56 protein-coding genes (2 of these 56 only partly in view) are annotated in these 53,877 nt (G+C 72.9%); 33 read left to right on the forward strand and 23 right to left on the reverse strand.

The genetic code is table 11. The features are described from left to right. Window positions 1-654 carry the 3' portion of a C40 family peptidase gene (locus ACZ4SV_RS25020; protein ID WP_468006543.1) on the forward strand. It extends 432 nt beyond the left edge of the window, so the window shows 654 of its 1,086 coding nt (coding positions 433-1,086); the start codon falls outside the window, past its left edge; its stop codon occupies window positions 652-654. Window positions 655-944: 290 nt separating this feature from the next. Continuing rightward, window positions 945-2,243, forward strand: coding sequence for a PP2C family protein-serine/threonine phosphatase (locus tag ACZ4SV_RS25025; protein WP_397968701.1), 1,299 nt, complete (start codon window positions 945-947; stop codon window positions 2,241-2,243). Window positions 2,244-2,284: 41 nt separating this feature from the next. Here ACZ4SV_RS25025 and ACZ4SV_RS25030 read toward each other — a convergent pair whose 3' ends face one another. From ACZ4SV_RS25030 to ACZ4SV_RS25040, 3 genes are all read right to left on the reverse strand, one after another. Then, window positions 2,285-2,638: a DUF2516 family protein gene (locus tag ACZ4SV_RS25030; protein ID WP_365877337.1), complete on the reverse strand. Its 354-nt coding sequence runs from the start codon at window positions 2,636-2,638 to the stop codon at window positions 2,285-2,287. 102 nt (window positions 2,639-2,740) lie between these two features. Beyond that, entirely contained in the window at window positions 2,741-3,430 is a 690-nt protein-coding gene (locus tag ACZ4SV_RS25035; protein ID WP_468006545.1) for a hypothetical protein, read from the reverse strand. Window positions 3,431-3,510: 80 nt separating this feature from the next. Then, window positions 3,511-3,993, reverse strand: a complete 483-nt coding sequence (locus tag ACZ4SV_RS25040; RefSeq protein WP_468006547.1) for a helix-turn-helix domain-containing protein — start codon at window positions 3,991-3,993, stop codon at window positions 3,511-3,513. An 88-nt stretch (window positions 3,994-4,081) separates the two neighbouring features. Here ACZ4SV_RS25040 and ACZ4SV_RS25045 point away from each other — a divergent pair, with 88 nt between their 5' ends. Continuing rightward, complete coding sequence (locus ACZ4SV_RS25045; protein WP_468006549.1) at window positions 4,082-4,948, forward strand: GNAT family N-acetyltransferase; 867 nt, start codon at window positions 4,082-4,084, stop codon at window positions 4,946-4,948. Window positions 4,949-5,038: 90 nt separating this feature from the next. Beyond that, complete coding sequence (locus ACZ4SV_RS25050) at window positions 5,039-7,408, forward strand: ATP-binding cassette domain-containing protein (RefSeq protein ID WP_468006551.1); 2,370 nt, start codon at window positions 5,039-5,041, stop codon at window positions 7,406-7,408. 24 nt (window positions 7,409-7,432) lie between these two features. On the opposite strand, the gene ACZ4SV_RS25055 is transcribed toward ACZ4SV_RS25050, so the two are convergent. The 3 genes from ACZ4SV_RS25055 to ACZ4SV_RS25065 form a co-directional block, all read right to left on the reverse strand. Continuing rightward, window positions 7,433-9,463, reverse strand: coding sequence for a HelD family protein (locus ACZ4SV_RS25055; protein ID WP_468006553.1), 2,031 nt, complete (start codon window positions 9,461-9,463; stop codon window positions 7,433-7,435). 39 nt (window positions 9,464-9,502) lie between these two features. Next, window positions 9,503-10,123 (reverse strand): TetR family transcriptional regulator, encoded by a 621-nt coding sequence (locus tag ACZ4SV_RS25060; RefSeq protein ID WP_397968709.1) that lies wholly within the window; start codon window positions 10,121-10,123, stop codon window positions 9,503-9,505. 69 nt (window positions 10,124-10,192) lie between these two features. Further along, the gene (locus tag ACZ4SV_RS25065; RefSeq protein WP_365877323.1) at window positions 10,193-10,795 is read right to left on the reverse strand and encodes an RsiG family protein; all 603 of its coding nucleotides are present in this window, start codon (window positions 10,793-10,795) and stop codon (window positions 10,193-10,195) included. Window positions 10,796-10,955: 160 nt separating this feature from the next. Here ACZ4SV_RS25065 and dtd point away from each other — a divergent pair, with 160 nt between their 5' ends. After that, window positions 10,956-11,381: a D-aminoacyl-tRNA deacylase gene (gene dtd / locus ACZ4SV_RS25070; RefSeq protein WP_365877321.1), complete on the forward strand. Its 426-nt coding sequence runs from the start codon at window positions 10,956-10,958 to the stop codon at window positions 11,379-11,381. An 11-nt stretch (window positions 11,382-11,392) separates the two neighbouring features. Here dtd and ygfZ read toward each other — a convergent pair whose 3' ends face one another. The 3 genes from ygfZ to ACZ4SV_RS25085 are packed head-to-tail and all read right to left on the reverse strand — an operon-like array spanning window position 11,393 to window position 13,397. Next, window positions 11,393-12,358: a CAF17-like 4Fe-4S cluster assembly/insertion protein YgfZ gene (gene ygfZ / locus ACZ4SV_RS25075; RefSeq protein ID WP_365877319.1), complete on the reverse strand. Its 966-nt coding sequence runs from the start codon at window positions 12,356-12,358 to the stop codon at window positions 11,393-11,395. 9 nt (window positions 12,359-12,367) lie between these two features. Then, a complete protein-coding gene (locus ACZ4SV_RS25080) occupies window positions 12,368-12,805 on the reverse strand; it encodes a Fur family transcriptional regulator (RefSeq protein ID WP_365877317.1) in 438 nt (145 codons plus the stop codon). Between the two features lie 16 nt (window positions 12,806-12,821). Then, window positions 12,822-13,397 carry a heme-binding beta-barrel domain-containing protein gene (locus ACZ4SV_RS25085; protein ID WP_468006555.1) on the reverse strand — a complete coding sequence of 192 codons (576 nt, stop codon included), beginning with the start codon at window positions 13,395-13,397 and terminating at the stop codon, window positions 12,822-12,824. A 255-nt stretch (window positions 13,398-13,652) separates the two neighbouring features. Here ACZ4SV_RS25085 and ACZ4SV_RS25090 point away from each other — a divergent pair, with 255 nt between their 5' ends. Further along, window positions 13,653-14,015 carry a DsrE family protein gene (locus tag ACZ4SV_RS25090; RefSeq protein ID WP_365877313.1) on the forward strand — a complete coding sequence of 121 codons (363 nt, stop codon included), beginning with the start codon at window positions 13,653-13,655 and terminating at the stop codon, window positions 14,013-14,015. Between the two features lie 6 nt (window positions 14,016-14,021). On the opposite strand, the gene ACZ4SV_RS25095 is transcribed toward ACZ4SV_RS25090, so the two are convergent. Beyond that, complete coding sequence (locus ACZ4SV_RS25095) at window positions 14,022-14,285, reverse strand: DUF3099 domain-containing protein (protein WP_365877311.1); 264 nt, start codon at window positions 14,283-14,285, stop codon at window positions 14,022-14,024. A gap of 135 nt (window positions 14,286-14,420) precedes the next feature. Between ACZ4SV_RS25095 and ACZ4SV_RS25100 the strand changes: the two genes are divergently transcribed. The 5 genes from ACZ4SV_RS25100 to besA all read left to right on the forward strand — a co-directional run bounded on the left by ACZ4SV_RS25100 (window position 14,421) and on the right by besA (window position 18,370). Further along, the gene (locus ACZ4SV_RS25100; RefSeq protein WP_468006557.1) at window positions 14,421-15,158 is read left to right on the forward strand and encodes an LmeA family phospholipid-binding protein; all 738 of its coding nucleotides are present in this window, start codon (window positions 14,421-14,423) and stop codon (window positions 15,156-15,158) included. Between the two features lie 206 nt (window positions 15,159-15,364). Further along, window positions 15,365-15,472 (forward strand): Ms5788A family Cys-rich leader peptide, encoded by a 108-nt coding sequence (locus ACZ4SV_RS25105; RefSeq protein ID WP_348273507.1) that lies wholly within the window; start codon window positions 15,365-15,367, stop codon window positions 15,470-15,472. Between the two features lie 127 nt (window positions 15,473-15,599). Beyond that, window positions 15,600-16,445, forward strand: a complete 846-nt coding sequence (locus tag ACZ4SV_RS25110; protein WP_365877307.1) for a sulfurtransferase — start codon at window positions 15,600-15,602, stop codon at window positions 16,443-16,445. 45 nt (window positions 16,446-16,490) lie between these two features. Next, complete coding sequence (locus tag ACZ4SV_RS25115) at window positions 16,491-16,778, forward strand: DUF1416 domain-containing protein (RefSeq protein ID WP_365873007.1); 288 nt, start codon at window positions 16,491-16,493, stop codon at window positions 16,776-16,778. A gap of 191 nt (window positions 16,779-16,969) precedes the next feature. Then, entirely contained in the window at window positions 16,970-18,370 is a 1,401-nt protein-coding gene (gene besA, locus ACZ4SV_RS25120; protein ID WP_468006559.1) for an L-propargylglycine--L-glutamate ligase BesA, read from the forward strand. A gap of 224 nt (window positions 18,371-18,594) precedes the next feature. Here the strand turns inward: besA and ACZ4SV_RS25125 are convergent, their stop codons facing one another. Genes ACZ4SV_RS25125 through ACZ4SV_RS25135 form a run of 3 tightly spaced genes read right to left on the reverse strand, consistent with a single transcriptional unit; the run spans window position 18,595 to window position 21,103 of the window. After that, window positions 18,595-19,926: a hypothetical protein gene (locus ACZ4SV_RS25125; protein ID WP_468006561.1), complete on the reverse strand. Its 1,332-nt coding sequence runs from the start codon at window positions 19,924-19,926 to the stop codon at window positions 18,595-18,597. Window positions 19,927-19,929: 3 nt separating this feature from the next. After that, window positions 19,930-20,184, reverse strand: a complete 255-nt coding sequence (locus ACZ4SV_RS25130; RefSeq protein ID WP_365873013.1) for a MoaD/ThiS family protein — start codon at window positions 20,182-20,184, stop codon at window positions 19,930-19,932. A gap of 58 nt (window positions 20,185-20,242) precedes the next feature. Then, window positions 20,243-21,103, reverse strand: coding sequence for an alpha/beta hydrolase (locus ACZ4SV_RS25135; protein ID WP_468006563.1), 861 nt, complete (start codon window positions 21,101-21,103; stop codon window positions 20,243-20,245). 180 nt (window positions 21,104-21,283) lie between these two features. On the opposite strand from ACZ4SV_RS25135, the gene ACZ4SV_RS25140 reads away from it, so the two are divergent. The 7 genes from ACZ4SV_RS25140 (at window position 21,284) to ACZ4SV_RS25170 (ending at window position 29,060) form a co-directional block, all read left to right on the forward strand. Continuing rightward, window positions 21,284-22,063 (forward strand): response regulator transcription factor, encoded by a 780-nt coding sequence (locus ACZ4SV_RS25140; RefSeq protein ID WP_365873017.1) that lies wholly within the window; start codon window positions 21,284-21,286, stop codon window positions 22,061-22,063. A 94-nt stretch (window positions 22,064-22,157) separates the two neighbouring features. Next, window positions 22,158-23,180, forward strand: a complete 1,023-nt coding sequence (locus tag ACZ4SV_RS25145) for a LacI family DNA-binding transcriptional regulator (RefSeq protein ID WP_365873019.1) — start codon at window positions 22,158-22,160, stop codon at window positions 23,178-23,180. Between the two features lie 194 nt (window positions 23,181-23,374). Then, the gene (locus tag ACZ4SV_RS25150) at window positions 23,375-24,361 is read left to right on the forward strand and encodes a S1C family serine protease (RefSeq protein WP_468006566.1); all 987 of its coding nucleotides are present in this window, start codon (window positions 23,375-23,377) and stop codon (window positions 24,359-24,361) included. A 43-nt stretch (window positions 24,362-24,404) separates the two neighbouring features. Next, entirely contained in the window at window positions 24,405-24,626 is a 222-nt protein-coding gene (locus ACZ4SV_RS25155) for a hypothetical protein (RefSeq protein ID WP_468006568.1), read from the forward strand. A 91-nt stretch (window positions 24,627-24,717) separates the two neighbouring features. Then, a complete protein-coding gene (locus ACZ4SV_RS25160) occupies window positions 24,718-25,452 on the forward strand; it encodes a response regulator transcription factor (RefSeq protein WP_365873025.1) in 735 nt (244 codons plus the stop codon). Further along, entirely contained in the window at window positions 25,449-26,900 is a 1,452-nt protein-coding gene (locus tag ACZ4SV_RS25165; RefSeq protein WP_468006570.1) for a sensor histidine kinase, read from the forward strand. Before ACZ4SV_RS25160 ends, ACZ4SV_RS25165 begins: the two co-directional genes overlap by 4 nt. 105 nt (window positions 26,901-27,005) lie before the next feature. Then, window positions 27,006-29,060 carry a pectinesterase family protein gene (locus tag ACZ4SV_RS25170; protein WP_468006572.1) on the forward strand — a complete coding sequence of 685 codons (2,055 nt, stop codon included), beginning with the start codon at window positions 27,006-27,008 and terminating at the stop codon, window positions 29,058-29,060. Window positions 29,061-29,137: 77 nt separating this feature from the next. Here ACZ4SV_RS25170 and ACZ4SV_RS25175 read toward each other — a convergent pair whose 3' ends face one another. Continuing rightward, window positions 29,138-30,925, reverse strand: a complete 1,788-nt coding sequence (locus tag ACZ4SV_RS25175) for a bifunctional metallophosphatase/5'-nucleotidase (protein ID WP_468006574.1) — start codon at window positions 30,923-30,925, stop codon at window positions 29,138-29,140. A gap of 184 nt (window positions 30,926-31,109) precedes the next feature. On the opposite strand from ACZ4SV_RS25175, the gene mshD reads away from it, so the two are divergent. The 8 genes from mshD (at window position 31,110) to ACZ4SV_RS25215 (ending at window position 39,467) form a co-directional block, all read left to right on the forward strand. Next, a complete protein-coding gene (gene mshD / locus ACZ4SV_RS25180) occupies window positions 31,110-32,036 on the forward strand; it encodes a mycothiol synthase (protein WP_365873033.1) in 927 nt (308 codons plus the stop codon). Between the two features lie 145 nt (window positions 32,037-32,181). Next, a complete protein-coding gene (locus ACZ4SV_RS25185; protein ID WP_397968724.1) occupies window positions 32,182-32,568 on the forward strand; it encodes a GntR family transcriptional regulator in 387 nt (128 codons plus the stop codon). Beyond that, window positions 32,565-33,464, forward strand: a complete 900-nt coding sequence (locus ACZ4SV_RS25190) for an ABC transporter ATP-binding protein (protein WP_468006577.1) — start codon at window positions 32,565-32,567, stop codon at window positions 33,462-33,464. The genes ACZ4SV_RS25185 and ACZ4SV_RS25190 overlap by 4 nt, the downstream gene beginning before the upstream one ends. Then, entirely contained in the window at window positions 33,461-34,513 is a 1,053-nt protein-coding gene (locus ACZ4SV_RS25195) for an ABC transporter permease (protein ID WP_468006579.1), read from the forward strand. Before ACZ4SV_RS25190 ends, ACZ4SV_RS25195 begins: the two co-directional genes overlap by 4 nt. Beyond that, the gene (locus ACZ4SV_RS25200) at window positions 34,510-35,262 is read left to right on the forward strand and encodes a hypothetical protein (RefSeq protein ID WP_468006581.1); all 753 of its coding nucleotides are present in this window, start codon (window positions 34,510-34,512) and stop codon (window positions 35,260-35,262) included. Before ACZ4SV_RS25195 ends, ACZ4SV_RS25200 begins: the two co-directional genes overlap by 4 nt. Window positions 35,263-35,588: 326 nt before the next feature. Further along, entirely contained in the window at window positions 35,589-37,862 is a 2,274-nt protein-coding gene (locus tag ACZ4SV_RS25205) for an RNA degradosome polyphosphate kinase (protein ID WP_468006583.1), read from the forward strand. Further along, on the forward strand, window positions 37,843-39,045 hold the full coding sequence (locus ACZ4SV_RS25210; protein ID WP_468006585.1) for a CHAD domain-containing protein: 1,203 nt from the start codon (window positions 37,843-37,845) through the stop codon (window positions 39,043-39,045). The genes ACZ4SV_RS25205 and ACZ4SV_RS25210 overlap by 20 nt, the downstream gene beginning before the upstream one ends. After that, window positions 39,042-39,467, forward strand: coding sequence for an NUDIX hydrolase (locus ACZ4SV_RS25215; RefSeq protein ID WP_468006587.1), 426 nt, complete (start codon window positions 39,042-39,044; stop codon window positions 39,465-39,467). The genes ACZ4SV_RS25210 and ACZ4SV_RS25215 overlap by 4 nt, the downstream gene beginning before the upstream one ends. Window positions 39,468-39,515: 48 nt before the next feature. On the opposite strand, the gene ACZ4SV_RS25220 is transcribed toward ACZ4SV_RS25215, so the two are convergent. After that, the gene (locus ACZ4SV_RS25220) at window positions 39,516-39,701 is read right to left on the reverse strand and encodes a hypothetical protein (RefSeq protein WP_365873049.1); all 186 of its coding nucleotides are present in this window, start codon (window positions 39,699-39,701) and stop codon (window positions 39,516-39,518) included. Between the two features lie 145 nt (window positions 39,702-39,846). On the opposite strand from ACZ4SV_RS25220, the gene ACZ4SV_RS25225 reads away from it, so the two are divergent. Next, entirely contained in the window at window positions 39,847-40,707 is an 861-nt protein-coding gene (locus tag ACZ4SV_RS25225; protein ID WP_365873051.1) for an SCO4651 family lipoprotein, read from the forward strand. A gap of 118 nt (window positions 40,708-40,825) precedes the next feature. Beyond that, a complete protein-coding gene (locus ACZ4SV_RS25230; RefSeq protein WP_365873078.1) occupies window positions 40,826-40,987 on the forward strand; it encodes a hypothetical protein in 162 nt (53 codons plus the stop codon). A 41-nt stretch (window positions 40,988-41,028) separates the two neighbouring features. Here the strand turns inward: ACZ4SV_RS25230 and ACZ4SV_RS25235 are convergent, their stop codons facing one another. Further along, a complete protein-coding gene (locus ACZ4SV_RS25235) occupies window positions 41,029-41,337 on the reverse strand; it encodes a metal-sensitive transcriptional regulator (protein WP_225824687.1) in 309 nt (102 codons plus the stop codon). A 225-nt stretch (window positions 41,338-41,562) separates the two neighbouring features. Here ACZ4SV_RS25235 and ACZ4SV_RS25240 point away from each other — a divergent pair, with 225 nt between their 5' ends. Then, window positions 41,563-42,183 (forward strand): DUF47 domain-containing protein, encoded by a 621-nt coding sequence (locus ACZ4SV_RS25240; protein ID WP_397942455.1) that lies wholly within the window; start codon window positions 41,563-41,565, stop codon window positions 42,181-42,183. A gap of 7 nt (window positions 42,184-42,190) precedes the next feature. Next, window positions 42,191-43,189, forward strand: a complete 999-nt coding sequence (locus ACZ4SV_RS25245) for an inorganic phosphate transporter (protein WP_468006590.1) — start codon at window positions 42,191-42,193, stop codon at window positions 43,187-43,189. Between the two features lie 141 nt (window positions 43,190-43,330). Here ACZ4SV_RS25245 and pstB read toward each other — a convergent pair whose 3' ends face one another. The 4 genes from pstB to pstS form a co-directional block, all read right to left on the reverse strand. Next, entirely contained in the window at window positions 43,331-44,107 is a 777-nt protein-coding gene (gene pstB / locus ACZ4SV_RS25250) for a phosphate ABC transporter ATP-binding protein PstB (protein ID WP_365873058.1), read from the reverse strand. 66 nt (window positions 44,108-44,173) lie between these two features. Beyond that, window positions 44,174-45,226, reverse strand: a complete 1,053-nt coding sequence (gene pstA / locus ACZ4SV_RS25255) for a phosphate ABC transporter permease PstA (RefSeq protein ID WP_468006593.1) — start codon at window positions 45,224-45,226, stop codon at window positions 44,174-44,176. Then, on the reverse strand, window positions 45,223-46,221 hold the full coding sequence (pstC, locus tag ACZ4SV_RS25260) for a phosphate ABC transporter permease subunit PstC (RefSeq protein WP_468006595.1): 999 nt from the start codon (window positions 46,219-46,221) through the stop codon (window positions 45,223-45,225). Before pstC ends, pstA begins: the two co-directional genes overlap by 4 nt. A 108-nt stretch (window positions 46,222-46,329) precedes the next feature. Continuing rightward, a complete protein-coding gene (gene pstS / locus ACZ4SV_RS25265) occupies window positions 46,330-47,457 on the reverse strand; it encodes a phosphate ABC transporter substrate-binding protein PstS (protein WP_468006597.1) in 1,128 nt (375 codons plus the stop codon). A gap of 332 nt (window positions 47,458-47,789) precedes the next feature. On the opposite strand from pstS, the gene ACZ4SV_RS25270 reads away from it, so the two are divergent. After that, window positions 47,790-49,376, forward strand: coding sequence for an FAD-binding oxidoreductase (locus ACZ4SV_RS25270; protein WP_468006599.1), 1,587 nt, complete (start codon window positions 47,790-47,792; stop codon window positions 49,374-49,376). 57 nt (window positions 49,377-49,433) lie between these two features. Here the strand turns inward: ACZ4SV_RS25270 and ACZ4SV_RS25275 are convergent, their stop codons facing one another. From ACZ4SV_RS25275 to ACZ4SV_RS25285, 3 genes are all read right to left on the reverse strand, one after another. Further along, window positions 49,434-50,138, reverse strand: coding sequence for a phosphatase PAP2 family protein (locus tag ACZ4SV_RS25275; protein WP_365873066.1), 705 nt, complete (start codon window positions 50,136-50,138; stop codon window positions 49,434-49,436). Between the two features lie 230 nt (window positions 50,139-50,368). Further along, window positions 50,369-51,376: a C40 family peptidase gene (locus tag ACZ4SV_RS25280; RefSeq protein WP_468006601.1), complete on the reverse strand. Its 1,008-nt coding sequence runs from the start codon at window positions 51,374-51,376 to the stop codon at window positions 50,369-50,371. A gap of 97 nt (window positions 51,377-51,473) precedes the next feature. Continuing rightward, window positions 51,474-52,250: a trypsin-like serine peptidase gene (locus tag ACZ4SV_RS25285; RefSeq protein WP_468006603.1), complete on the reverse strand. Its 777-nt coding sequence runs from the start codon at window positions 52,248-52,250 to the stop codon at window positions 51,474-51,476. Between the two features lie 406 nt (window positions 52,251-52,656). Here ACZ4SV_RS25285 and ACZ4SV_RS25290 point away from each other — a divergent pair, with 406 nt between their 5' ends. Both ACZ4SV_RS25290 and ACZ4SV_RS25295 read left to right on the forward strand, forming a co-directional pair. Beyond that, window positions 52,657-52,965 carry a hypothetical protein gene (locus ACZ4SV_RS25290; protein WP_016436843.1) on the forward strand — a complete coding sequence of 103 codons (309 nt, stop codon included), beginning with the start codon at window positions 52,657-52,659 and terminating at the stop codon, window positions 52,963-52,965. A gap of 171 nt (window positions 52,966-53,136) precedes the next feature. Further along, window positions 53,137-53,877, forward strand: the 5' portion of a protein-coding gene (locus tag ACZ4SV_RS25295; RefSeq protein ID WP_468006606.1) for a DUF8175 domain-containg protein. The gene runs 84 nt beyond the window's last position; 741 of the gene's 825 nt are visible here — the first part of the coding sequence; its start codon is at window positions 53,137-53,139; its stop codon lies beyond the right edge, outside the window.

Here is a 53,877-nt window from a genome sequence, read left to right on the forward strand (position 1 = left end):
ATGCTCCAGGGCCAGCGGGCGGCCACCGGACTGATGAGCGACATGGCCCGCACCCAGCGGGAGTTGCGGCAGTACGCCGACGACGCCGCGGCGCAGGGCAAGAAGCTGGAGAGCCAGCGCAGGGCCGAGGCCGCCGCCAAGAAGAAGATCGAGCAGCAGATCGACGCGGCCGAGAAACTCCGCTCCCGGCTGGAGAAGAAGGAGAAGGAGCGGCTGGAGCAGCTGGAGCGGGAGGCCGCGCGGAAGGCGCAGACCGCCTGGCTGGACACCGGCGTCCTCAAGGACAGCCCCGGGCAGGCCTCCACGCGCGGCGAGAAGGCCGTGCGGTTCGCCACCGCGCAGCTCGGCAAGCCGTACGTGTGGGGCGCCGAGGGCCCGGACTCCTTCGACTGCTCGGGCCTGACCTCGCAGGCCTGGGAGGCGGCCGGACACGCCGTCCCGCGCACCTCGCAGGAGCAGTGGAAGCAGCTCCGGCACGTCGACGTCGCGGACATGCGCCCCGGCGACCTCGTCGTCTACTTCGCCGACGCCAGCCATGTGGCGCTGTACATAGGCGACGGCAGGATCATCCACGCCCCGCGCCCCGGCCGCACGGTGACGGTCGCGGGCGCCGGCTCGATGCCGATCCTGGGCGTCGTACGCCCGGACGCGTGAGGTCCGGCGCGGCGCCCCGGACGGCCGGGTGTCCGGTGACGTACGTCATGTGACCCACCGCACGACCCGCCCCGGCCCCCGCCGCCCGGGGCGTGAGCTTCGTCATCCCCGCCGGGCCGGTCCGCCGCGCAACTGCGGCGCCGAACAGGGCATATGACAGCGGCGGGCGCCGGAGCGACGCGGCTCACACCATTCCACCGGGGCGGCCACAGCCGCTATGGTCACCCGTCGGTGGGTCGAGACCCCTCGACGCCGCCGTGCCCTCGGGGGGAGGGAAGGAACCCAAGACGATGCCCGTACCCGTACCGCGGCAGAGAGCGATCCCGGCCGTGGAGAGTGGTCAGGCGCAGGCCGCCCCCGCCGGCGGCCTCCTCAAGGTCGAGGCCCACCGCGACGCCGCGCCCGCGCAGGGCACCGGCGCCACTCTCACCCTGCTGCTGATCGAGGACGACCCGGCCGGCTCGCCGATCGTGCCCGATCTGCTGGACTCGGCCGGCAAGCCGATCCGCGTCCGCACCGCCCGCAACCTCACCGAGGCCGAGCGGCTGCTCACCGACGACGTCCACTGCATCCTGCTGGACCTGGCCCTGCCGGCCCCGGGCGGCGGTGACACCGGCGACGAGCTGGCCGTGCTGCGGCACGTCCTGCGGCTCGCGCCCCGGCACGCCGTACTCGCGCTGACCGCCTCCACCGACGCCGAGCGCGGCGCCGAGGCCGTGCGCGTGGGCGCGCAGGACTATCTGTTCCGGGACGAGCTGGACGGCCGGCTGCTCAGCCGCGCCATCCGCTACGCGGTGGAGCGCAAGCGCTCCGACACCGCCGAGCGGCGGCTCGCCGAGGGCAGGCTGCGCGCGCAGGAGAACCGCCGGCTGGAGCGCGGTCTGCTGCCCACGCCGCTGCTGGACGGCTCCGCGCTGCGGTTCGCCGCCCGCTACCGGCCGGGCCGCTCCCGGGCCCTGCTCGGCGGCGACTTCTACGACGCCGTCCGCACCCCGGACGGCACCGTGCACGCCATGATCGGCGACGTCTGCGGGCACGGCCCGGACGAGGCCGCGCTCGGCGTCGAGCTGCGCATCGCCTGGCGGGCGCTGACCCTGGCCGGGCTGTGCGGGGACGAGCTGCTGAACACCCTCCAGCAGGTACTGGAGCACGAGCGCGCCGACGAGGAGATCTTCGCGACGCTGTGCACGGTGGACATCGCGCCCGACGGCCGCCGGGCCGGACTGTGCCTGGCCGGCCATCCGGCCCCGCTGATCGCCCGCCCCGGCCGGCCGCCGCGGCTGCTGCCCTACGACAACAACGGGCCGGCCCTGGGCCTGCTGCCCGGCGCCCGCTGGCCCCGGACCCAGGTCGAGCTGGGCGCCGAGTGGAGCCTGATGCTCTACACCGACGGCCTGATCGAGGGCCGGATCGGTGCGGACGGGGAGCGGCTCGGACAGGACGGCATGGTGGAGATGATCAGCCGGCAGCTCGCCGAGGGGCTGCGCGGCGAGGAGCTGCTGCGGGCCGCGGTGCACGAGGTGCGCCAGCTCAACGGCGGCGAGCTGACGGACGACGTGGCCGTGGTGCTGCTGGACCGGACGGCGTAGGGCACCCGCCCGCGCCCGCGCCTTCTTCCGGGCCGTCCGCGCTAGCGGCCGCCGTTGTACGGCCCGTACGGACCGTCGCTGCTGCTGCCGCGGCGGCGGCCCCAGCCCCGGCCGCCGCCGACCTGCCGGAGCGCGGGACGCACGTCCACGAGGTAGACGATGCTGGCGACCGCGCCGGCGATCGGCAGGATGGACAGCAGCGAGAACAGATAGCTGACGACGAGCGCGATGCCGAGGATGATCAGCCAGAAGACCTTGTTCTGCTTGTCGGCCGCGCGGAAGGCGTCCTCGCGCCGGAACACGGCGTCGAACAGCCCGAACGCGGCCAGGGCCATCAGGACGATCTTCAAGATGCCCAAGAAGCCCGCGAAGCCCAACATCAGCATGCTGCCCACCGCCCGTTGATCTGCCGGTCCCTGCTACGCCGCCACCGTACCCGCACAACGGGCCGGGCACTCCGAAGGTGCCCGGCCCGCGCCCGTGCCGTCGCCCGGCGGTCAGTCGGCCGACGGAGCGGCCTTCTTCGGGGTGGTGGGCTTGCGGGCGGCCGGCGTCTTCTTCGCCGCGGGCTTGTCCGCCGCGGCGGGCTCGCCGGCCGCCGCGGGCCCGGTCGCGTCGTCCTTGACGCCGGCCGGCTCGGGCTTGACCTCGGCCGGCTCCGGCTTGGCCTCGGCCGGCGTGACCGCGACCGGCTCCGGCTTGGTCTTGGCCGGTCCGGACGCGGTGCCGGCCGGCTCGGGCTGGCCCTCGACGACGATCGCCAGCTCCTCGATCTCCTCGGCCGCCTCGCCGCGCCAGGTCTTCACGGCCTGCTCGCCGTGCTCGGCGACCTTCTCGTAGGTCTCACGGGCCTTGACGGCGTACTCGGCGGCCACGCCGACCCCGCGCAGGGCGAAGTCCTGGGCGGTCTCGCCCAGCTTCTTCACGTCCAGGGCGCCGATGAACTCGCTGACCTTGGTCTGCAGGGTCTCCTGCGCCTCCTTGGCGCGGGCGGCGGCCTTCTCCTGCACGGCCTTCGGGTCGGTGTTGCGCACGGCCTCGATGCGCGCCGGGGCCTCGGTGCGAAGCTGCTCGACCAGGGCCGGCACCTTCCTGGCCTGCTGAATCGCCAGATCGGCGGTGCCGGCGGCGAAGTAGAGCGGGGTCGGGTCGCTGAAGGTCTTGCGCAGGTCGTCGGTGATGGCCATGGTGGGGATCCTCCCGGATCGGATTCGCGTTCGGCTGGGTCTGTGGTCCGCGGCGGGCGTCCTTCAGCCCTGGTCCGGCGTTATCCGGCCGTCCGCCGTGGACCGGCATCCGTGTCACTTCCGGCGGCATCGCCTGCGCCGGCCCCGCGGCCCCCGGTCCCCTCGGCCGTGGCGTCCGCCCCGTCCTCCCCGCCCGCGGCGGGCTCGCCGGTCCCGAATCCGTTCTCCTTGCGGAAGGATTCGTAGATCTGGAGCAGCACCTGCTTCTGCCGCTCGCTGAGCGAGGGATCGGCGAGGATGACGGCACGCGTGCCGACCTCGTCCCGGCCCCGCTCGGCGTCGAGGATGCCCGCGCGGACGTACAGCGTCTCGGCGGAGATGCGCAGCGCCTTGGCGACCTGCTGGAGCACCTCCGCGCTGGGCTTGCGCAGCCCGCGCTCGATCTGGCTCAGGTACGGGTTCGACACCCCGGCGGCGTCGGCGAGCTGCCGCAACGACAGCTGCGCGGTGCGCCGCTGCTCGCGCAGGTACTCACCGAGATTGCCGACGTTCAGCGATGCCATGACTCCACCTTGCTCCCGATCGCTAACAATTGCAAGCACCTGCTTGCAAGAGTGTGTCATGGCGTGGTGCGGGGGGCAGTCATGGGGCATGCGCCCGGACGACTGGCACCTCACCGACGACGTCGACGCCTTCCTCGCGCGCGCCGGGGACTTCCTGCGCTCGCGGCCCGGACGGCACGTCATGACGCTGACCTGGGCCGCGCGGCTGCGGGCCCGCGGGGCGGGGGCGTTCGGCACCGGGACGCCCGTCTTCGGCGTGCTGGAGTACGGCGGTGAGGTCCGCGCCGCCTTCCACCGCCTCCCGCCCCGCGCCCTGGTCCCCACCCCGCTCACGCCCGGACAGGCCGACGCCCTGGCCGCGCGCCTGGCCGCCCTCGGACACCGTCTGCCGTCCGTCAGCGCGGACCATGCCACGGCCACCGCCTTCGCGGAGGCCTGGCGGCGGCGGACCGGGGCGACGCCGATGATCCGCGGCACGCGGCTGTGTCTGTACCGCCTCGGCACGCTCACCCCGCCGGACCCGCCGCCGGCGGGCCGGAGCCGGGTCCTGGGCGAGCGGGACCTGGCGGAGACCATGCGCTGGTGCGGCGAGTTCGCCGCGGCCGTCGGGGAGGCCGTCCGCATCGACGCCCGCTCCTGGTCCGGCACCCGCTTCGCCGACAAGCGCTACACGCTCTGGGAGACCCCGGACGGCACGCCCGTCTCCGTGGCGGGCATGAACCCGTTGACCGGCGGCCAGATCCAGGTGGACGTCGTCTACACCCCGGCCCCGCTGCGCGGCCGGGGTTACGCGGCCGCCGTGACCGCGGAGGTGAGCCGGGCCGCGCTGGCCGCGGGCGCGCGGGACGTCGTGCTGTTCGCGGACCGGTCCAACCCCACCAGCAACGCCCTCTACCAACGCCTCGGCTACCGCCCGCTCACGGACTGGTCGGCCTACGACTTCACCGCCGGGTAGCCCGGGTCCGCACGCCGGCTGAGCGGCCCGGTTCCGGACGGTCAGGATTGGAGAAGCGGCCGGGGCGCGGGCGCCGTTACGGTGGCGCGCATGGACGACGCCAGCGCACAGCACGCCGCCGACCGGCACGACGTGATCCGGGTGTACGGGGCCCGCGAGAACAACCTGAAGGACGTCAGCATCGAGATACCCAAGCGCCGGCTGACGGTGTTCACCGGGGTCTCCGGCTCCGGCAAGAGCTCCCTGGTCTTCGACACCATCGCCGCGGAGTCGCAGCGGCTGATCAACGAGACGTACAGCGCGTTCGTCCAGGGCTTCATGCCCACGCTGGCGCGGCCCGACGTCGACGTGCTGGACGGGCTGACCACCGCGATCATCGTCGACCAGCAGCGGATGGGCGCCGACCCGCGGTCCACGGTCGGCACCGTCACCGACGCCCACGCGATGCTCCGCATCCTCTTCAGCCGGCTCGGCACCCCGCACATCGGCTCGCCCAAGGCGTTCTCCTTCAACGTGGCCTCGATCAGCGGAGCCGGCGCCGTCACCGTGGAGCGCGGCGGGAAGACGGTGAAGGAGCGCCGTGAGTTCAGCGTCACCGGCGGCATGTGCCCGCGCTGCGAGGGCCGCGGCACGGTCACCGACATCGACCTGGCCCAGCTCTACGACGCGGACCGGTCGCTCGGCGAGGGCGCGCTGACCATCCCCGGCTACAAGCCGGGCGGCTGGAACCACCGCCTGTACGCCGAGTCGGGCCTGTACCCCGCGGACCAGCCGATCCGCACCTTCACGAAGCGGCAGCGGGACGACTTCCTGTACCGCGAGCCGACCCGGATGAAGATCGCGGGCATCAACATGACGTACGAGGGTCTGGTGCCGCGCATCCGGAAGTCGATGCTCGCCAAGGACCGGGAGGCGATGCAGCCGCACATCCGGGAGTTCGTGGACCGGGCGGTCACCTTCACCACCTGCCCGGACTGCGACGGCACCCGGCTCGGCGCGGCGGCCCGCTCCTCGAAGATCAAGGGGCTGAGCATCGCCGACGCCTGCGCGCTGCAGATCAGCGACCTGGCCGCCTGGGTCCGCGAGCTGGACGAGCCGTCCGTGGCGCCGCTGCTCGCCTCGCTGCGCGGCACCCTGGACTCCTTCGTGGAGATCGGCCTCGGCTACCTCTCGCTGGACCGGCCCTCGGGCACCCTCTCGGGCGGCGAGGCGCAGCGCACGAAGATGATCCGCCACCTCGGCTCCTCGCTGACCGATGTGACGTACGTGTTCGACGAGCCGACCGCCGGTCTGCACCCGCACGACATCCGCCGCATGAACGACCTGCTGCTGCGGCTGCGCGACAAGGGCAACACGGTGCTCGTCGTGGAGCACAAGCCGGAGGTCGTCGCGATCGCCGACCACGTGGTGGACCTCGGTCCGGGCGCCGGCACGGCGGGCGGCACGGTCTGCTTCGAGGGAACCGTCGCCGGGCTGCGCGCCGCCGGCACGCCGACCGGCCGCCATCTGGACGACCGGGCCGCCCTGAAGGAGACGGTGCGCAAGCCGGCCGGCGCCCTGGAGATCCGCGGCGCCACCACCCACAACCTCCGGGGCGTGGACGTGGACATCCCGCTCGGGGTGCTGGTCGTCGTCACCGGGGTGGCCGGGTCCGGCAAGAGTTCGCTGGTGCACGGGTCGGTCCCGGCCGGCGAGGGCGTGGTCTCGGTCGACCAGACGCCGATCCGCGGTTCGCGGCGCAGCAACCCGGCGACGTACACCGGGCTGCTGGAGCCGGTCCGCAAGGCGTTCGCCAAGGCCAACGGCGTGAAGCCGGCACTGTTCAGCGCGAACTCCGAGGGCGCCTGCCCGGCCTGCAACGGCGCCGGTGTCGTCTACACCGACCTGGCGATGATGGCCGGGGTCGCCACCACCTGCGAGGAGTGCGAGGGCCGGCGGTTCGACGCCTCGGTGCTGGAGTACCGGCTCGGCGGCCGGGACATCAGCGAGGTGCTGGCGATGCCGGTGTCGCAGGCCGAGGAGTTCTTCGGCGACGGCCCGGCCCGCACCCCGGCCGCCCACCGTATCCTGCGGAACCTGGCCGACGTCGGGCTCGGCTACCTCACGCTCGGCCAGCCGCTCACCACGCTGTCCGGCGGCGAGCGGCAGCGGCTGAAGCTGGCCACGCACATGGCCGGCCAGGGCGGGATCTACGTCCTGGACGAGCCGACCACCGGTCTGCACCCGGCCGATGTGGAGCAACTGCTGGGCCTGCTGGACCGGTTGGTGGACGCGGGCAAGTCGGTGATCGTCATCGAGCACCACCAGGCGGTCATGGCGCACGCGGACTGGATCGTCGACCTCGGCCCCGGCGCCGGGCACGACGGCGGCCGGATCGTCTTCGAGGGCACCCCGGCGGATCTGGTCGCGGCCCGCTCGACCGTCACCGGCGAGCACCTGGCGGAGTACGTCGGCGGCTGACCGCCCGGCCCCGGCGGGCGCGGGTCAGAACGGCAGCGGGCGGGCGTGCACCACGTCCAGCCGGGACACCGCCCGGGTCAGCACCACGTACAGCCGGTGGGCGCCGCGTTCCTCCGCCCCTACGACCGCGGCCGGTTCGACGGCGACGACATGGTCGTACTCCAGCCCCTTGACCATGCTCGCGGGCACGACGGCGAGCCGGGCGCCGGGCACGTCGGGGCCGGCCGGGCCGAGGCCCGCGCCGGTGAGCGCCGCCCGCACCCGGTCCGCGTCCGCGTCGGCCGTGATCACGCCGACCGAGCCCTCCCGGGCGAGGGCCCCGCGCACGGCGGTCACGGTGGCGGCGAGCACGTCCCGGGCCGGCCGCAGGGTCAGCTCCCCGTCCGTGCGCAGCGAGGTGGCGGCGGGCACGGCCACACCGAGCCGGGCGAGCAGCCGGTTGGCCAGTTCCACGACGGCGGCCGGCACCCGGTACCCGGTGGTCAGCGCCACCACGGCGGCGTCCGGCCGGCCGAGGTGGCGCAGTTGGACGGACCAGTCCCGGGCGGCCCACGGGGTGGTGCCCTGGGCGAGGTCGCCGAGGACGGTCAGCGAGCCGAAGGCGGCCCGGCGGGCGATGGCCCGGCACTCCATCGGTGACAGGTCCTGCGCCTCGTCGACGACGATGTGGCCGTAGCTCCCGGGGTGTTCGATCAGTCCGGCGAGTTCGTCCAGCAGCACGAGGTCGGCCGGCGACCAGCGGGCGGACCGGGGGGAACGGGGCGGGCGGGGCCACAGCAGCGCCGTCCGCTCCCCGGGGTCCAGCAGGCCGTCCGCGGCCCGTGCCAGCGCCCCGGCGTCGCCGAGGAGCCCGGCGAGGACCTCCTCGGGCCGGACCTTCGGCCACACCGCGTCGAGCCGCTCGGTCAGCGGCCGGCAGCGCTCGATCCGGCGCGTCCAGGAGGCGGGCAGCACCCCGGAGCGCCGTTCGGCCCGCTCGCGCAGCCGGCGCACCAGCCGGGTGCGCACCCGCTCCCGGCCCACCGCGTACGGCGGTTCCTCGGCGCGGACCTCCTCGACCACGGCCGCGAGTTCGCCGGCGGACACCCGCCACCGGTAGGAGCCGTCCGGTACGGCGAGGTCGGTCACGCCCTCGGTGCGCACGCGGGCGTACAGCGCCCGGCGCAGCACCTCGGCCATGCGCGGGTCGTGCTTGACGGCGGCCGTGGGCGCGGGGTCGGTGCCGGTGGCCGGGTGGCGGGCGATCTCCTCCAGCAGGGTGGACTGGCGTACGCCGGCCTCGCCGAGGGAGGGCAGCACCTCGGCGATGTAGCGCAGGAAGGTGCGGTTGGGGCCGAGGATGAGCAGGCCGGAGCGCTGGAGCCGCCTGGGGTGGGTGTAGAGCAGATAGGCGGCGCGGTGCAGGCCGACGGCGGTCTTGCCGGTGCCGGGCGCGCCCTGGACGCACACCGAGTCGGTGAGGGCGGCGCGGACGAGGTCGTCCTGTTCGGGCTGGATGGTGGCGACGATGTCCCGCATGGGTCCGACGCGGGGCCGCTCGATCTCGCGGGCCACGAGGGCGCTGCCGGGCGACTCGCCCCGGCCCAGGTGCTCGTCCTCCAGCCCGGTGAGGCCGGCGGAGTCGCCCCGGCCGCCCGGCGCCCAGCCGAACCGGCGCCGTACCGCGACGCCGCGCGGGTCGGCGGCGCTCGCCTGGTAGAAGGCGCGGGAGACGGGGGCCCGCCAGTCGACGACCAGCGGCGGGGCGGCCGGGTCCTCGGTGATCCGCAGCCGGCCCAGGTGGTAGCTCTGCCCGCCGTGCGCCGGGTCGCCGTCGGCGAAGTCCAGCCGGCCGAAGAACAGCGGACCGGGCGGCAGTTCGCGCAGCGCCTTGGCCTGGCTGCGCAGGCGGCGGCCGAGCACCTCGGCGTCGGCCCCGGAGGCGGAGACGTCCTCGCCGACGACCACCTGTTCGGCGGCGCCGTCGGCCATCGCGGCGAGGGCCGCGCGGCAGGTGTCGTGGTAGGCGCGCTCGGCGTGCAGGGATTCCGTGAGGGCGGGGTCGGATGACGTCATGGCGTCAGCGTACCGCCATAACGTTACCGAGTTACATTTTTAACCTTGTCTCACAATAGGCAGTTCCGGCAGCCCCGCCGCCAGCCGCCCGAACGCCCGCTCGGCCGCGCGCACCGCGTCCGGCGCCACCCGCTCCAGCGGCTCGCCCGCCGCGATCCGCCGCCAGTTCTCCACCGCCAGCACCCGCTGCACCGCGGTGATCTGACCGGCCGCCAGCCGCGCGTCCAGCCCGCCGCCCAGCGCCTCGGCGAGCGCCGCCTCCGACCGCTCCTGGTGGGCGTAGGCCCGCGCCACCAGCGACGGGGTGCCGTAGAGCAGGCGGTGGAAGGCCAGCACGTCGGGATGGTCGTTCAGCCCGGTCACCGGGTCGCGCCGGTCCAGCCCGGCGAGGAAGTGCCGGCGCAGCGCGTCCACCGGGTCGGCCGCCCCCGCGGCCACCCGCGCGGCCTCCGACTCGTGGTCCGCGATCCGGTGCAGGACCAGGTCCTCCTTGGCCGGGAAGTACCGGAAGAGGGTCGGCTTGGAGATCCCGGCCGCGGCGGCCACCTCCGCCACGGACACCGCGTCGAAGCCGCGCTCCAGGAACAGCCGCACGGCGATGTCGGACACGTCCTGGTACATCCGCTGCTTCTTGCGCTCGCGCAGACCCATCTCACCCATGGGGGGAGCCTACGCAGCCGGCCGGAGAGAGCGGCCCGCCGGACCGGGGGGCCGCGCGTCCTGCGCCGCTCACAGCAGCAGGTCGTCCACCTGGGCCTCGCCGTCCCGGTAGCGGCGCGCGATCTCGCCGCTGCAGTCGTCGGCCGTGTGCTGGAGGCGCTGGCGGCAGCGCGAGACCTCCTGCTCGTAGCGGACCAGCCGGCCCATGGCGGTGGTCAGCTCCAGGTCGGTGCGGGCCGTCAGGTCGGACAGCTCCACCTCGGCGAGCATGTCGGCGGCCAGCCGCCGGTACTTCTCGTTGTGCGGGGTGCCGAGCGTGACGTGGCGGGCCGAGGAGCGCTGCGGGGCCGGGGCGTCCTTCAGGATCTCCGCGAGCCGGTCGAGGACGGAACCGTCCGCCGGCGCCGGCACGGACGCCCGGCCGCGCCGGCCCAGCTCCGCCCGCAGGATGTCGATGCGGCCCTGGAGCAGCCGCCGTACATAGCTGAGGTCCGCCTCGTCGCGCTGGGCGTCGCGGCGCAGGACGCGCAGCTCGGGCAGGCTCAGCCGGGTCAGGCCGGGCGGGGGCGGCTCCACGGGCCGGGCCGGGACCGCCACCTCGTCGGCGCGCTGCACGGGCGGCCGGTACGACCCCTGGGTGCCCAGGCGCCCGCTGGTACTCGGTGTGCTCATCTGCGTGTGACCGTCCCCTCGACCGGCGTGTGGGAAGCATCGTGCCACCCCAACCGGCCGCTATGTGACCGAGTGCCCCCGAACGGCCCCAGATGGGGGGTAACGGAGCCATACGGGGTCCGCCGCGGACCGGCGCCGGGCAGCGGGCATGATGGTCGGCATGCGTGCGGTGGTGCAGAGGGTGGACGGCGCGAGCGTCGTCGTGGACGGCGAGACGGTGGGCGCGATCGAGGGCGAGGGCCTGTGCGTCCTGGTCGGCGTGACGCATGAGGACACCAAGGAGACGGCGGCCCGGCTGGCGCGCAAACTGTGGACGCTGCGGATGCTCCAGGACGAGCGGTCGTGCAGCGACACGGCCGCTCCGCTGCTGGTGATCAGCCAGTTCACGCTCTACGGCGACGCGCGCAAGGGCCGCCGCCCCACCTGGAACGCGGCGGCCCCCGGCGAGATCGCCGAACCGCTGGTCGACGAGGTCGTGGCCCGGCTGCGGGAGCTCGGCGCGACCGTGGCGACGGGCCGGTTCGGCGCGCGGATGCGGGTGTCCCTCACCAACGACGGCCCGTTCACGGTCCTGCTGGAGCTCTGACCCGGCCGGCCCTACGGCTCGACCACGACCTCCTGGGCCGCGGCCGTCTGCCCGGCCAGGAGCCGCGCGTCGACCGGCACGGTGCGCTTGACCAGGGCCAGGGCCACCGGGCCCAGCTCGTGATGGCGTACGGACGTGGTCACGAAGCCGACCTTGCGGCCGTCCGGGCCCTCGTCCGCGAGGCGCAGCTCCGTGCCCGGCACCGGCAGGTGCACCTCGCTGCCGTCCAGGTGCAGGAAGACCAGGCGGCGCGGCGGCTTGCCCAGGTTCTGCACGCGGGCGACCGTCTCCTGGCCGCGGTAGCAGCCCTTCTGCAAGTGCACGGCCGTACCGATCCAGCCCAGCTCGTGCGGGATGGTCCGGTGGTCGGTCTCGAAGCCGAGCCGGGGCCGGTGCTGCTCCACGCGCAGCGCCTCGTGGGCGAGCAGCCCGGCGGCCGGGCCGTGCGCGGCCGCGAAGGACTCCAGGTCCGCGCGCGGCAGGAACAGGTCGCGGCCGTACGCCGTCTCGCGGACGACGACGCCGTCCGGCACCTCGGCGATGGACCCGGCGGGCAGCTCGACCACCGCGAAGTCGCCGGTGCGGTCGGCGACCTCCACCCGGTAGAAGAACTTCATCGACTCCAGGTACGCGATCAGCGCGTCCTGGGTGCCGGGCTCCACATGGGCCCAGACGGTCGTGCCGTCGTCCACCAGGTACAGCGCGTGCTCGATGTGCCCGTGCGCGGAGAGGATCAGGGCCTCGGTGGCCTCGCCCGCCGGCAGCTCGCTGACGTGCTGGCTGAGCAGCAGATGCAGCCAGCTCAGCCGGTCCTCACCGCTGACGGTGACGACACCGCGATGGGACAGGTCGACGAAACCGGCACCGTCGGCGAGGGCGCGCTGCTCACGGAACAGGTCGCCGTAGTGGGCCGCGACACCTTCGTCCACGCCCTCGGCGGGGACGGCGCCGGGCAGGGACAGCAGGGGGCTCTTCATACCGCAAGCCTACGACGTGGTACTTGAACTCTTCAGCGAACAGTCCGCGCACCGGCCGAAGAGGGCGAAGTGCTTCATGTCGGTGTCGAACCCGAACTGCCGGCGCAGCTTCGCCGTGAACTCCGCGGCCACCTCCACGTCCGCCTCGATCACGTCCTCGCAGTCCCGGCACACCAGGTGCAGATGGTGGTGCCGGTCGGCGAGGTGGTACGTGGGCGCGCCGTGCCCGAGGTGGGCGTGGCTGACCAGGCCCAGCTCCTCCAGCAGCTCCAGCGTCCGGTAGACGGTGGAAATGTTGACCCCCGACGCCGTCTTCCTCACTTCCACGAGGATGTCGTCGGGGGTCGCGTGCTCCAGGGTGTCGACGGCTTCGAGGACAAGCTGCCGCTGCGGCGTCAGCCGGTAGCCGCGCTGCCTGAGGTCGCTCTTCCAGTCGGTGCTCACCACACCGACGAGTCTAGGACTACTTGAAGAAGGCGATGCCGTCGTCGGGCATGTCGTCGGGCAGGGCCTTGGCCCAGCGCTCCACGTCCTCGGGCGTGACGACCTTCTTGAGCTGGGCCGACATGTACGGGCGCAGCGCCACGTCCGGGGTCTGCTTCTCGCCCACCCACATCAGGTCGCTCTTGACGTAGCCGTAGAGCCGCTTGCCGCCGCTGTAGGGACGGGCGCCCGGGATGCGGGCGACGGCGTCCGTCACCAGGTCGATCTGCGGCTTCTTGTCGGCCATCTCGCCGTACCAGATCTCGATGACACCGTCGTCGCGGGTCAGCGTGACCTCGACCTTGCGGTCGGCGTCGATCCGCCAGAAGCCGGACTCGGTCTCCAGCGGGCGGACCTTGTTGCCGTCCTTGTCCAGCACCCAGGTGCGGGAGTGGTACTCCAGGAAGTCCCGGCCGTCGTGGGTGAAGCTGACCTCCTGGCCGAAGTTGCACTTCTGCGAGCCGGGGAAGTCGTGCACGCCCGCGCCGGCCCAGTTGCCGAGCAGGAAGGCGAGCGGGACGAGGTCCTTGTGCAGGTCGGACGGGATCTCGATCATGAGCGGAGGCTTCCTAGAGGTGGGTCAGCGCTGGCCCTGGTACAGCTTCTTCACGGTCAGACCGGCGAAGGCGAGCACGCCGACGCAGACCAGGACCAGCAGGGTTTCGAAGAAGATCTCCACGGGTGCTCCTTGAGCGGGGGTGGGCATACGACAGAGCCGCAGCCCAGCTTACGCGGCCCGCCGCCGGCCCTCCCGGCGAGGTGGGCCCCGGCGGGCCGGGCCCTCCGGGGCGCGCGCGGCTACCCTTCCCGCATGACCAAGAAGCTGGTGATCAAGGTGACGGCCGGGGCGGACGCCCCGGAGCGGTGCTCGCAGGCGTTCACGGTCGCCGCGGTGGCCGTGGCCAGCGGGGTCGAGGTCTCGCTGTGGCTGACCGGGGAGTCGTCGTGGTTCGCGCTGCCGGGCCGGGCCGCCGAGTTCGAGCTGCCGCACGCCGCGCCGCTGCCCGATCTGATCGAGTCGGTCCTCGCCGCCGGGCGGATCACGCTGTGCACGCAGTGCGCCGCCCGCCGGGAGATCACGGAGCGGGACGTCCTGGAGGGCGTGCGGATCGCCGGCGCGCAGGTCTTCGTGCAGGAGGCGCTGGCCGACGGCGCCCAGGCGCTCGTGTACTGAGCGCGGTCAGGGGCGCGGGCGCTTCTTGCCGTCCAGCTCGTCCCACCACTCGTCCGACTGCGGATCGCCGGAGGGCTCGTCCCACCAGCGGTCCTGCGGGCCCCGCCGGTTGGCGACCACCGCGGCGACCGGCGGGATGACCATAGCCACGACGCACAGGCCCACGGCCGCGGGCACGGACCAAATGCGGACGAGCCCCCAGGCCAGGACGAAGAGACCCACGCAGGTCCCCATCATGGCGAAGTAGACGTGCCGACGCCGGGCGTACATAGCTCCAGGGTAGGCCGGGCGGGCCCTGTCACAACTGATTCACAATCCCGGTGCGCGGGCGCCCGGCGGGGTTACGGTGGCCTGATCCGTGGCGGGACCTCCGCCACCGTCACCGACCCCCGGGGGAAACCACCCATGCGAGCCCTGCGCGTACTGCTGATCGTCGTCGTGATCCTGGGCGCGTTGTTCGTGGTCGCGGACCGGGTCGCGGTGCACTTCGCGGAGGGCGAGGCAGCGGACCGGCTGAAGGCGTCCGAGAACCTGGCCTCGACCCCGGACGTGGACATCAAGGGCTTCCCGTTCCTCACCCAGGTCGCGGGCGGCTCCCTGGACGACGTCGAGGTGGGCATCGCGTCCTACCAGGCGGACACCGGCAAGCCCGGCCGGACGATCCGGATCGACGACCTGAAGGCCGACATGAAGGGCGTGGAGTTCTCCGGCGACTACAGCTCCGCCACCGCGGCCACCGCGACCGGCACCGCGACGATCGCCTACGACGAACTGCTGAAGACCGCCGAGTCCGAGCCGACCGAGGTGGCCCCCGGCGTCACCGCCCGGATCACCGGCCTCTCCGACGGCGGCAACGGGAAGATCAAGGTGGCGGTCCAGGGTGCGGTGTCGTCCCTCGGGATCAAGCAGACGGTGTCCGTGCTCAGTTCGGTGCGCGTGGTCGACAACAAGGTCGAGGTGCACGCCGACTCGCTGCCCAGCCTGGCCGGCGCCGCGATCGCCGAGGACCGCATCCGCACCATCACCGACTTCCAGCAGGCCGTCGACCGGCTGCCCGGCGGCATCGTGCTGGACAAGGTGGAGGCCGCGCAGAACGGCGTCCGGATCACCGTGAAGGGTTCGCACGTCAAGCTGGCGGGGTAGGGGCGGGGTGAACGCCGGGACCGGACACGGCTGTCCGAGGAGCGAGACGGTCCCGTCCACACGGCAGATCCGATGGCACGCGGAAGCGTCCGGAGGCCCGGCGGCGGGCGTCCGGGCGCTTCTTTCGTACCGCCATTCGGACGATCGCGTCTCGCCATGTGACACAGCGGTGACACGTCCGCCTGTCCGTCCCTACGATCGGGCCCATGCGGTATTCGACGAGCGTCCTCCAGCCGCGGGGACAGGCGGATCTCACCAAGCGGCGGGCAGTGGACCTGTGCCGCGTTGCCGCCATGCTCTGTCGCCCCTTCTGAGCGGAAGCCCGGCTTCCGCGTCCCTCGCGCCCTGCCGCAAGGCACGGGCATCCGCGCGCCGCTCGGGCACCCGAGCGCGCCTCTCGCCCTACGCACGCACCGCCGCGACTGCCCCGGAGGAGAAAGAATGAGCCGCAGCGACGTCCTGGTCGACGCCGACTGGCTCCAGGAGCACCTGGACGACCCGACCATCGCCATCGTCGAGGTGGACGAGGACACGTCCGCCTACGAGAAGAACCACATCAAGAACGCGATCCGCATCGACTGGACCAAGGACCTCCAGGACCCGGTACGCCGTGACTTCGTCGACCAGGAGGGCTTCGAGAAGCTCCTGTCGGAGAAGGGCATCGCGAACGACCACACGGTGATCCTCTACGGCGGCAACAACAACTGGTTCGCGTCGTACGCCTACTGGTACTTCAAGCTCTACGGCCACGAGAACGTCAAGCTCCTCGACGGCGGCCGCAAGAAGTGGGAGCTGGACGCCCGCGAGCTGGTCGCCGGCGACGAGGTCCCGCAGCGCCCCCGGACCTCGTACACGGCCAAGCCGCAGGACACCTCCATCCGCGCCTTCCGCGACGACGTCGTGGCCGCCATCGGCGCGCAGAACCTGGTCGACGTCCGTTCGCCCGACGAGTTCTCCGGCAAGCTGCTCGCCCCGGCCCACCTGCCGCAGGAGCAGTCGCAGCGGCCCGGCCACGTGCCGAGCGCGAAGAACATCCCGTGGTCGAAGAACGCCAACGACGACGGCACCTTCAAGTCGGACGAGGAGCTGAAGACCCTCTACACCGACGAGAGCGTCGACCTCGCCAAGGACACGATCGCCTACTGCCGCATCGGTGAGCGCTCGGCCCTGACCTGGTTCGTCCTGCACGAGCTGCTCGGCGTGGAGAACGTCAAGAACTACGACGGCTCCTGGACCGAGTACGGCTCCCTCGTCGGCGTGCCGATCGAGCTCGGCGCCGGCAAGTAACCCATCCCGACCGACCTCCTGGTCAGACCCTTCTGGAGAAACAGCATGTGCGGAGCGAAGGCCGGCGGCCCGGACGCCTCGGCGATCAAGCCCGGTGAGACCACGATCCAGGGCCAGGTGACCCGCGACGGCGAGCCGGTGACCGGGTACGTCCGGCTGCTCGACGCGACCGGCGAGTTCACCGCGGAGGTGCCCACCTCCGCGACCGGGCAGTTCCGCTTCTACGCGGCCGAGGGCACGTGGACCGTGCGCGCCCTGGTGCCGGGCGCGACCGCGGACCGTACGGTCGTCGCCCAGCAGGGCGGGCTCGCGGAGGTCGCCATCGCGGTCTGAGAGACCGTACGGGCTCACTGTGACGGCGGAGGGCCGCATCCCCTGGGTTGGACACCGGCGGGGATGCGGCCCTCCGGCTTGTTTCCGGAAATAGCGAAACGGCTGAATACGAGCTGACAGGTGAATTCCGGCCACCACCGGAACGGCCTATGCCACTACCGTTTCCGGAACACCACCCCTAATCTCCCCTCATGGCAGATTCCGGTTACACACAGATCCTCATCTACGCGCTCAACTATGCCGATCGCATGCTGGAAGAGGTGCCGTATCTGCGTTACTCCACCGAGCGGAGCCTGGGTTATCTGTGGCGCCTTCGGAACCCGGCGGAGAAAGCCGTCGTCGTGACCTCGGAACCCGTCGACCCGTACACCCTGGAATATCATTTCCGGGATGTTTTCGGTTTCGACGACCGGACGGCCGAGAGCGCCCGTGACCGGCTGACCCTGCTCACGCCCGCCTCGCACCGGGTACGCCCGCTGGACGACCTGGTCCTCGCCGACGACGGCCTGGTCCGCGCCCTGCGGGACGCCGCCGGCACGACCGCGCGGGCCGAGATCGTGCACTTCATGGCGTCCGACTCGCTGGACGAACTGGCCCGCAGGACCGGCGCGGAGCTGGACGAGGGCCCCGTCCGCCTGGCCGCCCGCTGGGGCAGCAAGGCCGGGAGCAAGGAGATCCTGCTGCGCGCCGGCGTCCCCGTGCCCCGCGGCGGGGCCGGGCTGCTGCGCGGCGAACAGGAGGTGGCCGCCGCCGTCGCGGACCTCACGGCCGCCCTGGACCGGCCGCGGCACGTGCTGGTGAAGCTCAGCGCCAGCACCTGGGCGGCCTCGGTCGGCAATGTGCTGGTCGACTGCGAGAAGTACGCCGCCACCGGCGACCTGCTGGGCTCCGCCGAGGTCGTCCGGATGCCCGCCCGGGAGTTCCGCCGGGAGCTGGCCCGCGGGGGCGCGATCGTCGAGGAGTTCCTGGAGGACGTCACCTCCTCGCCCAGCGGCCAGGGGCACATCGCCGCGGACGGCACGGTCCGGGTGGTCTCCAGCCACGACCAGGTGCTCTCCGGCGGCCAGTACTGGGGCTGCCGGTACCCGGCCGGGGAGCGGTGGCGCCCGGCCCTCACGGACGCGGTGGCCCGTACCGGCGCGGTGCTCGCCGAGGTCGGCCACCGGGGCAGCTTCGGCGTGGACTTCGTGATCGCCGGGGAGCGCGGCCCGCTCGCCGTGGAGATCAACCTGCGCAAGGTCGGCCCCAGCCATGTGCTGCGGTACGCCGAGGCCCTGGTCGGCCGGGAGGCGGACGCGGACGGGACGCTGCGCCGGCCGGACGGACAGCCCGTGGCGTACGTGCACGGCCGGATCCTCGACCCCGAGGCGCTCGGCCGCCTCGATCCCGAGACCGCCGTCGAGCGGCTGCGCGCCCTGGACCTGCTCTACCGCCGCGACCGGGGCGAGGGCGTCGCGCTCCATGTGCTGGGTGCACTCAAGACCTGCGGGTTCGTGGAAATCACCGCGCTGGCCGCGACGCCCGAGGCGGCGGAACGCTACAGCGAGGCCGCCCGGACGGCCCTGCTGCGGCCCGCCTGGCCGGACCGGTGAAGACGCGCCGGAAAGGCCGGATACGGACCTGACCGGCTCGGCGGGGCGCTTTCCGGAAAGCGCGGTTTATGGCCGACAACGGGTAGGCGCGCCGGCCGGAACGGGGAAAACCCACTCCGCCGGCCCGCCGCGGCGCCACGGACCATCCGGGAATTCCCCGGACCGGTCCGGCTTGTTCTCTTCTGGGTCCGGGCCGGCCCGCCGGCCCGCTGCGCACGTCGGGCTCAGCCGAGCGCGCGGCCCAGCAGCCACACCACCGGGGCCGCCGCCGACAGCGGCAGCGCCACGCCCGCCGTGAAGTGCACGAACCGCGACGGGTAGTCGTAGCTGGCCACCCGGTGACCGATCAGCGCGCAGACCGCGGCCCCCGCGCCGAGGACGGCACCCTTCGCGCCGAGGCCGGTCATGCCGCCCACCGCGATCCCCGCGCCGGCCGCCGCCAGCAGCGCGACCACGATCCGGGCCGGACCGGGCAGGGGCAGGGCGCGGGCCAGGACCGCCGCGGCCACGGCCGCCGCGCCCACCGACACCGCGTGCGGGCCGGCGGCCAGATAGCCGGTCGCCAGCACCGCGAGCGCCGCCGAGACGACCGTCGCCATCAGGCCGTACAGCCGCTCGTCCGGGGACGCGTGGGAACGGAGCTGGAGGACGAGGGAGAGCAGGACCCACACGCCGAGCGAGCCGAGGATGGCCACCAGGGCGTGGTCGCGGCCGGCCGCCAGGACCGCCACGTCGGCCGTCAGCGCGCCCGCGAAGGCCAGCGCGATGCCCTGCCGGGCGGGCCACATGCCGTTCAGCCGGAACCAGCCGGCGGCCGTGACCGCCTGGAGCAGCACCAGCGGCACGACGAGGGCGTACGGCGCGACGGGCGCCGCCGCGGCCAGCAGCAGGCCCAGCAGCGCGGTGAGCGCCGCCGGCTGCATGCCGGGCTCGATAACCGGCGAACGGCCCTCCAGCCGGGCCCGCTGGGCGTCGGTGATCCGCGCGTTGCCGGCCAGGGTGGCGGGGCCGTAGGCGGGCCCGGCGGCCGGATCACCGGACGCCTCGGGCTCGGGTTCGGAGGCGGGCACCGCGGGCGCCGGTTCCGGTGCGGGGGCGGGTGCGGGTACGGGGGCAGGCGCCGGTGCCGGCCGGGGTTCCGAGGCCGGGCCGTATCCGCCGGTGTACGGGCCGGAGTGCGCCCCTTCATACGCTCCGGCGTACGGCCCCGAGTACGGCTGGGGCTGCTGCGGCTGCTGGTACTGGGGCTCCTGGTGCTGCGGGTACTGCGGCTCCTGGTACACCGGCTGGGGCTGCTGGTACTGCGGCTGCGGCTCCTGCGCGTACGGCTGCCCGTACTGCGGCTGCTGCTCCTGCCGGGGCAGGTACGCCGTCTCCTCCGCCCGCACCGGCGGGTGCGTCTGCGTCTCCCAGGTCTGGCCCTGCCACTGCTGGGTCAGCTCCGGGTCGTGGCCGGGCTGCTGCGCGTACTGCTGCTGCTCGTCTCCGGGCCAGTGCTGCTGCTGATAGGGGTCGTAGCCCTGGTACGGGCCGCCCTGGTACGGCTGGTCGGTCATCGCTCACCCTCCTGCGAACGGCGGGAGCACCTCGACCGTGCCGCCCTCGGCCAGCCGTACCGTCTCATGCGCGCGGGTCCCGACGGGGTCGCCGTCGACGAGGAAGGAGCATCGCTGGAGCACGCGGGTCAGCTCGCCGGGGTGGCGCGCACGCACGGCGGCCAGCGCGGCGGCCAGCGTGTCCGCCTCGTACGGCTCCTCGGCGACCTGGGCCGCGGCCTTGGCGGCGGCCCAGTAGCGCACCGTGACCTGGGGCATCTGAATCCTCAATCGACGGCAGGGAACAAGTGATGGACAAGCACAAGTGTGAGTCAGGCTAGCCCGCCGCCGACACCGCCCAGTCCCCGATCCGGGCCACCAGGGCGTCGTCCGCGGCGTGCTCCGCGTGGCCCATGCCCTCCTCGATCCAGAGTTCGCCGTGGTCACCGGCGGCCTCGGCGAGCATGCGCGGGTGATCGAGCGGGAAGTAGCCGTCGCGGTCGCCGTGCACGAGGAGCAGCGGGGCGGGGGCGATCCGGGGGACCGCCCGGACCGGGGAGAGCGGGACCGGGTCCCAGTCGCGGTGGTGGATGCGGGTGCGCAGGCCGTAGCGGCCGATCAGCCGGCCCTCGGGCCGGGTGACCAGCCAGTGCAGCCGGCGCATCGGAGCGGTGCCCCGGTAGTACCAGCGGGCCGGCGCGCTCACCGAGACCACCGCGTCGACCGCGCCGGGGCGCAGCGCCGCGTGGCGCAGGACCACCGAGCCGCCCATGGAGAAGCCGACCGTCACCACCCGGGCGTGCCCGAGGCCGCGGGCCCACGCCACGGCCGCGTCGAGGTCCAGCACCTCCTTGTCGCCGACCGTGGACCGGCCGCCGGAGCGTCCGTGGCCGCGGAAGGAGAAGGTGACGACCGCGCCGTGGTCGCGGAGCACACCGGCGATCCGCCGCACATGGGGCCGGTCCACATCGCCGGTGAAGCCGTGGGCGACCACGAACACCAGCTCACGGGAGGGTGAAGCGGAGGCGTCCGGAGTATCGGCCGGTGCTTCGTATACGGACGCGCCCGGATCGTATACGGATTCGACCGAAACACCGTCGACCGTGCGCAGAAACGTCCGTATAGCGCCGCGTCTGGGCGTCTCGGAATGCGGACGAACGGTGGAACGTGCCCCATGACCTGCCGGACGGTTGCTCATGTGGGCTATTCTGCTGGGCAGAGGACTCGGGCAGCGTAGCCCCCGGGTCCTTTTGTGCTTTCGGAAGCGTTGTATACGGCGCGGGAAACCTCAGGTGACCGCCGGTGTACGGGGCCTTCGGGATCGCAGAGCAGTGCCCGTCCGCACAGTCCTCGCAGGGACCGAGGAGGAACCAGACGTATGAGTTCTCTGCTGCTCCTGACCAACGCCCTTCAGCCGTCCACGGAAGTGCTGCCCGCTCTCGGCCTGCTCCTGCACAACGTGCGGGTGGCCCCGGCGGAAGGCCCCGCCCTCGTCGACACCCCGGGCGCCGACGTGATCCTCGTCGACGGCCGCCGCGACCTCCCCCAGGTGCGCAGCCTGTGCCAGCTGCTGCGCTCCACCGGCCCCGGCTGTCCGCTGGTCCTCGTCGTCACCGAGGGCGGCCTCGCCGCCGTCACGGCGGACTGGGGCATCGACGACGTCCTCCTCGACACCGCCGGTCCCGCGGAGGTCGAGGCCCGGCTCCGGCTCGCCATGGGACGCCAGCAGATCGTCAACGACGACTCGCCCATGGAGATCCGCAACGGCGACCTCTCCGTGGACGAGGCCACCTACTCCGCGAAGCTGAAGGGCCGGGTCCTGGACCTGACCTTCAAGGAGTTCGAGCTGCTCAAATACCTCGCGCAGCACCCGGGCCGGGTCTTCACCCGCGCCCAACTGCTCCAGGAGGTGTGGGGCTACGACTACTTCGGCGGCACCCGGACGGTCGACGTGCACGTACGGCGGCTGCGGGCCAAGCTGGGCCCGGAGCACGAGTCGCTGATCGGGACCGTCCGGAACGTCGGTTATCGATTCGTTACGCCCGAGAAGAGCGACCGGTCCGCCGAGGAGGCCAAGGCCAAGGCCGGCCGGGCGAAGGCGGAGGAAACGGACACGCCCGCCGTCCTGGAGGGCACGGAGGTCCACGTCGAGGCGTGAGGCGCGGCGGGCCGCCCGGACCCGGCCCGGCGGCGGCCCCGCCGCCATGTGATACGCCCTGCCCGCAGGCGATCAATCCGCGTAGACTCCGCGCGTGGCCAAGGTGACTCGGGATGACGTGGCACGGCTGGCGGGGACCTCCACCGCCGTCGTCAGCTATGTCATCAACAACGGACCCCGGCCGGTCGCCCCGGCCACCCGCGAGCGTGTCCTCGCCGCGATCAAGGAACTGGGGTACCGGCCCGACCGGGTGGCCCAGGCCATGGCCTCCCGGCGCACCGACCTCATAGGGCTGATCATCCCGGACGCCCGCCAGCCGTTCTTCGGCGAGATGGCGCACGCGGTCGAACAGGCCGCCTCCGAGCGCGGGAAGATGGTGCTGGTCGGCAACACGGACTACATCGGCGAGCGCGAGGTGCACTATCTGCGCGCCTTCCTCGGCATGCGCGTCTCGGGCCTGATCCTCGTCTCGCACGCGCTGAACGACTCCGCCGCCGCCGAGATCGACGCCTGGGACGCCCGGGTGGTGCTGCTGCACGAGCGGCCGGAGGCCATCGACGACGTGGCCGTCGTGACGGACGACCTCGGCGGCGCCCAGCTCGCCGTGCGCCACCTGCTGGAGCACGGCTACGCGTACGTCGCCTGCATGGGCGGCACGGCCGAGACGCCGGCCGTCGGCGACCCGGTCTCCGACCACGTCGAGGGCTGGAAGCGCGCCATGGCCGAGGCGGGCCTGTCCACCGAGGGCCGGCTGTTCCAGGCGCCGTACAACCGCTACGACGCCTACCGCGTCGCCCTGGACCTGCTGGCCGGCCCGCACCGGCCGCCGGCGGTCTTCTGCTCCACCGACGACCAGGCGATCGGCCTGCTGCGGGCCGCGCGCGAGCTGCGCATCGACGTGCCCGGGCAGCTCGCGGTGGCCGGCTTCGACGACATCAAGGAGGCCGCGCTCGCCGATCCGCCGCTGACCACGGTCGCCTCGGACCGCTCGGCGATGGCCCGGGCCGCGGTCGACCTGGTGCTGGACGACGGGCTGCGGGTGGCCGGCTCGCGCCGGGAGCGGCTGAAGACGTTCCCGTCCCGGCTGGTGGTGCGCACGAGCTGCGGCTGCGGCTGATCCCGGCGCGCCTGGCGGACGGGTCCGGACACCTCCGGAGCGCGTCCGCGGCGCCTCCGGGGCACGTCCGCAGCGCATTCGGGGCGCGTCCGCGGTGCCTCCGGGGCGCGTCTTTATACCGGGCAAACGAGGTTCTGCCGGGCTTCTCAGCGTGCACTCAGGAAGCTCTCATGGTCACGGGGGACTCTTGTGTCATGACCGAGAGCCAGGGCATCCACGAGCAGCCGCACTCCTCCTCCGTCCCGACCTCCGCGTGGCCGCCCCCGCCGCCGTACCAGCCGTTCACCGAGCCCGCCGCGCACCGCGGGAAGCGGGCCCGTGGCCCGGTGGCCCTGCTCGCCGCGGTCGCGATCGTGGCGGCGGTGGTCGGCGGCGGTACGGCCTACACCGTCCAGGAACTGGCCGGCCCGGACACGGCCGCCACCGCCGGCACCACCACCACCGTGGTGCCGACCGCCAAGAAGGGCGACGTGGCCGCGATCGCCGCCGCGGTCAGCCCCAGCGTGGTCGAGATCAACGCGACCCTCGCGGGCGGCTCGTCCACCGGCTCCGGTGTGATCATCACGTCCGACGGCGAGATCGTCACCAACAACCACGTCGTCTCCGGCGCCACCTCGATCAAGGTGCGCACCAGCGACGGCCGCAGCCGCACCGCCGAGGTGGTCGGCACCGACAGCTCCAAGGACCTGGCGCTGATCAAGCTGAAGGGCGCCAAGGGGCTGAAGCCCGCGGCGCTCGGCGACTCCGCCGGCGTCCAGGTCGGCGACGGCGTCGTCGCGATCGGCTCCCCCGAGGGGCTGACCGGCACGGTGACCAGCGGCATCGTCTCGGCCCTGAACCGGGACGTGACCGTCTCCACCGACGAGAACCAGGGCCAGGAGCAGGGCGGCGACGGACAGTGGCCGTTCCAGTTCGGCGGCCGTGAGTTCAACGGCGACACCGGCTCCTCCACCACGACCTACAAGGCCATACAGACCGACGCGTCCTTGAACCCCGGCAACTCCGGCGGTGCGCTGATCGACGCGAGCGGTCATGTCATCGGCATCAACTCCGCCATGTACGCCTCCAGCGCGCAGGCGTCCTCGTCCTCCGACGCGGGCAGCGTCGGGCTCGGCTTCGCCATCCCGGCCGACACCGTCAAGTCCGACCTCGCCGCACTGCGGGCGGGCTCCACCCGGTAGACCCTCACGCGCCCGACGGCGCAGAGTCAGCAAGGAGCAGGTCATGATCCAGCACGGTCCCCACCGCATGGCCGAACGCGGCCCCGCCGGCCTCGCCCTGGCCCTCTCCATCGTGTCCGAGCTGTACGTGCCCGTCCCGGCGCCGCGTGCCCCGGAGGTCGCGGCCGTGACCCCCGTGCCGCAGTTGATGGGCCTGCGCACCTCCGCCGTCCGCCGGCACCGCCGCAAGGTGCCGCTGCACCGCCTGAACACGGTGCGGGCCTGACCCGCCCGCGTGTCCCTCGCCGGCCCCCCGGACGTGGCACGCTGAGAGGCACCCGCACCCGACCCACCGCACCCCGAGGACACCGCGAGCGATGAGCCCCGCCGAAGGCGACCGTGACCCCCAGCGCATCCTGATCGTCGACGACGAGCCGGCCGTACGGGAGGCGCTGCAGCGCAGCCTCGCCTTCGAGGGGTACGACACCGAGGTCGCCGTCGACGGCGCGGACGCCCTGGAGAAGGCCGACGGCTACCGGCCGGACCTGCTGGTGCTCGACATCCAGATGCCGCGCATGGACGGTCTGACGGCGGCCCGCCGCATCCGGGGCACGGGGGACACCACACCGATCCTGATGCTCACCGCCCGCGACACGGTCGGCGACCGGGTCACCGGCCTGGACGCGGGCGCCGACGACTACCTGGTCAAGCCCTTCGAGCTGGACGAGCTGTTCGCCCGCATCCGCGCGCTGCTGCGCCGCAGCTCCTACGCGGCGGCCGTGTCCGCCGAGGCCCAGCGGGACGACGCACTCACCTTCGCCGACCTGCGGATGGACCTCGCGACCCGGGAGGTCACCCGCGGCGGCCGGCCCGTCGAGCTGACCCGCACGGAGTTCACCCTGCTGGAGATGTTCATGGCACACCCGCGCCAGGTGCTCACCCGGGAGCAGATCCTGAAGGCGGTGTGGGGCTTCGACTTCGAGCCGTCCTCCAACTCGCTCGACGTGTACGTGATGTACCTGCGCCGCAAGACCGAGGCGGGCGGTGAACCGCGCCTCGTGCACACCGTGCGCGGCGTGGGCTACGTCCTCAGGCAGGGCGGCGCCGAGTGAGCCGTCTGGTGCGCCGCTACCGGGCGCTGCCGCTGCGGGCCCGGCTGGCGATGCTGGTGGCTGCGGCGGTGGCGTTCGCGGTGGCGGCGGTCTCGGTGACGTGCTGGTTCATCGTGCAGCGCAAGCTGTACGACCAGGTCGACGAGAACCTGCGCAAGTCCCTGCGGAACACCACCGAGACCGACCAGGTGCTCTTCGCCCTCGCCAACTGCACGGACCGGCCGCCCGCCGACAGCATCTTCGGGGACAGGTACTCGCAGGTGGTCACGGAGGACGGCAAGGTCTGTCTGTTCGCCGGCGCCTCGGCGAAGATCAACGTCACCGAGGCCGACCGGTCGGAGATCAGGCACCTGGACGTCGGCACGATCTACTTCCGCAACGGCACCGACTCCGACGGCAACGACGTACGGGTGCTCACCAAGCCCCTCCTCGCCACCGCCACGGGGGCCGGCGAACGCGGGCCCAACGTCGGCGTGCTGATCGCCATACCGCTCAAGAGCACCCAGAAGAACCTCAACGACCTCGCGCTGATCCTGCTGCTGGTGTCCGCCATCGGGGTCGTCGGCGCCGGCGCCGCGGGGCTCGCGGTCGCCCGGGTCGGGCTGCGTCCCGTGGACAAGCTCACCGAGGCCGTCGAGCACGTGGCCCGGACCGACGACCTGAGCGTGCGCATCCCCGTGGAGCGGGGCAGCGAGGACGAGATCGCCCGGCTGTCCCGGTCCTTCAACTCGATGACCGCCTCGCTGGCCAGCTCCCGCGACCTCCAGCAGCAGCTGATCGCCGACGCCGGCCACGAACTGCGCACGCCCCTGACCTCGCTGCGCACCAACGTCGAGCTGCTCACCCGCAGCGAGGAGACGGGCCGCCCGCTGCCGCCCGAGGACCGCAAGGCGCTGCTCGCCTCGGTCAAGGCGCAGATGACCGAGCTGGGCGCGCTGATCGGCGACCTCCAGGAGCTGTCCCGCTCCGAGGGGCAGCGGGGCGAGCGGGTGCAGGTGGTCGACTTCCGGGACACCGTCGAGGCGGCCCTGCGCCGGGCCCGGCTGCGCGGTCCGGAGCTGTCCCTCACCGCCGACCTGGAGCCCTGGTTCGTCCGGGCGGAGCCGTCCGCGCTGGAGCGCGCGGTCGTCAACGTGCTGGACAACGCGGTGAAGTTCAGCCCCGAGGGCGGCACGATCGAGGTGCGGCTGCACGACGGCGTGCTGACCGTCCGCGACCACGGCCCCGGCATCCCCGAGGACGAACTCCCGCACGTCTTCGACCGGTTCTGGCGCTCCCCCGGCGCCCGCGCCCTGCCCGGGTCCGGTCTGGGCCTGTCCATCGTGGCCCGTACGGTCCAGCAGGCGGGCGGCGAGGTCGTCCTGTCCCGTGCCGAGGGCGGCGGCACGGTGGCCACGGTCCGGCTGCCGGGCGCCCCGACACCTCCGCCAGCGGCCCCGGCCGGCTGACCGGCGCGGCGGCCGGCACCCCGGGTGCGGGCGCGCGGCAACCTCCGCCCGTCCCGCGGCGACTCCGGCTCAGCACCCCGCCCGGCCAACCGACTGGAGTCGCCCATGAGTTCCCGTACGCCCCGCGTCCGTCACCGCCGCCGCCGTACCGCGTTCGCGTTCGGGCTGCCGCTCGCGCTCGCCGCCACGGCCGGCCTCGGCTACGGCCTGCTCGGCCCCGGCGCCCAGCCGCACGCCTCCGCCGCCACCACCGCCGTACCGGCCTGGGCCACGGCCGCCGCCGACGGGTTCGCCTCGGTGGACGCGCTCGGGCAGAACGGCACCTACGGCGGGCGCGGCGGCGAGATCGTCACCGTGAAGACGCTCGCCGACCTGGAGAAGTACGCCACCGCCGAGCAGCCGTACGTCATCGTCGTGGCCGCCGCCATCACCATGGACCCGGTCGGCAAGGAGATCAAGGTCCGCTCCGACAAGACCATCATCGGTTCCGGCACCTCGGGCCAGATCGTCGGCGGCGGCTTCTTCCTCGGCCAGGGCGTCCACAACGTGATCATCCGGAACCTCACCATCCGGGACGCGTACCAAGGCGTCTGGAACGACAAGGAGCACGACTACGACGGCATCCAGATGGACGGCGCCCACCACGTGTGGATCGACCACAACGACATCCGGCACATGGCCGACGGGCTCATCGACAGCCGCAAGGACACCACGTACCTGACCGTCTCCTGGAACCGGCTCGGCCAGGAGAACAAGGCGTTCGGCATCGGCTGGACCGAGAACACCACCGCCGACCTCACGATCCACCACAACTGGATCCGCGAGACCGAGCAGCGCAACCCCTCCACGGACAACGTCGCCCACGCGCACCTGTACAACAACTACCTCCAGGACGAGCCGGGCACCGCGATCACGGCCTCCTACGGCACCTACGCCCGCGGCCACACCAACATGCTGCTGGAGAACTCCTACTTCCAGGGCCTGGACAACCCGGTGATCAGGGACGCCACCGCCACGCTCGTGCAGCGCGGCAACGTCTTCTCCGGCACCGGCGGCCGCAACGAGAGCGGCGGCACGGGCGCCGCCTGGGACCCGGAGAGCTTCTACGGCTACACCCCCGACCGGGCCGCCGACGTGCCGGCGCTGGTCAAGGCCGGTGCCGGGCCGCGCGGTTCGCTCGGCACGAGGGCCGTCAAGGCCGCCGCGACCACGCTCACCGTCGCCAAGGACGGCTCGGGGCAGTACACGACCGTGCAGGCCGCTGTGAACGCCGTCCCCGCGGGCAACGCCTCCCGGGTCGTCATCGCCGTCAAGCCGGGCACCTACCGGGAGACGGTGAGGATCCCGGCGGACAAGCCGCACATCACCCTCCAGGGCACCGGCGCCGGCCGCAAGGACACCGTCATCGTCTACGGCAACGCCTCCGGCACGAAGAAGCCGGACGGCTCGGGCACCTACGGCACCGGCGGCAGCGCGACCGTCGCCGTGGAGGCCGACGACTTCCAGGCCCGCAACCTCAGCATCACCAACGACTTCGACGAGGGCGCGCACCAGGACATCGCCCAGCAGGCCGTCGCGCTGCGCACCGCCGCCGACAAGGTGTTCCTGGACGGGATCATCGTCAGCGGCGACCAGGACACGCTGCTGCTGGACACCGCCGCCAAGGAGAAGCCGGGCCGGGTCTACCTGACGAACTCCTACGTCGTCGGCAACGTCGACTTCATCTTCGGCCGGGCCACCGCCGTCCTCGACAAGTCGGTCATCACGCTGAAGAAGCGCTGGAACGGCACGTCGGCCGGCTATGTCACCGCGCCCAGCACGCCGGCCGGCCGCAAGGGCATCCTGATCGCGAACTGCGCCGTGAGCGGTGACGTCGCCGACCGCAGCTTCTTCCTGGGCCGTCCCTGGCACGCCGGCGGCGACGCCACCCTCGATCCCCAGACCACCGTCCGCGACACGACCCTGAGCGCCGCGGTGAAGACGGCGCCCTGGACCGACATGAGCGGCTTCTCCTGGAAGGACGACCGCTTCGCCGAGTACCGCGACACCGGCGCCGGCGCCGCCCCGGCCGGCCCGGACCGCCCCCAGCTCACCGACGCCCAGGCCACCGCCCAGGAGATCGGCGACTGGCTGGGCGACTGGACGCCCACGGCGTCCTGAGGACGGCCGGGGTTCCGGTGGCGTCCTGAGGGCAGACCGGAACCCTGCGGCTCCCTGCGGGCGGCCCGGGTACCGGGTTACTGCACGATCGTGATCCGGTCCGGCTTCGGCGGGTCGATCGGCGCGGTGACGGACGAGTTGGCGGTCAGGTACTTCGCCAGGGCCGTCAGGTCGTCCGCGCCGACCAGGTCGTTCGTGCCCTGGCCCAGGGTCGCGAAGCCGTCGCCGCCGCCCGCGAGGAAACTGTTGGTGGCGACGCGGTAGGTGGCGGCCGGGTCGACCGGGGCACCGTTCAGCCGGATGGAGGCGGTGACCACGCGGTCCGCGCCGGTCTTGGTGAGGTCCAGGGTGTAGGTGAGGCCGGCGGACGGCTGGAGGATCTTCGGGGCCGCCGCGTTGGCGCCGCTCACCTGCTCCTTGAGCACCTGGACGAGCTGGGCGCCGGTGAGGTCCTGGAGGTTCACGGTGTTGGCGAACGGCTGGACCGTGAAGCCCTCGGCGTAGGTGACCACGCCGTCGCCCTCGGCGCCCTTGGCGGCGTAGGTCAGGCCGGCCCGCACGCCGCCCGGGTTCATCAGGGCCAGGCTGGTGCGCGGGTCCAGCTCACGGCCGTGGGCGAGCTGGGCGTCGGCGATCAGGTCGCCCATCGGGGACTCGGTGCCGGTGTTGCCGATGTCGGCGGAGACGTAGCCGATGGGCCGGTTGCCGATCGGGGCGGCCAGGGCGTTCCAGCGGTCGATCAGACCGGTCAGGTCCGCCGCCTTGGGCACGTCCCGGGTGACCACGTGGTTGGCGGACTTCACCGCCGTACGCACGATGTCGCCCGTGCGGCGGTCGTAGGTCAGCGTGGTGTCGGTGTAGAGGCGGCCGAAGGAGGACGCCGAGGTGACCATGCGGGGCCGGCCCGAGGGGTCCGGGACCGTGCACACGTAGGCGTTGTGAGTGTGGCCGGTGACCAGGGCGTCCACCGCGGGCGTGACGTTCTTGGCGATGTCCACGATCGGACCGGACAGGCCGCTGCCGGCGCCCGGGGAGTCGCAGTCGTAGTTGTAGGAGCCGGAGGCCGGGTAGCCGCCCTCGTGGATCAGGGCCACGATCGACTGCACGCCCTGGCGCTGGAGCTGCCTGGCGTACTTGTTGATGGTCTCGGCCTCGTCCTTGAAGGTCAGGCCCTTGACACCGGCGGCGGACACGATGCCCGGGGTGCCTTCGAGGGTGACCCCGATGAAGCCGATCCGGACGCCGTTCTTCCGCCAGACCCAGTACGGCTTCAGGATCGGCTTGCCGGTCGTGTCGTCCAGGACGTTCGCGGCCAGGTAGGGGAAGTCGGCGCCCTGGAACCCGCGGCCGGCGTAACAGCCGTCCGTGGGGTGGCAGCCGCCGTTCTGCAGCCGGGCCAGTTCCCGGGCGCCCTCGTCGAACTCGTGGTTGCCGACCGAGGTGACGTCCAGGTCCAGCTTGTTCAGCGCCTCGATGGTGGGCTCGTCGTGGAACAGCCCGGACAGCAGCGGGGAGGCGCCGACCAGGTCGCCGCCGGCCGCGGTGACCGAGTAGGGGTGGCCCTCGCGGGCCTGGCGCAGATGCGTCGCGAGGTACTCGACCCCGCCCGCGTCCACCGTCTTGGTGCTGCCGTCCGGCTGCGCCTCGGTGATCCGCCCGGACGAGCCGGACGGGGGCTCCAGGTTGCCGTGCAGGTCGTTGAAGGACAGCAACTGGACGTCCTGGTAGCGGCCCGGACGGTGGTGGTGGTCCTCGTGGGCCTGTGCCGGGAGCGCGGCGGTGAGCGCCGCCGCCGTGGCGAGTCCGGCCGCGGCGGCGAGGAAGGCGGAGGCACGGCGTCTGGTGCGCCGGGACGCGGCTGGCATGGGAACCCCCCTGTGGGTCGGCTGTGATGGCTCGCGCAGCCTAGGGTCAACGCGCGTAGCGCGACAGGGGGTTCGGGGTTACATCATGGTTTCCCTTTGCCGCCGCGCGGGCCGGACGGGCCGGTCGTCGCGTTGCCGCCGGTGTGCCGGGACTTCGCCCCGGCGGGCCCGTACCCTCATACGCATGAGCAGCGACGACACCGTACGGGGCTTCCCCGCCCGCTCCATCGAGACCCACTCCGCGCTCACCCCGGACCAGGCCGAGGCCGTGCTGGACCTGCTGGGCGAGGCCGCCCGGACCGACGGGCAGCAGCCGGTGTCCGAACAGGGCCGGCTGCAACTGCGCGGCGGAGCCCGGACGGGCGTCTCGCACCTGCTGCTGACGTCCGACGGCGAACTGGCCGGCTACGCCCAGCTCGAGGACACCGATCCGGTGGAGGCGCCGGCCGCCGAGCTGGTCGTGCACCCCGGGCACCGCGGGCACGGACACGGGCGGGCGCTCGGCTCCGCCCTGCTCGCCGCGTCCGGCAAGCGGCTGCGGGTGTGGGCGCACGGCGGGCACCCCGCCGCCCGGCACCTGGCCCAGGTGCTTGGCCTGACCCTGTTCCGCGAACTGCGCCAGATGCGGCGGCCGTTGACCGGCCTGGACCTGCCCGACCCGGTGCTGCCCGAGGGCGTGTCGGTGCGCGCCTTCGTGCCCGGCAAGGACGACGCCGCCTGGCTCGCGGTGAACGCCGCCGCCTTCTCCCACCACCCGGAGCAGGGCGCGCTCACCCAGCGGGACCTGGACGACCGCAAGGCCCAGCCGTGGTTCGACCCGGCCGGGTTCTTCCTCGCCGAGCGGCGCGGCGAGCTGATCGGCTTCCACTGGACGAAGGTGCACGCCGAGGAGGGCCTGGGCGAGGTGTACGTCCTCGGGGTGCGGCCCGGCGAACAGGGCGGCGGCCTCGGCAAGTCCCTCACCACGATCGGCCTGCGCCATCTGGCCGCCCAGCAGTTGCCGACCGCGATGCTCTACGTCGACGCCGACAACAAGGCCGCGGTGACGGTGTACGAACGGCTGGGCTTCACCGTCCACGAGACGGACCTGATGTACCGCGCGGAGACGTGAGCGGAAGCCAGACCGCCCACCGGACGCACTCGGGCCCGGCCGCCTGACCCGATCCCCTGACCGGGGCAGGCGGCCGGGCCCGGTTGACTTTCCGGGCCTCCTTGCACCACCCTTTCACTACTTAATTAGTGAAAGGGTGGTCCCGATGGTCGAGTACCGCATCGACCGGCACAGCGGCGTGGCCACCTATGTGCAGATCGTCCAGCAGACCAAACAGGCCCTGCGCCTCGGCCTGCTGGTCCCGGGCGACCGGCTGCCCACGGCGCGCGAGGTGGTCGAGGCCACCGCCATCAACCCCAACACCGTCCTGAAGGCGTACCGGGAGCTGGAGCGGGAGGGCCTGGTGGAGGCGCGGCGCGGGCTCGGCACCTTCGTCCGGCGCGCCCTCGGCAGCGCCCCCGCCGACTCCCCGCTGCGCGCGGAGCTGGCGCAGTGGGCCGGCCGGGCCCGCGCCGCGGGGCTGGACCGGGACGACGTGGCCGCACTCTTCACTGCCGTACTCGACGAGCACTTCCAGGGAGACCCGACATGAGCAGCGACACGGCGTTGAGGGCCGAGGCTCTCGGGAAACGGTTCGGCCGCCGGCGGGGCCGGGAGCCCGGGAAGCGCTGGGCCCTGCGGGACTGCTCGTTCCGGCTGCCCGCCGGGCGCGTGTGCGCCGTCGTCGGTCCCAACGGCGCCGGCAAGTCCACCCTGCTCGCCCTGGCCGCCGGGCTCACCGCCCCGACCGAGGGCGCGGTGCGCGTCCTCGGCACCACACCGGCCGCCGCCCGGCCCCGGGTCGGCTTCGTCGCCCAGGACAAGCCGCTGTACCCGCAGCTCACCGTCGCCGAGACGCTGCGCATGGGCGCCGACCTCAACCCGGGCCGCTGGGACCCGGCCGTCGCCGGGCACGTCGTGGCCGCCGGCGAGCTGGACCCGAAGGCCCGCGTCCGCTCCCTCTCGGGCGGCCAGCGCACCCGGGTCGCGCTCGCCCTGGCCCTCGGCAAGCGGCCCGCGCTGCTCCTGCTGGACGAGCCGATGGCCGACCTCGACCCGCTCGCCCGCCACGAGCTGATGGGCACGCTGATGGCCGAGGCCGCCCAGTACGGCACCACGATCGTGATGTCCTCGCACGTCGTCGCCGAGCTGGAGGAGTCCTGCGACCACCTGCTGCTGGTCGGCGCCGGCCGGATCCGGCTGGCCGGCGACATCGACGAGCTGCGCGCCGCCCACCTGCGGGTGAGCGGCCCGGCGGAGGCCACCCTGCCGGACCCGCACACCGTGGTGGAGTCCCGGGTCACCGGACGCCAGCTCACCGCCCTGATCCGGCCGGCCGGACCGCTGGCCGGCGACTGGCGCACCTCGGCGCCCTCGCTGGAGGAACTGGTCCTGGCCCACTTGCGCAACCCGGGCGCGCCGGGCCTGACCGAGGAGTGTGCCGCATGACCGTCACCGCCCTGCCCTCCCCGGCGGCCGGCCGGCCGCGCACGGTCCGCTGGCTGCTGCGCCTGCACCGTCCCGCCCTGTACGCCTGGGCCGGTCTGGTCGCCGTCCTGGCCGGCGCGCTGCTGTGGCTGGGGGGCCCGCTGACCGACGCCGCCGCCGCGGCCTGGCGGGAGTACGACGCCGGCTGCGCGCGCGGCGGCCCTTGCTCCTACGACCAGGACGCGATCCTGCGCTACAAGGACGTCTACCAGTACACGACCTTCGCCGTCCTGGCCGTGCCGTTCCTGGTCGCCGGCTGGGCGGGCGCGGCCCTGACCGGCCGGGAGCTGGAGAGCGGCACCGCGCGGCTCGCCTGGACCCAGGCCGTCACCCCGGCCCGCTGGCTGGCCGCCCGGCTCGCGGTCCCCGCCGCGCTGGTCAGCGCCGGCACCGGGCTGCTGGTGCTGCTGCACCACCGGGCGTGGACGGCGGGCGACGGCCGCATCGAGACCGCCAAGACCTGGTACGACATGCCCACGTTCGTCTCGGGCGGCCCGCTCGTCCTCGGGCTGGCGCTGGCCGGCCTGGTCATCGGCGCCCTCCTCGGGCTGCTCCTCGGCCGCTCGCTGGTCGCGCTCTGCGCCGCGCCGCTCGCCGTGGCCGCCCTGTGGACCGCCGTCCAGACCAGCCTGCCGCACCTGTGGCCGGCCGCCACCCGCGTCGCCGGCCGCCGGACGTTCCCGGCGTACTCCGGCATCAAGGTCGAGGAGGGCGTCGTCACCTCCACCGGCGCCCACGAGACGACCCTGAACTGTCTCACCGACGCCACCACGGCCTGCCAGCGGCTCAACGACCGGCGCGGTGTCACCGGCTTCTACGTCGACTACCACCCCTTCTCCCACTACTGGCCCCTGCACCTGGCGGCGACCGGCGTCCTGCTCGCCCTCACCGCCCTGCTGACCGTGCCGGCCTTCCTGCTGCTGCGGCGCCGCACCACCGGGACGCCGGGCCGTACTCCGGGCCGTACTCCCGGCCTGGAGAAGACCGGCGGCGCGGGAGCCGCAGGATGATCGCGCTCGCCCCCGCCCGTCCGGCCACCCGGCGCGCCGTGCTGCGGCTGCACCGGCCGGCCCTGCTGCTGTGGACCGCGTTCGTCCTGCTCGCGGCCGGCGCGCTGCTCTGGGTCCACCGCTCCGGCGCGCCCCGGGACCGGGCCTGTCTGCGGCCCGGCCACTGGTGCTCCTACCCCGCGCTCACCGACACCAACAACGTCGTCAACGCCCTGGGCGAGGTCCTCTCCTACGCCCCCTGCGCGGTGGCCGCCTGGGCCGGTGCCGCGCTGATCGGCCGCGAGCTGGAGTCCGGCACCGCCCGGCTGGCCTGGACCCAGTCCGTCGGCCCGGCGCGCTGGCTGACCGCGAAGCTGACCACGGCCGCGCTGCCGCTGCTGGCCGGCGCCGCCGTGCTCGCGCTGGTCTTCGGCTCGGTCTGGACCGCCGACCAGGACGTGCTGGTCACCCGCTGGAGCTGGGACCGCGTGTTCATCCCGCGCGGCCCGCTGCTGCCCGCGCTCACCCTGTTCGCGCTGGCCGCCGGCACGCTGGCCGGGCTGGCCCTGCGCCGCGCGCTCCCGGCGCTGGCCGCCGCGGGCGCCGCCACCCTGGCCCTGCGGCTGGGCCTGCGCCACCTGTGGCGGCCGCTGCGCGGTCCGGGCACCGGCTTCTGGCCGCCGCACCTGGCCGCCACCGGCATGGTGCTGGCCCTCGCCGCGGCCGCCACCGCCGCCGCGTACGCCGTCCTGCGCCACCGCACGGCCTGAGTCCGGGAACACGCCGGTCCGGTACGCCCCGCCCACCCCGGGCGGGACGCGCCGGACCGGCGTTTTCGCACCCGGGAACCCCTTCGGGCCGCTCCCCGCTATCCCGCACGTCATGTCGCCGTAACCATTGATTCAGTCAGGCTTGCGACGCTCGGCCAATGACGCCCGCCGTGCCAGAGCCTTCGCCGCCTCCCGAGGGACCCGTCGCGGGGAACGGGACAGCGCAGCCCCCGCCCGCGCAGCTCCCGCCCGCGCCCCAGGCACCGCGGCTCCCGCCCGCGCGTTCCGACGCGCCCGTGTCACCCCTCGCGCGGAAGAATGGGTTCATGAGCCAGCCAGACACCCAGGCAGCAGAGTCCGAACCGGCACCCGCCGCCGGCCGCGGCGACCAGCCGGCCCCGCAGCCCTCCGTGGGCTCCATCGCCGCGCACCGGCAGCGTGCCGTGGCCGCGGCGGTCTCCGGCCTGGCCCCGGATCTCGACGCCGACCTCGACGCCTACGAGGAGGACCGGGCCGGCGGCACCGCCCTGCCCCAGGGCCGCTTCCTGGACCGGGAGCGCAGTTGGCTCGCCTTCAACGAGCGGGTCCTGGAGCTGGCCGAGGACCCGGCCACGCCCCTGCTGGAGCGCGCGAACTTCCTCGCCATCTTCGCCAGCAACCTGGACGAGTTCTTCATGGTCCGGGTGGCCGGTCTGAAGCGCCGCATCGCCACCGGCGTCGCCACCCGCTCCGCCTCCGGGCTCCAGCCGCGCGAGGTGCTGGAGATGATCTGGGCCCGCTCCCGCGAGCTGATGGCCCGGCACGCCGCCTGCTACCACGAGGACGTCGCCCCCGCGCTGGCCGAGGAGGGCATCCACCTGGTCCGCTGGTCGGAGCTGACGGAGAAGGAGCAGGCCCGCCTCTTCACGCTGTTCCGGCAGCAGATCTTCCCGGTGCTCACCCCGCTCGCCGTCGACCCCGCGCACCCCTTCCCGTACATCTCCGGGCTCTCGCTGAACCTGGCCGTCGTCGTCCGCAACCCGGTCAGCGGCCACCGGCACTTCGCGCGCGTGAAGGTGCCGCCGCTGCTCTCCCGCTTCCTGGAGGCCTCCCCGGGCCGCTACGTCCCCATCGAGGACGTCATCGCCGCCCCCAACCAGTTGGAAGAGCTGTTCCCGGGCATGGAGATCCTGGAGCACCACGCCTTCCGGATCACCCGCAACGAGGACCTGGAGGTCGAGGAGGACGACACCGAGAACCTCCTCCAGGCCCTGGAGAAGGAGCTGCTGCGGCGCCGCTTCGGCCCGCCGGTACGCCTGGAGGTCGAGGAGTCCATCGACCGCGAGGTGCTGGACCTGCTGGTGCGCGAGCTGAAGATCTCCGAGGCCGAGGTCTATCCGCTGCCCGGCCCGCTGGACCTCACCGGCCTGTTCCGCATCCACGGCCTGGACCGGCCGGAGCTGAAGTACCCGAAGTTCATCGCCGGCACCCACCGCGACCTCGCCGAGGTGGAGTCGGCGTCCGCGCCGGACGTCTTCGCGGCCCTGCGCGCCCGGGACGTGCTCCTGCACCACCCGTACGACAGCTTCTCCACCTCCGTGCAGGCGTTCCTTGAGCAGGCGGCGGCCGACCCGGACGTCCTCGCGATCAAGCAGACCCTGTACCGCACCTCCGGCGACTCCCCCATCGTCGACGCGCTCATCGACGCCGCCGAGTCCGGCAAGCAGGTCCTCGTGCTGGTCGAGATCAAGGCCCGCTTCGACGAGCACGCCAACATCAAGTGGGCGCGCAAGCTGGAGGAGTCCGGCTGTCACGTCGTCTACGGCCTGGTCGGTCTGAAGACGCACTGCAAGCTGTCCCTGGTGGTCCGCCAGGAGGGCGAGACGCTGCGCCGCTACAGCCACGTCGGCACCGGCAACTACCACCCGAAGACGGCCCGGCTGTACGAGGACCTCGGCCTGCTCACCGCGGACCCGCAGGTCGGCGCGGACCTCTCCGACCTGTTCAACCGGCTGTCCGGCTACTCGCGCCGGGAGACCTACCGCCGCCTGCTGGTGGCGCCCAAGTCGCTGCGCGACGGCCTGGTCTCCCGCATCCACAAGGAGATACAGCACCACCGCGCGGGCCGTCCGGCCTTCGTCCGCATCAAGGTCAACTCGATGGTGGACGAGGCGGTGATCGACGCCCTGTACCGCGCGTCCCAGGCGGGCGTGCCGGTGGACGTGTGGGTGCGCGGCATCTGCGCGATACGCCCCGGCGTCACGGGCCTGTCGGAGAACATCCGGGTCCGCTCGATCCTCGGCCGCTTCCTGGAGCACTCCCGGGTGTTCGCCTTCGGCAACGGCGGCGAACCCGAGGTGTGGTTCGGCAGCGCCGACATGATGCACCGCAACCTCGACCGCCGGATCGAGGCCCTGGTCCGGGTGGTCGACCCCGGCCACCGCGCAGCCCTGAACCGGCTGCTGGACACCGGCATGTCCGACCGCACCGCCTCCTGGCACCTCGGCCCGGACGGCGAGTGGACGCGGCACGCGACCGACGCGGACGGCCAACCCCTGCGCAATGTCCAGGAGATGCTCATAGACGCCCGGAGGCGCCGGCGTGGCACAGCAACACCTTGACCCGACGGACCCCACGGCCGAGGCGTCCCCCGGGCTCCCGGTCCCACCCGAACAGGGAGGTGCCCCTCTCGGCGACGCCCTCGCGGGCTATCTGCGCGGCCAGGCCACCGAGTTCCTGCGCGCCCTGCGCCTGCACCGGGAGACCGGCGGCAACGGCGGCGGCGCGCGCGGCTTCCCGGGCGCGGCCGGCGACGGCGCGCGGGAGTCCGTGGACGCGGCGCGCGCCCTGCGCCGCTCGGCCCGCCGCATCAGCGGCAGCCTGCACACCTTCCGGCCGCTGCTGGACCCCGGCTGGTCCGAGGAGATGCGCCCGGAACTGGCCTGGCTGTCCGGCACGCTGGGCCTGGAGCACGCCTACGAGGCCCGCCTCGAACGGCTGCTGCTGGCGCTGCACCGGCTGTCCGGGGCGACGGCCCTGCCGGTCCGCGCGCCCGACGCCGTGGCCGCGGGCGGCCGGGCCGTGCGGACCGCGCGCGGGGGCGGTGCGGTGCCCGACGGGGCGGGCGGTCCGGCCGGTGCCACGGCGACCACGGAACGCGGCACCCTGACGGTCGGCGCGGCCAAGGCCGGCGCCCTGCTCGAACGCCAGCTCACCCTCGCCCGGACCCGGGCCCACTCCACCGCGCTCCAGGCCCTCGGCTCGGCCCGCTTCCACGCCGTCGCCGACCAGGTCGCCGTCCTCGCCAGCGAGGTCCCGCTCACCGCCGCCGCGCCCGGCACCGACCTGGGCCCGCTGGCCGCCGCGGCCGAGGAGCGCCTCACCGACGCGGTCGCCGCGCTCCCCCTGGTCACCGCCGGGCACCCCTACAACGCCGAGGCGCTGGTGCACGGCCTGTCCCCGGAGCCGTCCCCGCACCCGCAGGACGGCCCCTGGCACCAGGTCCGGCTGCTGCTGCGGCTGTACCGGTACGCCCGCGAGGTGCTGCACGGCGGCGACGCGCCCCTGGACGTTCGGCTGCTGACGGCCGGCCAGGCGCTGAACCGGCACCGGGACGCCTCGGAGGCGGCAGCGGCGGCGGCCCAGGCGGCCCGCACGCCCCGGATCACCCCCGCCACCGCCTACGCGCTCGGCGTGCTCCACGCCGACCAGCGGCACGAGGTGGAGGCGGCCCGGTTCGCGTTCCAGCAGTGCTGGCAGAAGCACCCCGTCGGCACGTCCTGGGCCCGCGAGGAGGCGGTGTGAACAATCCGGAGGTCCGGGCGGCCGGCTGCGTCCTGTGGCGCCGCACGGACCCGGACGGCATCGAACTGGCCCTGGTCTTCCGGCCCCGGTGGTCCGACTGGTCGTGGCCCAAGGGAAAGCTGGAGGAGGGCGAGACGGCTCGCGCGGCCGCCCTGCGCGAGGTCCGCGAGGAGACCGGGCACGGCTGCCGGCTCGGCCCGGAGCTGCCGGTGTCCCGCTACGTCGACCACGAGGGCCGGGACAAGGAGGTCCGGTACTGGGCGGCCGAGTCGACCGGCGGCGCTTTCCGGCCGAACGCGGAGGTGAGCGAGCTGCTCTGGCTGCCGCCGGACGCGGCGCGCGCACGGCTGACCTACGCCGTGGACAGGGCGCTGATCCCGCCCGCGCTCGCGGCGGCCGGCGCCGCTTCCCGCCCGGCCTGAGACGGGCCTGACCGCCCCCGCGGGCCGGCGGCGCGGCCCGGCCGGGCCTCAGGGGCCGGTCGTATGGCCCTCCGCGTCCGTGCGGGCCTGGCTGCGGGCCCGGCGGGCGGGACCGCGCCAGCCGCAGCTGCACCGGGCCACGCAGAAGCGGCCCTGGTCGGTCGTCGTCGTGCGGTGTTCCTGCCCGGACCGGGCGTGTTCCGGCCCGTCCTGCTGCGCCGAGGTGACTGCCACACCGGGAACGGTACCCAGCCCGCGCGGCGGGTGTGCGCACAGTGTCCGACGCGCTCCCGGCGGCGCGTGACGGCGCCCTCCACCCGTCGTTATCCGGACAGACAGGGGGCCCGTGACGGACACACCGGCTGGGGGTAGGCAGGCGATGGATCGGCGGCAGCACAGACGCGCGGGCGGGACGGCCGCCGCGGTGGGCATCCTGCTCGGCCTCGGGGCGGGCGCCACGGGCTGTTCCGGCAGCGGGGCCGCCGCCGAGGGCGTCCCGGGCGCGGGCGATCCCGTGGCCGTGCTGCACCGGGCCGCCGACGCGCTGCGCAGCGCGGGCAGTTCCAAGGCCACCACCTCCATGGAGATGGCCACCGGCGGCACCCGCGTCACCATCCGCGGCCGGGGCGTCTACGACTACCGGCGCCGCCTCGGCCGGCTCACCGTGCTGCTGCCCGAGGACCCCACGGGCGCCTCGGAACACCGGCCCATCACCGAACTCCTCGCCTCGGGCGCCCTGTTCATGAAGAACCGGGGCGCGGGCGTGCCCGCCGACAAATGGGTGCGGGTGGACACCGCCACGCTGTCCGACGGCAATCTGGTCACCGGCGGCGCGACCGATCCGTACGCGGCGGCCGAGGTGCTGCGCGGGACCCGCGAGGCGTCCTTCGTCGGCCGCACCGAGGTGGCCGGGACGGCGGTGCGGCACTACCGGGGCACCGCCGACCTGAGCCGTGCGGCGCGGTCCGCCTCGGCCGGGAACAGGGCGGCGCTGGCCGCCGCGGCGAAAGGGTTCGCCGCCGCCGAGGTGCCGTTCGACGTCTATCTGGACGACGCGGGCCGCATCCGCAAGCTGCGGCAGCGCTTCAGCTTCGTCAACGGCCACGCGCAGGCCACCGTGGGGGTCGCCTCCACCCTGCTGCTGTACGACTTCGGGGCCCCGGCCGACATCCGGCTGCCGGCCCCGGCGGACATCTACGCGGGCCGGATCGCCGGGGACGAGCCCGGCTCGGACGGCTGAATCCGGCCAGTGCACTAGTCCGGGACGCCCTCCCGTAAGTAGCCCGTCCGTGCCATGCGCGGTGTGTGGACCGCTGCCTACCCTAGGGAGCGGTGACGGCGGAGAAGAGGTGAGGCGGGTGGCCCGGATCGGCGGCACGACGGTTCAGGACCACGTGGCTCTCGCCGAGATCGAGCTGTGCGGGGAGCTGATCATCGCGGCGTCGGCCGCCGAGGACCGGCTGAGCCTGGAGAGCATCGACGAGGTGCTCCGGGTCGCCGAGGAGCGGGATCCGGCCTGAGGACCGGGCCCGCCCGGCCCCCTTCCGGCCCGCCCGGCGGCTCAGGTGCGCAGCAGCCGGCCGATCGCCTTCGTGGCCTCGTCCACCTTCGCGTCGATCTCGTCGCCGCCCTTGAGGGCCGCGTCCGCGACACAGTGCCGCAGGTGCTCCTCCAGTAGCTGGAGCGCGAAGGACTGCAGGGCCTTGGTGGAGGCGGAGACCTGCGTGAGTATGTCGATGCAGTAGGTGTCCTCGTCCACCATCCGCTGGAGCCCGCGGATCTGCCCCTCGATCCGGCGCAGCCGCTTGAGGTGCTCGTCCTTCTGGTGGTGGTAGCCGTGCGTGGCGCCGGCCTCGGTCGTCGTCGTCATGGCTGGCCTCCGACTCGGGACGAACTAAAGACAAACACAAACAAAAGGGACACATACCCCTACTGGGTATATGGTAACGAACTTTGCGGGGTACAGGGCCCTTCGGACGCCCCCGTACTCATCACCGCGCCCGATGGGCGACACTGGGATGCGGCCCGATAGCCGTGGCCGGATGATGCGCCTAGCATCAGCCTGACCGAAACCGAAGCACCCCGAGGACCCCACGTGCGCTTTCGTCTGACCCCCAGGGAGACGAGCTTCTATGACATGTTCGCCGCGTCCGCGGACAACATCGTCACCGGCTCGAAACTCCTGATGGAACTGCTCGGGGCGGACTCCTCCGCCCGGGCCGAGATCGCAGAGCGTATGCGGGCAGCGGAACACGCAGGTGACGACGCCACGCACGCGATCTTCCACCAGTTGAACTCCTCGTTCATCACGCCGTTCGACCGGGAGGACATCTACACCCTCGCCGGCTCCCTGGACGACATCATGGACTTCATGGAGGAGGCCGTCGACCTGGTCGTCCTCTACAACGTCGAGGAACTGCCCAAGGGCGTCGAGCAGCAGATCGAGGTCCTGGCGCGGGCGGCCGAGCTGACCGCGGAGGCCATGCCGAACCTGCGCACCATGGCCAACCTCACCGAGTACTGGATCGAGGTCAACCGGCTGGAGAACCAGGCCGACCAGATCCACCGCAAGCTGCTCGCCCACCTCTTCAACGGCAAGTACGACGCGATCGAGGTGCTGAAGCTGAAGCAGATCGTGGACGTCCTGGAAGAGGCGGCGGACGCGTTCGAGCACGTGGCGAACACGGTGGAGACCATCGCCGTCAAGGAGTCCTGAGGCGTCGATGGACACCTTCGCCCTGATCGTGACCGTCGCGGTCGCGCTCTTCTTCACGTACACGAACGGCTTCCACGACTCCGCGAACGCCATCGCGACGTCGGTGTCGACCCGCGCCCTGACCCCGCGCGCGGCGCTCGCCATGGCGGCCGTGATGAACCTGGCCGGCGCCTTCCTGGGCTCCGGTGTCGCCAAGACGGTCAGCGAGGGGCTGATCGAGACGCCGCACGGCTCGACGGGGATGGGCATCCTCTTCGCGGCCCTGGTCGGCGCGATCGTCTGGAACCTCGTCACCTGGTACTTCGGCCTGCCGTCCTCCTCCTCGCACGCCCTGTTCGGCGGCATGGTGGGAGCGGCGCTGGTGGGCGGCACAGACGTGCTCTGGGGCGGTGTCCTGGAGAAGATCGTCATCCCGATGTTCCTCTCCCCGGTCGTCGGCCTGGTCGTCGGCTATCTGGTCATGACGGCGATCATGTGGCTGTTCCGGCGGTCCAACCCGCACAAGGCCAAGCGCGGCTTCCGCATAGCCCAGACCGTCTCGGCCGCCGGCATGGCCCTGGGCCACGGCCTCCAGGACGCCCAGAAGACGATGGGTGTCGTCGTGCTGGCCCTGGTCATCTCCGGCCACGAGACGTTCGACGACCCGATCCCGGTCTGGGTCAAGATCGTCTGCGCGATCATGCTGTCCCTGGGCACGTACGCCGGCGGGTGGCGGATCATGCGCACGCTCGGCCGCAAGATCATCGAGCTGGACCCGCCGCAGGGCTTCGCGGCGGAGGCCACGGGCGCGTCGATCATGTTCACCACCGCGTTCATCTTCAAGGCGCCGATCTCCACCACCCATGTCATCACCTCGGCGATCATGGGTGTGGGCGCGACGAAGCGGGTCAACGCCGTCCGCTGGGGCGTGGCCAAGAACATCGTCCTGGGCTGGTTCATCACCATGCCGGCCGCGGGTCTGGTCGCCGCGCTGGCCTTCGGCCTGGTCAAGCTGGTGGCGCTGTAGCACCGGCGCCCCGCCTGGCGCATGCGACGGGCCCGCCCCCGGGAGCCGGGGGCGGGCCCTTCTGCGTCCTCGCGGTGGCACCGCCATGCAGCACCGCGAGGGGTCCGGCACCGCCCCGGCACAGCGGGGCGGCGGCGTCGGTCAGCCGAAGCGGCCGGAGATGTAGTCCTCCGTGGCCTGGACCGACGGGTTGGAGAAGATCCGCTCGGTGTCGTCGATCTCGACGAGCCGGCCCGGCTGTCCCACCGCGGCCAGGTTGAAGAACGCCGTACGGTCCGAGACCCGCGCCGCCTGCTGCATGTTGTGCGTGACGATCACGATCGTGAACCGCTCCTTCAGCTCGCCGATCAGGTCCTCGATGGCGAGCGTGGAGATCGGGTCCAGGGCCGAGCAGGGCTCGTCCATGAGCAGGACCTTCGGCTCGACCGCGATGGCGCGGGCGATGCACAGGCGCTGCTGCTGGCCGCCGGAGAGCCCGGAGCCCGGCTTGTTCAGGCGGTCCTTGACCTCGTTCCAGAGGTTCGCGCCCTTGAGCGACTTCTCGACGATGTCGTTCAGCTCGCTCTTCTTGTGGCTGCCGTTCAGCCGCAGCCCCGCCGCCACGTTGTCGAAGATCGACATCGTGGGGAACGGGTTCGGCCGCTGGAAGACCATGCCCACCTCGCGGCGGACGGACACCGGGTCGACCCCGGCGCCGTACAGGTCGTCGCTGTCGAGCATCACCTTGCCCTCGACGCGCCCGCCGGGGGTGACCTCGTGCATGCGGTTCAGGGTGCGCAGGAACGTCGACTTGCCGCAGCCGGAGGGGCCGATGAACGCCGTCACCGAGCGCGGCTCGACCGTCATCGATATGTCCTCGATCGCCCGGTGGGAGCCGTAGTAGGCGGTCAGGCCGCTCACGTCGATTCGCTTGGCCATGTCTGTTTCACTTCCAAAAGTCCGGTGGGTCTTCACGACCGGCCGTGCGGCGGGAGCCGCACCGGGTCAACGCGGGGCCTTCCAGCGGGCGATCCCGCGGGCCACCAGGTTGAGGATCATCACGAAGGCGATGAGGGTGAGGGACGCGGCCCAGGCGCGGTCGAACGCCGCGTTCTCGCCCGCGCTCTGCGTGAACTGCTGGTAGATGTACAGCGGCAGCGACGCCTGCGCGCCCTCGAACGGGTTGTTGTTGATGAACCGGCTGCCGAACACCAGCAGCAGCACCGGCGCGGTCTCGCCCGCGATCCGGGCGATGGCCAGCATGACGCCGGTGGTGATGCCGCCGAGGGAGGTCGGCAGGACCACCTTCAGGATGGTCCGCCACTTCGGCACGCCCAGCGCCAGCGCGGCCTCGCGCAGCTCGTTCGGGACCAGCTTGAGCATCTCCTCGGTGGAGCGGACCACGACCGGCATCATCAGGATGGCCAGGGCCAGCGAACCGGCGAAGCCGAACGGCTCCAGCTCCAGCATGAGCATCAGGCTGAGGATGAACAGACCGGCGACGATCGACGGGATGCCCGTCATGACGTCGACGAAGAAGGTCACCGCCTGGGCGAGCCGGCCGCGGCCGTACTCCACCAGGTAGATCGCGGTGAGCACGCCGATCGGGGCGCCGATGAGGGTGGCGAGGCCGACCTGCTCCAGGCTGCCGATGATGGCGTGGTAGATGCCGCCGCCGGGCTCGGAGTCCGCGACGACGCCCATGGAGTGGGTGAGGAAGTAGACGTCCAGCACCTTCACGCCGCGCGAGACGGTCGTCCAGACCAGGGAGACCAGCGGGACGACGGCGAGCAGGAAGGCGACCCAGACGAGCGAGGTGGCGACCCGGTCCTTGGCCTGCCGGCGGCCCTCCACCCGGGCGGCGATGCCGTAGGTGCCGAGGATGAACAGGAGCGCGGCGATCAGGCCCCACTGGATCCTGCTGTGCAGGCCGGCGGCGAGGCCGATGCCCACCGCCACGACGACGGACCCGGCGGCGACCGCCCACGGGAACCACTTGGGCAAGGACGCGCCGCGCAGCGATCCGGAGCGCTTGCCGTTGACGGCTGCGGTGCTCATGCGTTGGCCCCCGAGTACTCCTTGCGGCGCGCGATGATCATGCGGGCCGCGCCGTTGACCAGCAGGGTGATGACGAAGAGGACCAGGCCGGAGGCGATCAGCGCGTCCCGGCCCTGCTCGCTGGCCTCGCCGAACTTGCTGGCGATGTTCTGGGCGAAGGTGCCGCCGCCCGGGTCGAGCAGGCTGGCGTGGATGTCGTAGTCCGGGGAGAGCACGGTGGCCACCGCCATCGTCTCGCCGAGCGCGCGGCCGAGACCGAGCATGGAGGCGGAGATCACACCGGAGCGGCCGAAGGGCAGGACGGCCATGCGGACGACCTCCCAGCGGGTGGCGCCGAGGGCCAGGGCGGCCTCCTCGTGCATCCGCGGGACCTGCCGGAACACCTCGCGGCTGACGTTGGTGATGACCGGCAGGATCATGATGGCCAGCAGGATGCCGACGGTGAGCATGGCGCGGGGCGCGCCGCCCTCCCAGCTGAAGATCCCGGTCCAGCCGAGGTAGTCGTTCAGCCAGCCGTACAGGCCCTGGAGGTGCGGGACGAGGATGAGGGCGCCCCACAGGCCGTAGACGATGGACGGTACGGCGGCGAGCAGGTCGATCACGTAGGCGACCGGGCCGCTCAGCCGGCGCGGGGCGTAGTGGGTGAGGAACAGCGCGATCGCGACGGCGACCGGGACCGCGATGACCATGGCGACGACCGAGGAGACGATCGTGCCGAAGACCAGGACCGCGATGCCGAAGTCGGGCGGTATGAGGTTGGGGTTCCACTCGAAGGTGGTCAGAAAGTTGCCGTCGTCCTTGCTGATGGCGAGGCAGGCGCGGTAGGTGAGGAAGACCGCGATCGCGGCCATGATCACCAGCAGCAGGATGCCGGAACCGCGGGTCAGGCCCAGGAAGACGCGGTCACCGGGGCGGGTGGCACCGCGGGCGGCGCGCTTGCGCTCGGCGGTCGCGGGCGCGGGTGGCGGAACGTCGGTTGTCGTCGATATGTCCATCGGGTTCTCCGGTCTGCGGAGCCACCGGCCCGCTGGGGCGGCGGCTCGTGGCGGCGGTGCACCGGACGGTGCGGCCCGGCCGGTGCCGGGCCGCACTCACGGATCAGGTCAGCTCAGGCCCTCGACGGTGGTGCGGACCTTGGCGATGATCTCGGCGGGGATCGGGGCGTAGTCGTTCTGCGTCAGCACCTTCTGGCCGTCCTCGCTGGCGATGTAGCGTAGGAACGCCTTGGTGGCGGGCAGGGTGTCGGACTTGTTGCCCTTGTCGCAGACGATCTCGTAGGTGACCAGGGTGATCGGGTAGGCGCCCTCGGCCTTGGTCTTGTAGTCGAGCTGGAGCGCCAGGTCCTTGCCGGTGCCGATGACCTTGGCCGCGGCGATGTCCGCGGTGGCGCTGTCGGTGGACGGCTTCACCGGGGACTTGGCGCCGGTGTCGATGGCGACCGTGTCGATGTCCTTGGCGTAGGACAGCTCGAAGTAGCCGATCGCGCCGGAGTTCTGCTTGACGCCCTGGGCCACGCCGGCGGAGCCGGAGGCCGCCTGGCCGCCCTTGGCCTGCCAGGCCTTGCCGCCGGAGTACTTCCAGTTGTCCGGGGTGGTGGCGAGCAGGTACTTGGTGAAGTTGTCCGTCGTACCGGAGTCCTCGGAGCGGTGGAACGCCTGGATCTTCAGGTCGGGCAGCTTCGCGCCGGGGTTCAGCTTCTTGATCGCCGGGTCGTTCCAGTTCTTGATCTTGCTGTCGAAGATCTGGGCGATCGTCGGGGCGTCCAGGACCAGGTCGTCCACGCCCGGGACGTTGTAACCGAGGGCGATCGGGCCGCCGACCATCGGCAGGTCGATGCCCTGGCCGCCGGAGCAGATCTTCTTGGAGGCGGCGACCTCCTCGGGCTTCAGCGCGGAGTCGGAGCCGGCGAACGCGATCTGGCCCTGCGTGAAGGAGGTGACGCCGGCACCGGACCCGGAGCCCTTGTAGTTGATCTCCACCTTGCAGGCCGGGGAGAACGACTTGACCCAGGCGTCGATCGCGTTCTTCTGCGCGGAGGAGCCGTCCGCGAGCAGCTGGCCCTTGGCGTCGTCGCACTTGATCGAGGCGCCGGCCGCCGTGGACGAGCCGCCCGAGGGCTTGCCGCCGTCTCCGTTGTCGTCGGACCCACACGCCGTCAGGGCCAGGGCCCCGGTGACGGCGACAGCACCGAGAGAGAGGGCACGCAGCCGGTTCTTGCGCTGAAGCATCACGTTCGGGAGTTCCTTCCAGAAGCCGCCGCTGTCGGCGGCGCGCAGAGGTGAAGTGAGGGCGGAAGTGCGCGAGCGCGTCCAACTCCGCACTCCGCACCGGGTACGGCCGAAATTAGGCAGAACAGGTGAAGCCGCCGATGGCCAGAAATGAACGCAGAGTGAACCCCTGCCATCGGCCCGGTGAGGTCACGGAATGCTCACGGGGAGGGCACACGGAGATACCGGTGCCCGGCGTGTCACGAACACCTGTGCGCCGTTCTTCACCCGCCCGGGGGAACCCCACGGCGCGCGGTGTCGTCTCGTCCCAGGAGAGCCGAGGAAAGGCGACGGACATGCAACGGCGTACGTTCATCTCGGGCGGCGCGGCCGCCCTGGCGACGACCGCACTGACCGCGTGCGGCGCGGGCCCGGACCCCGCGGCCCCGGCGGCACGCCCCGGCACCCCGTCGCGCTCCTCCCTCACGTCCCTGAGCAGCACCGGGACCCCCCTGACGACCACGAGCGCGGTCGCCGCCGCCAACTGGGCGGCCCTCGCCCGCGACCTCGACGGCTCCCTGCTGCGGCCCGGCGACGCCTCCTGGAAGACCGCCCACCAGCTCTACAACACCCGCTTCGACGGCCTGAAGCCGGCCGCGGTCGCCTATGTGGCGCACGCCGCCGACATCCGCACCACCCTGGCGTACGCCCGCGCGCACCGCGTCAAGGTCGCCATCCGCAACGGCGGCCACTCCTACGCGGGCTACTCCTCCGGGAACGACCGGCTGGTCCTGGACGTGTCCCGGCTGAACCGGATACGGGCCGGCGGCGGGCAGGCCGTCGTCGGCGCCGGCGCCAAGCTGATCGACGTCTACCGCGCGCTCGCCGCGAAGGGCGTGACCATACCCGCGGGCTCCTGCCCCACCGTCGGCATCTCCGGTCTGGTGCTCGGCGGCGGCCACGGCGTCGCCTCCCGTGCCTACGGCCTGACCTGCGACAGCCTCACCCAGGCCACCCTGATCACCGCCGACGGCACCCAGGTCACCGCCGACGCCACCCACCACGCCGACCTGTTCTGGGCGCTGCGCGGCGCCGGCAACGGCAACTTCGGCGTCGTCACCGAGCTGCACTTCGCCACCCATGCCGCGCCGCAGGCCGTCACCGCCTATCTGACCTGGCCCTGGTCCAAGGCCGCCAAGGTCCTCAAGGCGTGGCAGGAGTGGGGCCCGTCCCAGCCCGACGAGATCTGGTCCTCCCTGCACCTGTCCTGCTCGCCCGGCCGCACCCCGGCCGTCTCCGTCTCCTGCTTCTCGCTCGGCACCTACCGCGAACTCCAGAACGCCGTGGACCGCCTCGCCCACCTGGCCGGCGCCGACGCCGCCTCGGTCTCACTGCGCCGCCGCGGCTACGAGGAGGCCATGGAGGTCTACGCCGGCTGCTCCTCCCTCGCCACCGACGCCCAGTGCCATTTGCCCGGCTCCACCCCGGGCCGCTCCCCGCAGGGCAGGCTCGGCCGCGAGACGTACGCGGCCCGTTCCGACTTCTTCGACCGCTCGCTGTCCGCGGCCGGCATCCAGACCGTGCTGCGGCAGGTCGCCGCGGTGCGCGGCGGCGCCGGCAGCGTCGCGTTCACTGCCCTCGGCGGCGCGGTCAACCGGGTCGCGCCGACCGCCACGGCGTTCGTCCACCGCCGGTCCCGGATGCTGGCCCAGTACCTCGTCTCCTGGGGCGCCGGCGCCTCCGGCGCCACCGCCCGGACCTGGCTGGACTCGGCCCACACCGCGATGCGGCCCCACGCCTCGGGCGCCGCCTACCAGAACTACACCGACCCGTCCCTGAAGGACTGGAAGAAGGCGTACTACGGGGACGCGGCGGCCCGGCTGGCCAAGGTGAAGCAGACGTACGACCCGCAGCGCTTCTTCTCGTACGCGCAGGGCCTGTAGCCCGCGGCGCACGGAAAACCGGCCGGGGCGGCGCGCGCCCCGGCCGGTGTCAGGCCGTCACGCGGCCAGGTCCCGCTCCTCGTTCTCCACGGGCGTGCGGGTGCCGGGCAGCAGGGCGTCCGGGCCGGTGCCGGCCGCCGGCCGGCGCCGCACCAGCCGGCCGAGGCGCGGCGAGCGCTCCACGGCCCGCACCAGCGGGGTGAGCAGGGCCATGGCCGGCGGGGACAGCAGCAGCACGACCGCCGTGCCCAGCGCGAAACCGCCGACGACGTCCGTCGGATAGTGCACGCCCATGTAGACCCGGCAGAAGCCCTCCAGCAGGGCCAGGCCGATGCCGGCGAGGCCGAAGCGGCGGTGGGCGACGAAGAGGCCCACGCCGAGCGCCATGGTGAGCGTCGCGTGGTCGCTGACGAAGGAGAAGTCGTTCTTCCCGGAGACCAGGACGTCCAGGCCCTCGTGGTCCACGAACGGGCGGGGGCGCTCCACGAAACCGCGTATCGGGACGTTCACGAGGACGGCGAGACCGGCCGCGAGCGGCGCCCACACCAGCGCGGCCACCGAGGGCACCGCGTCCTCGCCGCCCCGGCGCCGCACGGTCCACCAGCACCACAGGATCAGCAGCACCAGGGCGAGCAGCAGTCCGTACTCGCCGACGAACTCCATGACCCGGTCGAACCCGTGCGGGGCGTCCTTGGCCAGGCCGTTGATGTCGTAGAGCAGGTCGACGTCGGGGTTGGATCCGGATTCGGCGAGTACAGCCATGGTGCTGCGGCCCCTTCGTCGTTCGTCCGGACGCACCGGGTGTGCGTCGCTCCAGCCCCCCGTGGTTCGTAGATCCGCTTCCGCTGCACTGCCGCACTGACGTCCGCTCGGCTACGTCAACAGGAACGCACAGCCCCCGCGAATACGTTCCACTCTCCACTGAATGATCACGCAGACGTTATCGAAGAGAGACTCGTCCTCGCAGCTCAGGGGGCGGCTTCACGCTCGGTTCACACCGTCGTGGGGAGCGCGTTCGCCCCGTCCTCTGTTACCCGCGTGGCGCCGAAGTAGTCCGGGGTGTCGATCGGGTCGAAGCGGATCACGGCGCCGGTGCGCGGGGCGTCGATCATGTATCCGCCGCCGACGTAGATCCCCACGTGCCGGATGGCCCGCGAGTCGGTGAGGTCGTCGGAGAAGAAGACCAGGTCACCGGGGAGCAGTTGGTCCCGCGAGGGGTGCGGTCCGGCGTTGTACTGGTCGTTGGCCACGCGCGGCAGGGTGATGCCGACCTTCTGGTACGACGCCTTGGTCAGGCCCGAGCAGTCGAACCGTCCGCCCTGGGCCGCGGTGCCCTCGCCGCCCCACAGGTACGGCGTGCCGAGCCGGCTCTGCGCGAAGGCGATGGCGCCGGCGGCCTGCCGGCTGGGGTCGAGCCGGCTGACCGGTGCGGCGAAGCTCTCCTCCAGGCTGCGGATGCGCTTGACGTAGTTGCGCGTCTCGCTGATGGCCGGCACCCCGCCCGACCGGATGACGCGGTAGGCGCCCGCGTTGTAGGCGGCGAGCATGTTGTCGGAGACGTCCCCCGGCACGTCCTTCACGTACTTGGCCAGTTCGCAGTCGTAGGAGGCCGCCGACGGGATGGCGTCACCGGGGTCCCAGATGTCCCGCTTGCCGTCCCCGTTGCCGTCGATGCCGTGCGTCGCCCAGGTGCTCGGGATGAACTGGGCGATCCCACGGGCGTCGGCCGGGCTGACGACGGTCGGGTTCCACCCGCTCTCCTGGTAGAGCTGGGCGGCGAGCAGCGCGGGGCTGAGCGCCGGGCACAGGTTGCCCCACTGCTGCACCAGCGACTTGTAGGCGGCCGGCACGGCGCCCTTCGCCAGCCCCCGGCCTCCCGAGGTCACCCCGTTGACCAGGTTCCCGGCCACGACGTAGACCCCGACGACGAGCAGCATGACGAAGCTCAGCCCGGCGCCCGCCACGGCACCGCCGACCATCCACGTCTTCCGCACCGTCAACCGCCCCTCGCCACCGGCCCGTCCGTCCGCAGCAGTGTAGAAGCGGACGGCGCGCGGCACGAGGACATCGCCGCAGGAGACCGCAGGCGACGGTCCGTCAAGAGCCGTTCCCGGCCACCGCGTCCTGGTACAGCCGCGCCGCCTCCCCGCCCAGCACCACGCTGTAGGAGACGTCGGCGGTGGCGCCGCCCCGCTCGTGGCCGCCGAGCACGCCGACGACCTGCCCGTCGCCGTTCACCCAGGGGCTGCCGCTGGTACCGCCGGTGAAGCCGGGACAGTCGACGCGCTGCTGCGTACGGCTGTACGGCGACGGCTTGTCCGTGCAGGTGACGGGCGTCTCGCGGACGCGCGGATAGCCGGTGACGGTCACCGCCGTGGCCCCGGTGGCCACACCGGGCGTGAACCGGCCGGCCCCGACCACGTCCTCCAGCCGCCTGCCGTCCCGCCCGGCGACGGCGGCGAAGGCGACATCGCTGTCCTCGTCCTGCTCCCGGGTCCATCCCGCGGGCAGGAACCGCCGCGTCACCCGCCAGAGCCCGTACGGCGCCCGCCCGTCCCGGTATCCCGGCACGAAGACCAGGCCGGCGCCGCCGTCGTCCACGCAGTGCGCGGCGGTGACGATCAGGTCGCCGCGCGGGCTGTGCACCACCGACGCGGTGCAGAAGTGCCCGCCGTCCGGCCGGCCCGCCCGGTCGGCGGCGAACAGCGCGCCCACCCGGGCAGCCGGCCGGTTCGCGACGGCGTCGGCGGTGACCCCGAGCGGTCCCGTCCCGCCGTCGGCGGCGGCCACGGAGGACGAGGTGAGCGCGAGCAGCACCACGGCACCGAGCAGGGCGGGCCGCGAGGTGGGCGAGAGGCGTGAGAGGCGCTTCATGGCTCCCACTCATGCCCGCGAAGCCGCGGAACCCGCTCGGGACTCCCCTGAATTTTTCCTGTGAATCCGTGCGACCGCGCCGGAGCGGTCCGTCCCCGCGGCCCGTTCCCCCCGCCTGACCACCCGTGAGAACATCGGACCGGGGCCTCACCCGACCGGCCGTCAGACAGTGCGCGGGCCGTAAAGGGGGTCAACGACCGGACCACACCACAGGTTCCGGTCTGACCTCATTGCCCGGCGTGACCTGCCGTGATACACAGAGTGACCATAGGTGCCATGCGGAGGAAACCCGCCAGTCAATGACGTCAAGTCGACATACGTTGGCGGCGTTGTCGGCGACAATGAGGCCTGACCTCTGCACACCGCAGGGGACTCGCGGAACTACCCACCAGGGGCGGTGACTTACATGCTCTTTGCGGCCGACAAGGGAGACATCAACACCATCATCGGCGGGATCGCTCCGGACTGGGGCCCCTTCGGCAGCCTGGGCAACGAAGCCAAGGTGATGATCGAGGTGGTCATGGCCGTGGCCATCCTGCTCTGCCTCGGACTCGCGGTGTGGGGCGCGGCCAAGCAGCGCATCGGTGCCACCGCCCTGCGGGACACGTTCAGCGCGGAGCAGGGCAAGGGCCTGATCATCGCCGGCCTCACCGGGGTCTTCATCATCGGCTCCCTCGGCACCCTGTTCACCATCGTGTACGGCATGGCGGTGTAGCCCCGCCCCTCCCGGGCACGCCCGGCCACGGCTGTCCCCTCCACCCCACCCACCCGTCGTGCCCACCGGCTGAGGTTGCGTCTCCCTGATGTCGAGTCACCACACCGCGCCCGCGCGGGAACCAGCACGGCTACCGTCGTATGTCTACGAGGTGGAGGGGGCGTACGCGGCATGAGTCCCGGCGACGAACAGGGTTACGACTACGCGGAGACGGGCCAGACCCGGACCCGCCTCCCGGACACCGACCCCTACGGCGGCGCCCCCCGCCGCCCCCACCGCTCCTCCTCCAGAAGCCTGATCACGGTGGTCGGCGTGGTGATCCTCCTCATCGCCGCCATCGCATTCGCCAACCGGGGGGACGGGGGGGCGAAGGAGGAGGCGGTGGGAAAGACGGACAAGCCGGTGACCTCCGCGACCTCGGCGAGCGGCACCCGGCCGGTGGAGGCCAAGTCCGCCGGTGTGCCGACGGGATACGCCCACACCGAGCAGGGAGCCCAGTCGGCGGCCTCGAACTACGCCGTGGCCCTGGGATCGACAGGCATGTTCAACAAGGACAGCCGCCACACGCTCCTGCACCTGCTCTACACGGCCGAGGCTGCGGCCCGGTTGCAAGACCCCATGGACCGGGCCTACTCGGCCGGGTTCCTCGCCAAGATGGGCCTCGACGCGGACGGCAACCCGCCGAAAGGCAATACGTTCGTCTCCCGAGTGATCCCGATCGGTACGACCGTGCAGCAGTACACGGCCGACACCGCCAAGGTCTCCGTCTGGTACGTGGGACTCATCGGCATGGCCGGCAGCGCCTCGACCGACCCTGTCACCTCGTCGTGGAAGACGTGGACCTTCAGCCTGCGGTGGTCCGGTGGCGACTGGAAGGTCGACTCCCAGACGCAGCAGGACGGCCCCGCCCCG

This window comes from Streptomyces sp. NPDC027672 (assembly GCF_055566335.1).

What these genes read in the sequence shown, in the direction of transcription:
- ACZ4SV_RS25025 (WP_397968701.1), top strand. Translation starts at nt 945, where the DNA reads ATGCCCGTACCCGTACCGCGGCAGAGAGCGATCCCGGCCGTGGAGAGT.
- ACZ4SV_RS25035 (WP_468006545.1), bottom strand. Translation starts at nt 3,430, where the DNA reads ATGGCCATCACCGACGACCTGCGCAAGACCTTCAGCGACCCGACCCCG.
- ACZ4SV_RS25040 (WP_468006547.1), bottom strand. Translation starts at nt 3,993, where the DNA reads ATGGCATCGCTGAACGTCGGCAATCTCGGTGAGTACCTGCGCGAGCAG.
- ACZ4SV_RS25045 (WP_468006549.1), top strand. Translation starts at nt 4,082, where the DNA reads ATGCGCCCGGACGACTGGCACCTCACCGACGACGTCGACGCCTTCCTC.
- ACZ4SV_RS25050 (WP_468006551.1), top strand. Translation starts at nt 5,039, where the DNA reads ATGGACGACGCCAGCGCACAGCACGCCGCCGACCGGCACGACGTGATC.
- ACZ4SV_RS25055 (WP_468006553.1), bottom strand. Translation starts at nt 9,463, where the DNA reads ATGACGTCATCCGACCCCGCCCTCACGGAATCCCTGCACGCCGAGCGC.
- ACZ4SV_RS25060 (WP_397968709.1), bottom strand. Translation starts at nt 10,123, where the DNA reads ATGGGTGAGATGGGTCTGCGCGAGCGCAAGAAGCAGCGGATGTACCAG.
- ACZ4SV_RS25065 (WP_365877323.1), bottom strand. Translation starts at nt 10,795, where the DNA reads ATGAGCACACCGAGTACCAGCGGGCGCCTGGGCACCCAGGGGTCGTAC.
- dtd (WP_365877321.1), top strand. Translation starts at nt 10,956, where the DNA reads ATGCGTGCGGTGGTGCAGAGGGTGGACGGCGCGAGCGTCGTCGTGGAC.
- ygfZ (WP_365877319.1), bottom strand. Translation starts at nt 12,358, where the DNA reads ATGAAGAGCCCCCTGCTGTCCCTGCCCGGCGCCGTCCCCGCCGAGGGC.
- ACZ4SV_RS25085 (WP_468006555.1), bottom strand. Translation starts at nt 13,397, where the DNA reads ATGATCGAGATCCCGTCCGACCTGCACAAGGACCTCGTCCCGCTCGCC.
- ACZ4SV_RS25090 (WP_365877313.1), top strand. Translation starts at nt 13,653, where the DNA reads ATGACCAAGAAGCTGGTGATCAAGGTGACGGCCGGGGCGGACGCCCCG.
- ACZ4SV_RS25095 (WP_365877311.1), bottom strand. Translation starts at nt 14,285, where the DNA reads ATGTACGCCCGGCGTCGGCACGTCTACTTCGCCATGATGGGGACCTGC.
- ACZ4SV_RS25100 (WP_468006557.1), top strand. Translation starts at nt 14,421, where the DNA reads ATGCGAGCCCTGCGCGTACTGCTGATCGTCGTCGTGATCCTGGGCGCG.
- ACZ4SV_RS25105 (WP_348273507.1), top strand. Translation starts at nt 15,365, where the DNA reads ATGCGGTATTCGACGAGCGTCCTCCAGCCGCGGGGACAGGCGGATCTC.
- ACZ4SV_RS25110 (WP_365877307.1), top strand. Translation starts at nt 15,600, where the DNA reads ATGAGCCGCAGCGACGTCCTGGTCGACGCCGACTGGCTCCAGGAGCAC.
- ACZ4SV_RS25115 (WP_365873007.1), top strand. Translation starts at nt 16,491, where the DNA reads ATGTGCGGAGCGAAGGCCGGCGGCCCGGACGCCTCGGCGATCAAGCCC.
- besA (WP_468006559.1), top strand. Translation starts at nt 16,970, where the DNA reads ATGGCAGATTCCGGTTACACACAGATCCTCATCTACGCGCTCAACTAT.
- ACZ4SV_RS25125 (WP_468006561.1), bottom strand. Translation starts at nt 19,926, where the DNA reads ATGACCGACCAGCCGTACCAGGGCGGCCCGTACCAGGGCTACGACCCC.
- ACZ4SV_RS25130 (WP_365873013.1), bottom strand. Translation starts at nt 20,184, where the DNA reads ATGCCCCAGGTCACGGTGCGCTACTGGGCCGCCGCCAAGGCCGCGGCC.
- ACZ4SV_RS25135 (WP_468006563.1), bottom strand. Translation starts at nt 21,103, where the DNA reads ATGAGCAACCGTCCGGCAGGTCATGGGGCACGTTCCACCGTTCGTCCG.
- ACZ4SV_RS25140 (WP_365873017.1), top strand. Translation starts at nt 21,284, where the DNA reads ATGAGTTCTCTGCTGCTCCTGACCAACGCCCTTCAGCCGTCCACGGAA.
- ACZ4SV_RS25150 (WP_468006566.1), top strand. Translation starts at nt 23,375, where the DNA reads ATGACCGAGAGCCAGGGCATCCACGAGCAGCCGCACTCCTCCTCCGTC.
- ACZ4SV_RS25155 (WP_468006568.1), top strand. Translation starts at nt 24,405, where the DNA reads ATGATCCAGCACGGTCCCCACCGCATGGCCGAACGCGGCCCCGCCGGC.
- ACZ4SV_RS25160 (WP_365873025.1), top strand. Translation starts at nt 24,718, where the DNA reads ATGAGCCCCGCCGAAGGCGACCGTGACCCCCAGCGCATCCTGATCGTC.
- ACZ4SV_RS25170 (WP_468006572.1), top strand. Translation starts at nt 27,006, where the DNA reads ATGAGTTCCCGTACGCCCCGCGTCCGTCACCGCCGCCGCCGTACCGCG.
- ACZ4SV_RS25175 (WP_468006574.1), bottom strand. Translation starts at nt 30,925, where the DNA reads ATGCCAGCCGCGTCCCGGCGCACCAGACGCCGTGCCTCCGCCTTCCTC.
- mshD (WP_365873033.1), top strand. Translation starts at nt 31,110, where the DNA reads ATGAGCAGCGACGACACCGTACGGGGCTTCCCCGCCCGCTCCATCGAG.
- ACZ4SV_RS25185 (WP_397968724.1), top strand. Translation starts at nt 32,182, where the DNA reads ATGGTCGAGTACCGCATCGACCGGCACAGCGGCGTGGCCACCTATGTG.
- ACZ4SV_RS25190 (WP_468006577.1), top strand. Translation starts at nt 32,565, where the DNA reads ATGAGCAGCGACACGGCGTTGAGGGCCGAGGCTCTCGGGAAACGGTTC.
- ACZ4SV_RS25195 (WP_468006579.1), top strand. Translation starts at nt 33,461, where the DNA reads ATGACCGTCACCGCCCTGCCCTCCCCGGCGGCCGGCCGGCCGCGCACG.
- ACZ4SV_RS25200 (WP_468006581.1), top strand. Translation starts at nt 34,510, where the DNA reads ATGATCGCGCTCGCCCCCGCCCGTCCGGCCACCCGGCGCGCCGTGCTG.
- ACZ4SV_RS25205 (WP_468006583.1), top strand. Translation starts at nt 35,589, where the DNA reads ATGAGCCAGCCAGACACCCAGGCAGCAGAGTCCGAACCGGCACCCGCC.
- ACZ4SV_RS25225 (WP_365873051.1), top strand. Translation starts at nt 39,847, where the DNA reads ATGGATCGGCGGCAGCACAGACGCGCGGGCGGGACGGCCGCCGCGGTG.
- ACZ4SV_RS25235 (WP_225824687.1), bottom strand. Translation starts at nt 41,337, where the DNA reads ATGACGACGACGACCGAGGCCGGCGCCACGCACGGCTACCACCACCAG.
- ACZ4SV_RS25245 (WP_468006590.1), top strand. Translation starts at nt 42,191, where the DNA reads ATGGACACCTTCGCCCTGATCGTGACCGTCGCGGTCGCGCTCTTCTTC.
- pstB (WP_365873058.1), bottom strand. Translation starts at nt 44,107, where the DNA reads ATGGCCAAGCGAATCGACGTGAGCGGCCTGACCGCCTACTACGGCTCC.
- pstA (WP_468006593.1), bottom strand. Translation starts at nt 45,226, where the DNA reads ATGAGCACCGCAGCCGTCAACGGCAAGCGCTCCGGATCGCTGCGCGGC.
- pstC (WP_468006595.1), bottom strand. Translation starts at nt 46,221, where the DNA reads ATGGACATATCGACGACAACCGACGTTCCGCCACCCGCGCCCGCGACC.
- ACZ4SV_RS25270 (WP_468006599.1), top strand. Translation starts at nt 47,790, where the DNA reads ATGCAACGGCGTACGTTCATCTCGGGCGGCGCGGCCGCCCTGGCGACG.
- ACZ4SV_RS25275 (WP_365873066.1), bottom strand. Translation starts at nt 50,138, where the DNA reads ATGGCTGTACTCGCCGAATCCGGATCCAACCCCGACGTCGACCTGCTC.
- ACZ4SV_RS25285 (WP_468006603.1), bottom strand. Translation starts at nt 52,250, where the DNA reads ATGAAGCGCCTCTCACGCCTCTCGCCCACCTCGCGGCCCGCCCTGCTC.
- ACZ4SV_RS25290 (WP_016436843.1), top strand. Translation starts at nt 52,657, where the DNA reads ATGCTCTTTGCGGCCGACAAGGGAGACATCAACACCATCATCGGCGGG.